61 protein-coding genes and 3 pseudogenes (1 of these 64 running past the window's edge) are annotated in these 54731 nt (G+C 57.4%); 41 read left to right on the forward strand and 23 right to left on the reverse strand.

Features of this window, described 5'->3' with window-relative positions; genetic code table 11:
- Positions 1-155: 155 nt before the first annotated feature.
- The 5 genes from CLR77_RS06915 (at position 156) to CLR77_RS06935 (ending at position 2994) form a co-directional block, all read left to right on the forward strand.
- Positions 156-680 (forward strand): hypothetical protein, encoded by a 525-nt coding sequence (locus CLR77_RS06915; RefSeq protein WP_097459914.1) that lies wholly within the window; start codon positions 156-158, stop codon positions 678-680.
- A gap of 86 nt (positions 681-766) precedes the next feature.
- A complete protein-coding gene (locus CLR77_RS06920) occupies positions 767-1369 on the forward strand; it encodes a hypothetical protein (protein ID WP_097459915.1) in 603 nt (200 codons plus the stop codon).
- A 96-nt stretch (positions 1370-1465) separates the two neighbouring features.
- Entirely contained in the window at positions 1466-2155 is a 690-nt protein-coding gene (locus CLR77_RS06925) for an Abi-alpha family protein (protein ID WP_097459916.1), read from the forward strand.
- Positions 2156-2246: 91 nt separating this feature from the next.
- On the forward strand, positions 2247-2561 hold the full coding sequence (locus CLR77_RS06930) for an HNH endonuclease (RefSeq protein WP_097459917.1): 315 nt from the start codon (positions 2247-2249) through the stop codon (positions 2559-2561).
- A 115-nt stretch (positions 2562-2676) separates the two neighbouring features.
- Positions 2677-2994: a hypothetical protein gene (locus CLR77_RS06935; protein WP_097459918.1), complete on the forward strand. Its 318-nt coding sequence runs from the start codon at positions 2677-2679 to the stop codon at positions 2992-2994.
- A gap of 365 nt (positions 2995-3359) precedes the next feature.
- On the opposite strand, the gene CLR77_RS06940 is transcribed toward CLR77_RS06935, so the two are convergent.
- Complete coding sequence (locus CLR77_RS06940; RefSeq protein ID WP_097459919.1) at positions 3360-4385, reverse strand: IS110 family RNA-guided transposase; 1026 nt, start codon at positions 4383-4385, stop codon at positions 3360-3362.
- Positions 4386-4485: 100 nt separating this feature from the next.
- Between CLR77_RS06940 and CLR77_RS20590 the strand changes: the two genes are divergently transcribed.
- From CLR77_RS20590 to CLR77_RS06960, 6 genes and pseudogenes are all read left to right on the forward strand, one after another.
- Positions 4486-4791, forward strand: coding sequence for an SCO4225 family membrane protein (locus tag CLR77_RS20590; protein WP_454786172.1), 306 nt, complete (start codon positions 4486-4488; stop codon positions 4789-4791).
- A 191-nt stretch (positions 4792-4982) separates the two neighbouring features.
- Positions 4983-5126 (forward strand): annotated as a pseudogene (locus tag CLR77_RS06945) (carboxymuconolactone decarboxylase family protein); the annotation flags it as partial.
- 87 nt (positions 5127-5213) lie between these two features.
- Positions 5214-5609 carry a VOC family protein gene (locus CLR77_RS19990; protein WP_143269371.1) on the forward strand — a complete coding sequence of 132 codons (396 nt, stop codon included), beginning with the start codon at positions 5214-5216 and terminating at the stop codon, positions 5607-5609.
- A gap of 146 nt (positions 5610-5755) precedes the next feature.
- Positions 5756-6133: a nuclear transport factor 2 family protein gene (locus CLR77_RS06950; protein ID WP_097459921.1), complete on the forward strand. Its 378-nt coding sequence runs from the start codon at positions 5756-5758 to the stop codon at positions 6131-6133.
- Between the two features lie 133 nt (positions 6134-6266).
- Positions 6267-6641, forward strand: coding sequence for a putative quinol monooxygenase (locus CLR77_RS06955; protein WP_097459922.1), 375 nt, complete (start codon positions 6267-6269; stop codon positions 6639-6641).
- 87 nt (positions 6642-6728) lie between these two features.
- A complete protein-coding gene (locus tag CLR77_RS06960; protein WP_097459923.1) occupies positions 6729-7274 on the forward strand; it encodes an AAA family ATPase in 546 nt (181 codons plus the stop codon).
- A 453-nt stretch (positions 7275-7727) separates the two neighbouring features.
- On the opposite strand, the pseudogene CLR77_RS06965 reads toward CLR77_RS06960, so the two are convergent.
- Positions 7728-7976 (reverse strand): annotated as a pseudogene (locus CLR77_RS06965) (IS110 family transposase); the annotation flags it as partial.
- Positions 7977-8215: 239 nt separating this feature from the next.
- Between CLR77_RS06965 and alaE the strand changes: the two are divergent.
- From alaE to CLR77_RS06990, 5 genes and pseudogenes are all read left to right on the forward strand, one after another.
- Positions 8216-8629: an L-alanine exporter AlaE gene (gene alaE / locus CLR77_RS06970; RefSeq protein WP_097459924.1), complete on the forward strand. Its 414-nt coding sequence runs from the start codon at positions 8216-8218 to the stop codon at positions 8627-8629.
- 144 nt (positions 8630-8773) lie between these two features.
- The gene (locus CLR77_RS06975) at positions 8774-9631 is read left to right on the forward strand and encodes a class I SAM-dependent methyltransferase (RefSeq protein ID WP_097459925.1); all 858 of its coding nucleotides are present in this window, start codon (positions 8774-8776) and stop codon (positions 9629-9631) included.
- A gap of 84 nt (positions 9632-9715) precedes the next feature.
- A complete protein-coding gene (locus tag CLR77_RS06980) occupies positions 9716-10132 on the forward strand; it encodes a VOC family protein (protein ID WP_097460457.1) in 417 nt (138 codons plus the stop codon).
- Between the two features lie 198 nt (positions 10133-10330).
- Positions 10331-10792, forward strand: coding sequence for a YhfG family protein (locus CLR77_RS06985; protein ID WP_143269372.1), 462 nt, complete (start codon positions 10331-10333; stop codon positions 10790-10792).
- A 542-nt stretch (positions 10793-11334) separates the two neighbouring features.
- Positions 11335-11982, forward strand: a pseudogene (locus tag CLR77_RS06990) (alpha/beta fold hydrolase); the annotation flags it as partial.
- A 495-nt stretch (positions 11983-12477) separates the two neighbouring features.
- Here CLR77_RS06990 and CLR77_RS06995 read toward each other — a convergent pair.
- Positions 12478-12921, reverse strand: coding sequence for a YtoQ family protein (locus CLR77_RS06995; RefSeq protein ID WP_097459928.1), 444 nt, complete (start codon positions 12919-12921; stop codon positions 12478-12480).
- Positions 12922-13404: 483 nt separating this feature from the next.
- Between CLR77_RS06995 and CLR77_RS07000 the strand changes: the two genes are divergently transcribed.
- From CLR77_RS07000 to CLR77_RS07035, 8 genes are all read left to right on the forward strand, one after another.
- Entirely contained in the window at positions 13405-15213 is a 1809-nt protein-coding gene (locus tag CLR77_RS07000) for a hypothetical protein (protein ID WP_143269373.1), read from the forward strand.
- 423 nt (positions 15214-15636) lie between these two features.
- Positions 15637-16494, forward strand: a complete 858-nt coding sequence (locus CLR77_RS07005) for a PA4780 family RIO1-like protein kinase (protein ID WP_097459930.1) — start codon at positions 15637-15639, stop codon at positions 16492-16494.
- Positions 16495-16573: 79 nt separating this feature from the next.
- Positions 16574-17479, forward strand: coding sequence for a homocysteine S-methyltransferase family protein (locus CLR77_RS07010; RefSeq protein WP_097459931.1), 906 nt, complete (start codon positions 16574-16576; stop codon positions 17477-17479).
- Between the two features lie 35 nt (positions 17480-17514).
- A complete protein-coding gene (locus CLR77_RS07015) occupies positions 17515-18000 on the forward strand; it encodes a GFA family protein (RefSeq protein WP_097459932.1) in 486 nt (161 codons plus the stop codon).
- Positions 18001-18062: 62 nt separating this feature from the next.
- Positions 18063-18602, forward strand: a complete 540-nt coding sequence (locus CLR77_RS07020) for a GNAT family N-acetyltransferase (protein ID WP_097459933.1) — start codon at positions 18063-18065, stop codon at positions 18600-18602.
- Positions 18603-18631: 29 nt separating this feature from the next.
- Complete coding sequence (locus CLR77_RS07025) at positions 18632-18922, forward strand: helix-hairpin-helix domain-containing protein (RefSeq protein ID WP_097459934.1); 291 nt, start codon at positions 18632-18634, stop codon at positions 18920-18922.
- A gap of 67 nt (positions 18923-18989) precedes the next feature.
- Positions 18990-19475, forward strand: coding sequence for a GNAT family N-acetyltransferase (locus CLR77_RS07030; protein ID WP_097460458.1), 486 nt, complete (start codon positions 18990-18992; stop codon positions 19473-19475).
- Positions 19476-19620: 145 nt separating this feature from the next.
- Positions 19621-20148, forward strand: a complete 528-nt coding sequence (locus CLR77_RS07035) for a hypothetical protein (protein ID WP_097459935.1) — start codon at positions 19621-19623, stop codon at positions 20146-20148.
- 4 nt (positions 20149-20152) lie between these two features.
- On the opposite strand, the gene CLR77_RS07040 is transcribed toward CLR77_RS07035, so the two are convergent.
- The 7 genes from CLR77_RS07040 to CLR77_RS07070 all read right to left on the reverse strand — a co-directional run bounded on the left by CLR77_RS07040 (position 20153) and on the right by CLR77_RS07070 (position 28241).
- Positions 20153-20782 carry a LysE family translocator gene (locus tag CLR77_RS07040; protein WP_097459936.1) on the reverse strand — a complete coding sequence of 210 codons (630 nt, stop codon included), beginning with the start codon at positions 20780-20782 and terminating at the stop codon, positions 20153-20155.
- Between the two features lie 251 nt (positions 20783-21033).
- Positions 21034-22212: a 2-methylaconitate cis-trans isomerase PrpF gene (gene prpF, locus CLR77_RS07045; RefSeq protein WP_097459937.1), complete on the reverse strand. Its 1179-nt coding sequence runs from the start codon at positions 22210-22212 to the stop codon at positions 21034-21036.
- A gap of 117 nt (positions 22213-22329) precedes the next feature.
- Entirely contained in the window at positions 22330-22668 is a 339-nt protein-coding gene (locus CLR77_RS07050) for an endonuclease domain-containing protein (RefSeq protein WP_097459938.1), read from the reverse strand.
- 140 nt (positions 22669-22808) lie between these two features.
- Positions 22809-25421, reverse strand: coding sequence for a Fe/S-dependent 2-methylisocitrate dehydratase AcnD (gene acnD, locus CLR77_RS07055; RefSeq protein WP_097459939.1), 2613 nt, complete (start codon positions 25419-25421; stop codon positions 22809-22811).
- 78 nt (positions 25422-25499) lie between these two features.
- A complete protein-coding gene (prpC, locus tag CLR77_RS07060) occupies positions 25500-26630 on the reverse strand; it encodes a bifunctional 2-methylcitrate synthase/citrate synthase (RefSeq protein WP_097459940.1) in 1131 nt (376 codons plus the stop codon).
- A 10-nt stretch (positions 26631-26640) separates the two neighbouring features.
- On the reverse strand, positions 26641-27531 hold the full coding sequence (gene prpB / locus CLR77_RS07065; RefSeq protein WP_097459941.1) for a methylisocitrate lyase: 891 nt from the start codon (positions 27529-27531) through the stop codon (positions 26641-26643).
- A 29-nt stretch (positions 27532-27560) separates the two neighbouring features.
- Complete coding sequence (locus CLR77_RS07070; RefSeq protein ID WP_097459942.1) at positions 27561-28241, reverse strand: GntR family transcriptional regulator; 681 nt, start codon at positions 28239-28241, stop codon at positions 27561-27563.
- Between the two features lie 231 nt (positions 28242-28472).
- Here CLR77_RS07070 and CLR77_RS07075 point away from each other — a divergent pair, with 231 nt between their 5' ends.
- Positions 28473-29504, forward strand: a complete 1032-nt coding sequence (locus tag CLR77_RS07075; protein ID WP_097459943.1) for a hypothetical protein — start codon at positions 28473-28475, stop codon at positions 29502-29504.
- Between the two features lie 7 nt (positions 29505-29511).
- A complete protein-coding gene (locus CLR77_RS07080; protein WP_097459944.1) occupies positions 29512-29874 on the forward strand; it encodes a hypothetical protein in 363 nt (120 codons plus the stop codon).
- Between the two features lie 6 nt (positions 29875-29880).
- Here CLR77_RS07080 and CLR77_RS07085 read toward each other — a convergent pair whose 3' ends face one another.
- The gene (locus tag CLR77_RS07085; RefSeq protein WP_097459945.1) at positions 29881-30603 is read right to left on the reverse strand and encodes a spermidine synthase family protein; all 723 of its coding nucleotides are present in this window, start codon (positions 30601-30603) and stop codon (positions 29881-29883) included.
- Between the two features lie 156 nt (positions 30604-30759).
- Here CLR77_RS07085 and CLR77_RS07090 point away from each other — a divergent pair, with 156 nt between their 5' ends.
- The 3 genes from CLR77_RS07090 to CLR77_RS07100 all read left to right on the forward strand — a co-directional run bounded on the left by CLR77_RS07090 (position 30760) and on the right by CLR77_RS07100 (position 32697).
- The gene (locus CLR77_RS07090) at positions 30760-31314 is read left to right on the forward strand and encodes a sigma-70 family RNA polymerase sigma factor (RefSeq protein WP_227519841.1); all 555 of its coding nucleotides are present in this window, start codon (positions 30760-30762) and stop codon (positions 31312-31314) included.
- Positions 31315-31409: 95 nt separating this feature from the next.
- Positions 31410-32447, forward strand: a complete 1038-nt coding sequence (locus tag CLR77_RS07095) for a permease (RefSeq protein ID WP_097459946.1) — start codon at positions 31410-31412, stop codon at positions 32445-32447.
- Positions 32448-32457: 10 nt separating this feature from the next.
- A complete protein-coding gene (locus CLR77_RS07100) occupies positions 32458-32697 on the forward strand; it encodes a thioredoxin family protein (RefSeq protein ID WP_097459947.1) in 240 nt (79 codons plus the stop codon).
- Positions 32698-32743: 46 nt separating this feature from the next.
- Here CLR77_RS07100 and CLR77_RS07105 read toward each other — a convergent pair whose 3' ends face one another.
- Positions 32744-33649, reverse strand: a complete 906-nt coding sequence (locus CLR77_RS07105) for a LysR family transcriptional regulator (RefSeq protein ID WP_198962708.1) — start codon at positions 33647-33649, stop codon at positions 32744-32746.
- 135 nt (positions 33650-33784) lie between these two features.
- Between CLR77_RS07105 and CLR77_RS07110 the strand changes: the two genes are divergently transcribed.
- Positions 33785-34996 carry an MFS transporter gene (locus CLR77_RS07110; RefSeq protein WP_097459948.1) on the forward strand — a complete coding sequence of 404 codons (1212 nt, stop codon included), beginning with the start codon at positions 33785-33787 and terminating at the stop codon, positions 34994-34996.
- A gap of 13 nt (positions 34997-35009) precedes the next feature.
- Here CLR77_RS07110 and CLR77_RS07115 read toward each other — a convergent pair whose 3' ends face one another.
- The 4 genes from CLR77_RS07115 to CLR77_RS07130 form a co-directional block, all read right to left on the reverse strand.
- Entirely contained in the window at positions 35010-35636 is a 627-nt protein-coding gene (locus CLR77_RS07115) for a Vgb family protein (RefSeq protein WP_097459949.1), read from the reverse strand.
- 51 nt (positions 35637-35687) lie between these two features.
- Entirely contained in the window at positions 35688-36908 is a 1221-nt protein-coding gene (locus tag CLR77_RS07120) for an HTH domain-containing protein (protein WP_097459950.1), read from the reverse strand.
- A gap of 256 nt (positions 36909-37164) precedes the next feature.
- The gene (locus CLR77_RS07125) at positions 37165-38751 is read right to left on the reverse strand and encodes a GMC oxidoreductase (RefSeq protein ID WP_097459951.1); all 1587 of its coding nucleotides are present in this window, start codon (positions 38749-38751) and stop codon (positions 37165-37167) included.
- Positions 38744-39205 carry a hypothetical protein gene (locus CLR77_RS07130; protein ID WP_097459952.1) on the reverse strand — a complete coding sequence of 154 codons (462 nt, stop codon included), beginning with the start codon at positions 39203-39205 and terminating at the stop codon, positions 38744-38746. Before CLR77_RS07130 ends, CLR77_RS07125 begins: the two co-directional genes overlap by 8 nt.
- A gap of 207 nt (positions 39206-39412) precedes the next feature.
- On the opposite strand from CLR77_RS07130, the gene CLR77_RS07135 reads away from it, so the two are divergent.
- Both CLR77_RS07135 and CLR77_RS07140 read left to right on the forward strand, forming a co-directional pair.
- Positions 39413-41242 carry an ABCB family ABC transporter ATP-binding protein/permease gene (locus tag CLR77_RS07135; protein ID WP_097459953.1) on the forward strand — a complete coding sequence of 610 codons (1830 nt, stop codon included), beginning with the start codon at positions 39413-39415 and terminating at the stop codon, positions 41240-41242.
- A gap of 46 nt (positions 41243-41288) precedes the next feature.
- Positions 41289-42479 carry a CaiB/BaiF CoA transferase family protein gene (locus tag CLR77_RS07140; protein ID WP_097459954.1) on the forward strand — a complete coding sequence of 397 codons (1191 nt, stop codon included), beginning with the start codon at positions 41289-41291 and terminating at the stop codon, positions 42477-42479.
- A gap of 30 nt (positions 42480-42509) precedes the next feature.
- Here the strand turns inward: CLR77_RS07140 and CLR77_RS07145 are convergent, their stop codons facing one another.
- Positions 42510-43190, reverse strand: a complete 681-nt coding sequence (locus tag CLR77_RS07145; RefSeq protein ID WP_097459955.1) for a haloacid dehalogenase type II — start codon at positions 43188-43190, stop codon at positions 42510-42512.
- A gap of 167 nt (positions 43191-43357) precedes the next feature.
- Between CLR77_RS07145 and CLR77_RS07150 the strand changes: the two genes are divergently transcribed.
- A complete protein-coding gene (locus CLR77_RS07150; RefSeq protein WP_097459956.1) occupies positions 43358-44122 on the forward strand; it encodes a ribonuclease H family protein in 765 nt (254 codons plus the stop codon).
- 520 nt (positions 44123-44642) lie between these two features.
- Positions 44643-45137 carry a cytochrome C gene (locus tag CLR77_RS07155; protein WP_097459957.1) on the forward strand — a complete coding sequence of 165 codons (495 nt, stop codon included), beginning with the start codon at positions 44643-44645 and terminating at the stop codon, positions 45135-45137.
- Positions 45138-45212: 75 nt separating this feature from the next.
- Here the strand turns inward: CLR77_RS07155 and CLR77_RS07160 are convergent, their stop codons facing one another.
- The gene (locus CLR77_RS07160; protein ID WP_097459958.1) at positions 45213-45653 is read right to left on the reverse strand and encodes a CBS domain-containing protein; all 441 of its coding nucleotides are present in this window, start codon (positions 45651-45653) and stop codon (positions 45213-45215) included.
- Positions 45654-45872: 219 nt separating this feature from the next.
- Positions 45873-46742 carry an AraC family transcriptional regulator gene (locus CLR77_RS07165; RefSeq protein WP_097459959.1) on the reverse strand — a complete coding sequence of 290 codons (870 nt, stop codon included), beginning with the start codon at positions 46740-46742 and terminating at the stop codon, positions 45873-45875.
- 166 nt (positions 46743-46908) lie between these two features.
- Here CLR77_RS07165 and CLR77_RS07170 point away from each other — a divergent pair, with 166 nt between their 5' ends.
- On the forward strand, positions 46909-47895 hold the full coding sequence (locus CLR77_RS07170; RefSeq protein WP_097459960.1) for a 2-hydroxyacid dehydrogenase: 987 nt from the start codon (positions 46909-46911) through the stop codon (positions 47893-47895).
- 11 nt (positions 47896-47906) lie between these two features.
- Here the strand turns inward: CLR77_RS07170 and CLR77_RS07175 are convergent, their stop codons facing one another.
- Positions 47907-48218, reverse strand: a complete 312-nt coding sequence (locus CLR77_RS07175) for a hypothetical protein (RefSeq protein ID WP_097459961.1) — start codon at positions 48216-48218, stop codon at positions 47907-47909.
- A gap of 320 nt (positions 48219-48538) precedes the next feature.
- Here CLR77_RS07175 and CLR77_RS07180 point away from each other — a divergent pair, with 320 nt between their 5' ends.
- From CLR77_RS07180 to CLR77_RS20190, 4 genes are all read left to right on the forward strand, one after another.
- Complete coding sequence (locus tag CLR77_RS07180; RefSeq protein ID WP_158227137.1) at positions 48539-49291, forward strand: type 2 periplasmic-binding domain-containing protein; 753 nt, start codon at positions 48539-48541, stop codon at positions 49289-49291.
- Positions 49292-49398: 107 nt separating this feature from the next.
- Positions 49399-50286 carry an NAD-dependent protein deacetylase gene (locus CLR77_RS07185; RefSeq protein WP_097459963.1) on the forward strand — a complete coding sequence of 296 codons (888 nt, stop codon included), beginning with the start codon at positions 49399-49401 and terminating at the stop codon, positions 50284-50286.
- A 48-nt stretch (positions 50287-50334) separates the two neighbouring features.
- Positions 50335-51180: an alpha/beta hydrolase family protein gene (locus CLR77_RS07190; protein ID WP_097459964.1), complete on the forward strand. Its 846-nt coding sequence runs from the start codon at positions 50335-50337 to the stop codon at positions 51178-51180.
- Between the two features lie 175 nt (positions 51181-51355).
- Positions 51356-51562 carry a PEP-CTERM sorting domain-containing protein gene (locus tag CLR77_RS20190; RefSeq protein WP_198962709.1) on the forward strand — a complete coding sequence of 69 codons (207 nt, stop codon included), beginning with the start codon at positions 51356-51358 and terminating at the stop codon, positions 51560-51562.
- A gap of 80 nt (positions 51563-51642) precedes the next feature.
- Here the strand turns inward: CLR77_RS20190 and CLR77_RS07200 are convergent, their stop codons facing one another.
- The 3 genes from CLR77_RS07200 to CLR77_RS07210 form a co-directional block, all read right to left on the reverse strand.
- Positions 51643-52014 (reverse strand): TfoX/Sxy family protein, encoded by a 372-nt coding sequence (locus CLR77_RS07200; RefSeq protein ID WP_158227138.1) that lies wholly within the window; start codon positions 52012-52014, stop codon positions 51643-51645.
- A 245-nt stretch (positions 52015-52259) separates the two neighbouring features.
- A complete protein-coding gene (locus tag CLR77_RS07205) occupies positions 52260-52595 on the reverse strand; it encodes a DUF6763 family protein (protein ID WP_097459967.1) in 336 nt (111 codons plus the stop codon).
- 198 nt (positions 52596-52793) lie between these two features.
- Complete coding sequence (locus CLR77_RS07210; protein WP_097459968.1) at positions 52794-53687, reverse strand: LysR family transcriptional regulator; 894 nt, start codon at positions 53685-53687, stop codon at positions 52794-52796.
- A 115-nt stretch (positions 53688-53802) separates the two neighbouring features.
- Between CLR77_RS07210 and CLR77_RS07215 the strand changes: the two genes are divergently transcribed.
- Together CLR77_RS07215 and CLR77_RS07220 are read left to right on the forward strand one after the other, a co-directional pair.
- A complete protein-coding gene (locus tag CLR77_RS07215) occupies positions 53803-54462 on the forward strand; it encodes a glutathione S-transferase family protein (RefSeq protein WP_097459969.1) in 660 nt (219 codons plus the stop codon).
- A 28-nt stretch (positions 54463-54490) separates the two neighbouring features.
- Positions 54491-54731: the start of a pyridoxamine 5'-phosphate oxidase family protein gene (locus tag CLR77_RS07220; RefSeq protein WP_097459970.1), read on the forward strand. Its footprint extends 725 nt past the window's final position; only the first 241 of its 966 coding nucleotides appear in the window; it begins with the start codon at positions 54491-54493; its stop codon lies beyond the right edge, outside the window.

A 54731-nucleotide genomic window follows, 5' to 3' on the forward strand; every position in this document is an offset into this window, starting at 1 on the left:
GAGGTCTCTAACAAACTGTCGCGTAGCCTCGGGTTGGAGTTTGAGGGCTATGTGCCTAATCCCAGTTAACAAGTCGCGTCACGCGGACGCACTAAAGTGCGCCGGTGCGCTCTGGCGTTGGGCGTTGAACTTCTCATCTCGTTGCTGAGGTCGAAATGCCAGAACCAGATTGGCTTGCTTATACGGGCGCAATCACCGGAATCATCGGTGCAGTCGCTGGCGTTGCGGGCGCTATCACTGCGTGCATTGCGCTTCGACGTACAAAGGAATTGAAAGCCCTAGATCTCCGCCTTGAGCTACGCCGAATGGAAGGCACTTTGCAGTCTGACATTCAGGATCTCATTCCGCTTCTTGAACGAGCAAAGACCTCTTACACAAGGCTCGCCGCAGCCCAAGGCAAATTCGGCTCGGGCGCCACTGAAGAATGGATTTCTCAGTGGGAGGCTGACATAGCAGAGGCCCGCGAACTCGTAGCTGGGTCGACGGTACTGGACATAGACTGCACGGGTTTTTCACAGGCTGCTTTAGAAGCTCGGCTCGTCACAGTTCACAAGCTTCAGAATCAAGTTGGTAAATTTGCCCAAAAGTACCAAGATTCATTAGCAGTCGATTGTCATGGTCGTGAGCAGCTTAGGGCTGACCAACGAGCCCTCATGCAGGCGCGTGAGGGCAAACATTGATTCTCGTGCCCAACAAGGCGGTCAACCGGACCGCTTTTCCGCTGGCGCTCCAAAGCGCCCGGTTACCTTCGCGTTAGCCACAGGAAATGATGAGTACAGACAAACAGAAGCGGTATCGTGATCGTGCCAACCGAAACAGGCGCGAGCTACGCAAAGAGCAAGAGAAATTTGGAACTATCAGCGATGGTGGCGGTAAGCGATATCTGGCCGGCATATATTTTGTGTTGGCGGGTGAGCTAGATAAAGCGTGGGAATATTTCTCGTGGTTCGAATCCGAGTTTCCAGGCGATGTGGGCGAGCCGGTATTTCTGCTCTGCTGGGCGTTGGCTGCGCATAAATCTGGCACCGAAGAAGAAGCTAGGTATCGCTTCCAAGTGGCAATGTTAAGCAACCTTTATATGATTCCGAATTTGGTTGGTAAGCCAATTAGAGAAATCGACATGTGGCATTCATCGAACCGTGATCAAGAAGATTATCTTTTCGAGGTTGAAGATTGGCTTGCCGACATTCCCTCAGAAACATTGTCTTGGCTGAATACGGAATACGAAATGAAGGGAGCCCGTCGGCTTCGGTCGGAATACATTAAGACCTATCATGCTTTGAAGACCGCGAAGGAATTTGATGAACGCCAAAGGCTGCTGCAAGGTTGGTATAAATATGCAGAGGCTCACCTGGGGAAAGTTGGCTAACCAAGCGGTCAACGGGACCGCTTTTCCGCGCCGCCTTTGGCTCTGCTCCAAAGCGGCCCGTTACCTTGGCGTTATGCGAGTCAATTGGAGATTTAAATGCTTGACGAAGAAGCCAAGGCTGCCCAGGAAATAGCCAAGGCAACAGGAAAAGCCATTGATTCGGCAACGGAAGGAGGCCGGTTCTTTGGCAAGATTTTTGGTGATTCGCTAATTCAGTTTGGTGGGGCACTAGCAGACTGGGCTCGTTACTTTCGCTACAAGAATTTTCTGAAAATCATGGATAAGGTTGAGGCTGTGCACGAAGAGCGCAGATCTCTTGGAAGGCCTATTCCCGAGCAATATGCTTTGCCTATACTTGAGGCCGCCTCACTCGAAAGCGAAGAAACCATTCAGAATATGTGGGCTGGTTTAATCGCAAATGCTACAGATACAAGCCGATCGCTTAATGTAAAAAAGATTTTCATCGAAACCCTGCGAGGTTTTGAGCCGCTTGACGCAAAAATACTCCAATATCTTGCCGTTATCGGTCGTGACAAGGAATACCAGTTGCCGCTGAGTACTCCTATCAATGCATATGCAATTTCAGAGGCCCTTAGTTCCCCTGAAGAAGAAACAAAAATTTCATTGCAAACTTTGGCAAGGTACGGATGCATAATCGATTCGTGGGAAAACAATATAGAATGTTTAGATCGTGGGTATTCTGGGTTTCGCGTAAATAATCCGAAATCTAACTTCAGGCTGTCCCATTTCGGGCTTCAGCTTCTCGATGCCACAAGTATTGCATAACAAATGCGTCAACGCGGATTGCTTTTTCCGCTGGCGCTCCAAAAGCAACCGGTTACGCAAGCGTTAAGCAGTAAAGAGGTAAGCACACAGAATGGCGAATAACTGGAATATTCCCGGCTGGTTGGAAAAAGAAGTCCGGGAAAGAGACAAGGTGTGTGTTTATTGCGGCAAAGGGTTCACCTCCGCGAAAGTTTCTACAAAATCTGCAGCGAGCTGGGAGCATATAATCAATGATGCCAGCATCATCACGAGAGAAAATATCGCTCTCTGCTGTCGAGGGTGCAACGCTAGTAAGGGGCAAAAGCAGCTTTCAGCATGGCTGCAAACAAAATACTGTCGCGACCGTGGCATTACCCAGGAAACTGTAGCTCCGGTTGTAAAGCGGGCCATCGAGCGTGGCCTATAGCACATTGCTTAACAAGTAGTTGCAGTTCGTTCCGGCCCTGGCGGGCCTCCACCGGACCGGTTTTCCGGCGCAGAAGCGCCTCCAAACCGGCCGCTGAACATTGGCGTTAAAGGTCATGGAGGAATCAATTTTGAGCTGGTATGCAAAAGAACTGGGTAACGGGATGGTGGCCCAAGAGCCATCGAATAATATCATGGAGGCATTTCTCCCAGTGTTCGCCGCCAAGGGCAGCCCAGTAGAAATGGCGGTTTTTTCGCACTATGACCGTCATGCGGACGTAGTGACGGCTTACTTTTCACCAGCAGCGAGAGAGCTGGCTGAACGTTTCTCGGCCTCCCCGTGTGACAAGCCTATTTTCGGAGAGGATTTAGGTTTGCTAGTTGGGGATCAAAGAGCTATCCAGGTGCTTTTCCCGGAATCACAGGGAGGCTGACTGTACAACTTTAACAAGTCGTTCCAGTTCGTTCCGGCCCTGCGGGCCTCCACCGGACAGCCTTGACTCCGCTTCGCTCCGCCAAGGCTGCCGCTGAACTCCGCTACATGGACTCCCTCTGCGGTCAAGCAACGTCATTTGATTTGGAAGCGGTTTAAGACTGCAGTTCTACATTCGGCCTCTGTGTGGGCACTTTTGCCCGGGCCAGGATGATGATGCGTGTGAGTGATGGCCTTATTCGTTAGTCGGCTTTCGCGAGCCGCAGAGCTAAACAGGCTTCATCACTCTCGGTCTGACCGTTTCCTCATCGCTTGCCGTTGCAAGACTCGGTAGGCGGGCGGGGTTCGCCCGTCGCTGTTGCTCGTTTAGACCTCCACGGGTTGGTTTCTAAAGTCGGTTTGATGCATTAGCAGCGCCCATATGATGCGGGCATTCTTGGCGGCCAACGCCACGGCCGCGCGCTTGTAGCCGCGTCGTTCCACCAGGTCTCGTGCCCAGTTGCTAAGCGCGTCGTTTTTATCGGCCAGTCCCGCGATCACGGCGCGGGTGCCGTGGATTAATAACGTTCGCAGGTACTTGTCGCCTCGCTTGGTGATGCGCCCCAGTCGAACCTTGCCACCGGTGGAATATTGTCGCGGCACCAGGCCAAGCCAGGCGGCGAAGTGACGACCGCTTTTGAACTGAGTGGGATCTGGCGCACTGGCAAGGATGGCTGTGGCGGTCTGCGGGCCGATACCTGGCACGGCCATCAGGCGTTTTGCTTGATCGTCGCGTCGAGCCATGGCTTCGATCTCGCGGTCGTAGGTCAGGATCTCGTTGTCGAGTTGGCGAATGCGTGCATTGATATCGTGAAGTAAGCGCCGGGTGAGCATGGGTAACCCGTTCTCGCCGTCTTCCAGGATTTCCGGGATGTGGTGGCGAGCGGCATAGCGACCTTGCGGCATGATGAGTCCGAACTCGGCGAGCAGCCCGCGGATCTGATTTATTTGCGCGGTGCGTTCTTTGATGAGACCACGGCGAATGCGATGCAGGCACAGCACAGCCTGCTGCTCGGCGGTCTTGATGGGTACAAAGCGCATGTTGGGGCGACCGACTGCCTCGCAGATGGCTTCGGCATCGTTGTCGTCGTTCTTGCTGCTCTTGCGATAAGGGGCGACGAAACGGGGTGCGATAATGCGGACCTGATGGCCGAGAGTTGTCATTTCCCGAGCCCAATGGTGTGCGCCGGAACAGGCTTCCATGCCGATCAGGCAGGGTGGAAGCTGTGCGATGAAGGGCAAGAGTTTGGCTCGGGTGAGCCGTTTGCGAACCACGACCTTGCCGTGATGATTAACGCCATGAATACTGAACACATTCTTCGCCAGGTCGATGCCGATGGTTGTAACATTCATCTGGACTCCCCCTCTTTCAATTGAAGACTTACGACACCTTCAATGTGGCACAATGGATGCCGTGGGAGCAGGGGGAGTCCATATCATTCGTTAGGCAGCAATGAGAAACGTCACCAAGGTATTGGCTCTGGCATATGCCGTTATAGTTGGCCTCGCCGCTTTGTGGGCGTGGTACACAGACGTAACGTTACTTCACTCAGGGCGGGAGCATATGCTTCCTGGTCTCCTGCTGGTTATTGTCTCGTTGCCAACTTCTAAAACTCTTGATCTGCTTTACGAGCATTGGCCGGCATTTTTTTCACAGCCATTCGTTCAACTTTCATGGACAACAGCTTGCGGAATGTTTCAGGCCCTCGTGCTCTATTTTGCCTCAAGGCTCAGGCCGAGGGAGCGCAGTGGTGCCTAACAAATCAATCAAGTACGTTCCGGGCCTGATGGCCCTCCACCGGACCGCCTTTCCGCTGCGCTACAAGGCGGCCGCTTATTTTCGGCGTTATGCAAAGGGGGCCTGAATGTACGGCGAAGAAAAATACAATATCCAATATTCCGATTTTCTGCTCAGAATGATAATGGATGAGATGAACCGATGTAGGGATTGGCGCACTCAATGTCGGTTGTAAGCCAGATGAGATAGTCGAAGTGATTTTGCAAATGGCTGTTTACGCTGGCTTTCCTGCTGCATTAAACGGTATATTTGTCGCTAAAGATGTCTTTATTTCCAGAGGGCTAATAAAGGCATAAATAACTGGCCTATGGGATGCCAAAGCTTTAGCCAAGAGTCCCATGTGTTGCATTTGAAACTGGAAGTCAGAGAATGGAGGTTAAAAAATGAGTTCATATACTCCTGATGGTCATAATGCGGTATCACCATATCTTTTAGTTGAAAGCGTGGCGCAAGAATTAGAGTTTTTGTTAGAAACATTTAATGCCAAGCTGCTGTGTAAAATTGATGGACCTAATAATTCAGTGAAACATGCTGAAATAAAAATTGATGATTCAGTTATTATGTTAGGTGAGCGTCCAAATCAAGGCTTATCAGTAATTTCGTCGATACATGTTTACGTGAAATCTGTTGATGAGGTATACGAAAGAGCATTAGCATCGGGAGCCACATCAATATCGGAGCCAACAAATCAAGCGTATGGAGATCGAAGCGCTGGAGTTAAAGACCCGCAAGGCAATTTTTGGTGGATCGGAACACATACTGGAAAGGCAAACATATAATAAGTCATTTCGGCATCAGTCGCTTCGCTCCTTGGTGGTGGCTCGAATGTCAGGCCTAGCAACCTCGCTGAGGTTCGACTGTTCAGCGCAGCGTTAGGCGGATGTTCCTAGGTATTGGCTGCCGCACTTAGAATTGGAATTTAGGTATGAACAACTCTGAACTTTCGATTGAGCAAGCAACTGAAGCTCTCGCTGCAAGAGAGCCTATCTTTCATCGCCCTGTATTCGGCATTTTCCGTGCTGATTTCGAAGCAATGATGGCACCCGAATTTTGGGAGATAGGTGCTTCCGGTAGAAGATATAGCAGGTCTTTTGTTCTTGACACACTAGAGCAAAGGTATTCCAAACCTGTCGCAGAGTCTTTTTTGTTAACAGATTTCGCGTGCCAGGAACTTTCGTCAAATCTTTACTTGGCGACCTATCAGTTAGATCAATCCGGACGGTTAAGCCAACGCTCAACAATCTGGCGTCATAGCGATGGTGTATGGCAGATTGTTTTTCATCAGGGAACATTAATTGCCTAACACAGAGCGACAGGCCTCGAGAGGGCCATTCGGCAACTGCAGCGCCTCATCATTGCCTCTCTGGCAAACGGTGTGACTCACTGCGTGCAGAATTTATACGAGACATCGCCCGAGAGAACCATAGGAGACATGAATGTTTATGCCTGACACTTGCTGCACCTTGGTACCGTACTTCGAGATCCAAGACGGTCAACTTGACGCTTTCAAAGCTCTGGCGCTGAAGCTCGTCGCCAAGACTCGCACGGAGCCCGGTTGCATGCACTACGCCTTCTCCTTCAGCGGTAACGTCGCCCACTGTCGCGAGGGATACGTAGATGCCGCCGCACTGCTCGCACATCGTGAGAACGTTGCTGAATTGCTTGACGAAGCGCTGAAAATCGCGAGGATCATCAGGTTCGAGGTCCATGCGCCCGAAGCGGAGATCGATAAGCTTCGCGGCCCGATGGCAGCGAGGAATCCACAGTTCTTCGCGCTCGAAGAAGGGATTCGCCGCAGCAGCAAGGCCTAACCCTGCCATCAAGGGGACATCGCAAGGGCCGCTCCACGCCCCTTGCGATGTCCCTTATGTCAAACGTTAGGCACCAGTGCAAGCACTATGAGCAATCAACATTTATACGTGATAACTGGCGCATCAGGAGCGGGCAAATCAACCCTAATCGCTGCATTGAGTGAACTCGGTTACTCCACGGTTCCAGAGGCTGGTTTAGCCGTCTTGCGAGAGCTCAGAGATCGCCGTGTCGGAGCTCTTCCCTCTACAGATCGGGCAGCATTTATGGAAGCTGTGTTGGCACGGAGCCTTAAGGATTACACGAGTGCCAATGCTCTTGACCCGCCCGTGTTTTTCGATCGCGGTATTCCAGAATGGTTGCGATTTGCAGGCTGTGGCGAGACGCAGTGCGAAACAGTGGCAATAAGATACCGCTACGCTAATATGGTTTTTGTAGCGGAGCCCTGGCCCGAGATTTATGTGCAAGATCACGAACGGGAGCACAGCTTCAGCAAAACAGCCGCATCCTACGAGCGCACTGTTTCGGCCTACACCCAAGCAGGCTATGAAGCTTGTATTCTTCCAAAGGCATCGGTTCAAGAGCGAGTGGCATTCGTGCTCGCGCAAGTCGCGGCTGGCGCCCAACACATATGAGCCTTCTCTCGATCAATAGGCAATAGTGATTTTTTTGGCCGCGTTGGCGGCCAACCTAAATCCATGAGCGAGAGCGACTACTTCGTGAGTCAAATAGGGCTGTCAGGCACTTACAGCAAACACATATAGGGGCTCTCTTATTGCGGTTCTTCACCGCTGCCTGATCGGTCGTTCCGTCGGTTCGTCAGGGGCACCAGACATTCATCGGTTAACCGGTCACCGGCGCTATTCAAACGACGGGCTGCAAGGCTCCAGTTAGTTTCAGGCTCGGAACCGGTGTAAGCGCACTGGCTCATGGTATTAAGGCACGCCCACGAGGTGGCTAATCAAAGCGACTGGCTTCACCTGGTGGACATAACATCGGATCGGCATTCTGTGCCAGTAAGCAGACTCCCGACGTTCTTTCGCCCTGCTGTATGATCCAGTTAGACGATAGGCTCACCCCGTGGCGTGCTAACCCTTCAAGAACCGTTGTTCATCAAACACCTTCTGCTGTTGCAACATGAAGTAGGCCGCACGGCCCAGTTTGTGGGCGAGTGCGGATAAGGCTTTGGCTTTGCTCATGCGCTTCTGGAGTTTTTGTAGATAGCGCTGGGCTTTTTCATTGCCGCGTAGATAAAGTACAGCGGCTTCAGAGAACGCCCATTTCAGATGGGCGTTACCTATTTTGTTGCCTTGAGTGCCGTAGGTTTTGCCGGCGGTCATCTAGCTTAACGAGAAACCGCCGGGCTAGGGAGAAGGCTCAATCAGTATCAAGGCGCTCCAGCCGACCGTCCAACTGCTGCGCGGTCGGCCGGCGGCTGAGCTTAGGCGTTGGGCCGTATGCGGAAGATCGACCCTTCGATAGCGGGTATGCCCATACGGTGCAGGCTAACTAAAAGAAACGATGTGGTTACCGCACGTGCATAGGAAACATTTACTACGGTGGAGTTGTCGGAACAGTGAAGCGGTATCTCGCAGACACCTTTGCGATGATTGTATTCTCCACCGTGTGTGGGGCTTTTATAGAAATTGTAATCGCGGGGTTATCAGTCAGCCAGTCGATGCGGATTCGCGTTGCAGCGATACCCATCATATTATTTGCCGGTAGGCCATACGGGCTTTATAGAGACTGGCTGTTCAGACTTCTGAGCAGGGATAAAAATGGAAATTTCAAAGCGGCAATAATAGATACATTTGCAAACTTTTCTTTTCAACTTACCTTGTATTTAATTTTACTTTTTATAAATGACGCAACGATAGAGCAGGCGTTAAAAGCCGGAGGGGCCATCGTGATATTCCTCATCATTTCCGGAAGGCCGTATGGTATATTTTTGAGCGGTTGTAGAAAATTGTTTGGTGTGAATCCAAATTAGCGGAAACCGTTCGAATCCATGCAAAGCCCAACAAGGCGCTGCAGTTGACCGCCCAAAGCGCTGCCGCGCTTTGGGTTCCCTCCGTAGGCTTCGCCTGCTCCGGCGGCAACTGAGCTTCGGCGTTGGGCATCAAGAGAGGGGTTCATGCAAGACGAACACACCGCAAAACCAGACAATACAGCCGTTCGCACTGCGCTATGGCGGGCGCTGCATGTACAGATGGATGCGTCGCCTCACGTATTTGAAGATGAAGTTGGCCTGAAGCTGGTTGCGCCGGATGATGATTGGCGTAGCCGCCCAGATATGAGCTCGTTTACTAAGCCGTTCCGTGCAGCCATTCTGGCCCGAGCCCGGTTTATCGAAGACTTGGTCGAAGAGCAAGTTTCGCGCGGCATCGGTCAGTATGTTCTTCTCGGCGCAGGCTTGGATTCGTTTGCACAACGCAAGCCCGAACTCGCGTCCCAACTACGCATCTTCGAGCTGGATCAACCGGAATCGCAAGAGTGGAAGCGCCAGCGCCTTTTGGCTACCGGCTTTGGTGTCGCTGATCACCTCAAGCTCGTGCCGGTGGACTTCGAGGCCGGAGACAACTGGCTCGAACGGCTGGTTGCATCAGGCTTCGACGCAAAGCGCCCCGCAGTCGTAACATCCACCGGGGTAAGTATGTATCTGAGCAAAGATGCAATCGTAGCAACCTTACGCCAGATTTCAGCGTTCGCTTCAGGCTCTACATTTGTCATGTCGTTCCTGTGTCCAATTGAAATGCTGGATCCTGGAATACGCATTGGGGTTGAACGTGCCGCGGAAGGCGCGCGCGCCAGCGGCACGCCTTGGATCAGCTTCTTCAAGCCAGACGAAATAATGGCGCTTGCCCGCGCGGCGGGTTTCAAGAAGGTGCAACATGTGTCGGCTGCTGCTCTGGCAGAGCGCTACTTCTCTGGCAGAACGGATGGTTTGCGTCCACCAAATAATTCCGAGGAATTGCTGGTGGCAACGGCTTGAATGCCCAACAAATCGCTGCAGCCGACCGCCATCCCGCTACGCGGGCTGTCGTCGGCTGAGCTCAGCGTTATGCAGGGAGCAATCATGAAACCACGAATTAGCATGATCACTTTAGGTGTAAGTGACCTGCAGCGCTCGGTAGTGTTTTACGAGCAGGGCCTCGGGCTTCCGCGAATGGATTCTCCACCCGAAGTGGCGTTCTTTACGTTGAATGGTACTTGGCTAGGATTATATGGTCGCGAAGCGCTGGCTGGAGATGCGTCAGTCTCTGGGGAATCAAGCGGATTCTCAGGGTTCAGCCTGGCCCACAATGTGGGGTCTGAGCAGGAGGTTGATCAAGTTATGGCCCAGGCTGAATCAGCCGGTGCCGTTGTGACCAAACCAGCTCAGAAAACAGAGTGGGGTGGATACGCAGGGTACTTTGCTGATCCGGACGGTTATCTCTGGGAAATAGCGCACAATCCGTTGTTTTGGGTCGGGCCCTCAGATGAGCCTGCATAACAAACCGAATCAGTACGCGGCCGATGGCCGCAGGTCATTGGCTCGGCAGACTTTGACAATCGGCTGCACCGCGACCGGATTTCGCTGGCGCTCCAACCGGCGGCTTATTTTGGCGTTATGCATTGCCAGATCCGATACGTCCGTCCCCAGCAAAGAGGGTAAAATTACAACAGAATCCTAGCCAAAATGTTGGTTGATATGAAAGCAAGCAATGTATTAGTTGCATCAAGTTTAGACGAATTAAGGGAATTAGGGTCCTATCTCGAAATCAAAAACTGCCTTGAAAAAGAAATTGATAACAAACTTGGTGTAAAAGGCTGGAAGTCACTTTTTCATAAAATCCATGTGCTCAAAGAATCCGTTATCAATAATAAAAGCCTTATACTCAAGAAAGATAAGGTAAGGTCTTTTGAGGAATCAAAGAATTATGTTTCAAACACGCTTGGTATTCATGTTACGGCAAAAGGTTGGGAGGAGTTAACTAGAAAATTAAATCTGATTATTGTTGTTTTTTGTTCAGAACCATTCGATCCTTATGCGTATTATGAAAAAACAAAGTCAAAAAAATTTAAGGATAGCTCCAAGCTTGAAGGTATAGATGTCGATCTGCCGGATAAGAACACCTCTTTGGAAAGTGTGCTAGAACGGCATAGACGGTAGTTTTAAGGATAAATAGTATCCAGTTAATGATCGCTACTGTTATGAGGTTACAGGCACATTAACGAACAAGCGGGCTTCACCCCGTTACTGCAGACACTTCCCAGCTGTGCCAAAGGAATGTTGATGACCAAGCGCAGAAAGAAGCCTGTAGGCGGAAATTGTCATTAGGTGGATTGCAGAAGTCAGAGCGACTTATTTACGTCATTTACCAATATAAAAATCTGAATGGAAATTGCTCTTCCAGTAAAAACTGGCAGGGGGATGGCGACTTTAACCATGCGTATTTGGAAGTGAACCGTCATCCTCCCCAAGAAGGAATAAACGCGATAACTCCGGCAATGGTAGAAATCGAGAAAGCTATTGCGGGCGATTGTTCCGGACTTCAAGGTATTGGCGCTGCAGTTCAAATGTGTTCGGGAGTTCTGGGCGTAAAATGATGCACAACAAGGCGGTCAACGGGACCGCTTTCCCTCGGTGTGTATTTGAGAGGAACGCTGATGGCAAGTCCTTGCGGGCATACCGTTCAAATCAACGACATTGAGATGTACTACGAGGAGTATGGAGTTGGGAAACCGCTTGTGCTCTTGCATGGGTTTGGCGGCAGCGCACAGAACTGGCGTCCCTTTACCACTGAGCTCTCCAAGGACTATCGATTGCTCGTAGTAGATCTACGAGGTCATGGCTACTCAACCAATCCAAATAACGAATTTACACACCGGCAAGCAGCTCGCGACATCTTCCTGTTGCTCGATAAACTGGGCATTGACCACTTCTCCGCCATGGGCATGAGTTCCGGCGGGATGACTCTGCTTCACATGGCAACCAGCCAACCCCAGCGCATAGATTTAATGGTATTGGTCAGTGCGACGTCGCATTTCCCCAAACAGGCAAGGGAGATAATGCGAAATGCGTCGTTTGAAACCATGCCGCCAGAAGTGAGAGAGATGTATCGAGAGTGCGCAAAACGTGGTGACGCACAGATTCATCAACTCATCACGCAGTTCAACGCGTTTCACGACAACTATGATGATATGAATTTCTCCGAGCAAGACCTGTCAACCATTTCGGCTCGCACGCTCGTTATTCATGGCGATCGCGATCGCTTCTTTCCAGTTGAAATTTCTGTGGATATTTACCGTTACGTACCAAATGCTGAGCTATGGGTTATCCCAGGGGGCGATCATGTACCTATTTTTGATCCAACCGTTCCGTTTACCTCTACAGCTCTGCAGTTTCTTAAGGGGCGGTCGCACGTAGCAATATATCATCCTGTTTGCCTGCCCCAAGGGCATCACCTCCAGCCGGCAGATCCAGTGGTGCTGCGAGACCAACCTCCGGTTCAAGGCGATGCAGATGGTGGATCGCGTCCTAAGGACGAAAGCCCCCGGTAAGGGGCAGGTCAGTACCTGTTAAGTAGCTGACCGGGATCTCCGCAATTTTTTTAATCTATAAAGGGGGTAGCGCTAGTTCAGTGCTGCCTCTCTTTTTTAAGTGTTAACGTGGTCTTGAATCGCGGGCCACAATCACGAGCGGCAGTCAGCGTAGCCGCAAAGCTCCGCGTTGAGCCTTGAGAAAAACGCCTGACCAGCTCTCGATGCTGGACTCCCCTCTGTCAATCGGGGGGTACGACACCCGCAAGTGGTGAAGGGGGAGTCCTTATCCTCGTTCCTTGTCGCGCAACGTTCTTACTGTGCTGTCGTGACGTATTTCAATATCGCAACAACCTGCTCCGGCGTCTGTGCCCAGGCCATGGCCGCGGAGTCGACTTCCTTCAGCGGGTGGACGATATCGTCATTGTGGAGTGTGATATAGGGCGTGCCCATCGCCGCACAGTAGCCGGCATCGAAGGCCGCATTCCACTGCTTGTACTTGTCTCCGAACCGGATCACGGCCAGATCGCACTGCTCCAGCATGGTCTTGGTACGAATGCCGTTCACCTTGGACGACTGGTGATCCCGCCAAAAGGGTACCTCCGGCTTGCCCAATAGGTCGCCGGCAGCATCGCTGGCCTCGTGATCGGTGACCGGCGCAGTGAATTCCACCGGCAGGTCGGCTGCTTCTGCTCCGGCCTGAATCTGCTCACGCCAGTCAGTATGGATTTCGCCAGATAGATATACAGTCCAGATCATGGAGGTTTCCTCGGTTGTCATCGGAAAGGATTGGTCATACGACCGCGAATGAGTGAGGCGATATCATACGTGAGCGGTAGGCGGTATGCCTCTTTGGCAAGTAGGTCTTGAATCGCCACAGGCCGCTGCAACCTTGCCATCATAAGTTGGCGGGTGTGGCCCCCCTTTTTGTTTCAGTGCACACAGCAAGGGGGCGCCGGCAAATCGCTTCTGCTTATCCAGACCGTTTTCTTTTGCGACCTCACCGCTCAGATATGCATCACTAATGGCGATTACACTTTGTTACATATGATTGAATCATATGTATTTTTTTGCAATGAAGGTGGGCCTGATTGAAAACTGATGCAAAATGATTTGGGTGCAATCGACACTATTTTGTAAAGTCATGTAATCTTCATTTTCGCTTAAGGTTTGAGGGCTAAACCAGCAAGGGCCAGGCTCGATTCGTATCGGGCATCTTCCTTTGCTATGGAGATCTCAATCATGAGGCGTAGTTCCATTACTGCAAAAACCTTACTCGCCATGAGCGTAACAACGCTGTCCCTAACCGGCTGCGGAGGGGGCTCCGTGGGGACTGTCATGAGTTCACTGACGGGAACCGCGGCTGATGGCTATCTGGTTGGCGCCACGGTCTGTCTGGATGAGAACCTCAACGGCGTGTGCGACACCACTGAACCCTCCACGACGACGGGCTCAGGTGGACAGTGGTCCCTGGATGCCACGCCCGCCCAAGAGAAAAATGCACCAATACTGGTCAAGGCGATTGCCGGCAGTACCATCGATGAAGATACGGGCAACGCAGTCTCCCGGGGCTATGCGCTGTATGCGCCCGCCGGATACAAGAATGTCAACCCCGTTACTTCTCTCGTGTTCCAGCAGGCGGTGAAGCAGGGGTTGATCTCCGCCAGTTCTCAACAGTCGATCACCAGCGTCGAGCAGGATATCGCCCAGAAGGTTTTTGGGTCCACCGCCGATGCCAGTCTCCTCAAGGACGATTACGTCAAGGGCGAAACGGACAAGACCGATCCGACGGCGCAGGCCAAGTTCAAGGAAGCGCATGATCTGGCCAAGGCGATAGCGGCGACGGTATCCGGTTCTGTCGCAAAGACCAGCCAAACGGTGATCAGCAATGACGGAGAAGGCGCTGTCGAGTTGGCGGCCTACCAAAATGCGTTGACCCACCTCAGCACCTTGAAAGCGATCCCCTCGGGAAGCACGGACCAGGAAATCGAAAACCAAACCCAGGGACTTCAGGTTGGCATCACGAGTAGCGATGCCGAAGCGGAAAAACCGGATTTCCAGGGTGCCGTGATCGACTACACCGCCTTGCCGACACAGCCCGACTCCCCCACCCAATACACCGGCTTTGACGGTTCCGGTCCGGCGACAGGGCTGACGCTGAAAGAGGCGCCTGTCACGGTAACGGTCAACAGCGACAAGTCGGCCGTTGCAGAAGCGTTGGCGCCGCTGCATCTTACCCAGGCGGGCGGCAATGTGGTGTCCGCGGCCAGTACCGCCGATACCACCTACTACTGGTCTTCCAGTGCCGCCAAGCTGGTGGCCTTCCAGCCTAAGGCGACCCTGCTGAGCTGGAGTACGACGGGAACAGCCACCTTTGCCAGTGCCTTGAATGCCCAGGTGGCTATCACGAAGATCACCCTGGATGGCAAAGCTATCGCCACCACGGTGCAGCGCTATCTGGACCAGGACTGGCCGCAAACCTCGTTGGGCACGACAACGGCTTTCCCCAATAATTCAGCCTTGTACGTGCTGCGGGCCTATTCCCAGTCACCCGTCTTGAGCGTCCTCGGAAGCGATACCACGTCCTTGTCCTGTACGGGGGGCACCTCGCCTTGCGCGCCATTGGTGACTCAAAGTGCCAAGACGATTGGAAGCCTCAGTGGGCAGGTGTTGAACATCGGTGTCAAAACGGATACCCAGGGTGCCAGCACCAGCATCTTTGAAGACGGCTCCGGCAACCTCTATCAGGTGAATAACAGTGGCGCTACGCCGGTTCTGATCAAGATAGGGACTGCCAAGTCGGTCGCGGCCACTGCGACCATGCCGGCACTGACCTTGCTATCGCTCAATGACAGTTCAGCCGACTACAAGTCGGTGGAGTGGAATGATCCCCGCATTGACGGCGAGGGTACGCCGGCGCTTTTCAGTGATGCAACAGGGGAACACGTGGGCATGTATCAGGATACGGGTGGGCGCCTGTATAAAGCGGTACTGTTTGATGACAATGCAAAGAGCGCGATCGAGTCTGATCTGACCGCAACATTGAAATAACCAAAAAGGAGGCAGCTGGCAGCGGCGTACACGGATTTCCCTTGTCCCGGACAGGAGAGGGCAACTGTGTGCGCCGTGGACTCCGGGGCGGATGGCTGTGGCCTCCGTTCCGGGCCTGCCAGGCTTTCGCTTTTCTGCTCATCCCCGTACTCGGCATAACCCCTTTCCTGAGCGAGCCAGGCTGCTACGCCATCGCCTTGACGTATCAAGTCCGGCGAACATTCGCCTCTACCTGCCGTTGGTGAATAGACGCAGAACCTTCTGCGTGCCATGATTTACCTGTCCCGGGCGCCGTGTGAAGGGCTCGGGATTGCTTAAAATCTGTCCCGGTTTTCTCTCCCCAAGCATGCAGGCCGTAATGGCAGCGTCGATGACGACGATGCCCCTTATAAAATCGGACAACGCTTCCGCACCCAAAGGCTTATGAAGATACCGAAACGTTTGCAGTCACTGGCCGATGACGGCCTGATCGATGAAGTCATCACTCAGCTGATGAGTGGCAAGGAGGCACAGGTCTACGTGGTCAGCAGCCACGGCGAAATATGTTGTGCGAAAGTGTTTAAAGAAGCCAAACAGCGCAGCTTCAAGCAGGCCGTGGCGTACCAGGAAGGCCGTAAGGTTCGCAACAGTCGGCAGGCCCGGGCCATGTCGAAAAAGACCCGCTACGGGCAGAAGGAGCAGGAAGACGCCTGGCTCAATGCCGAGGTGGATGCGCTCTATCGCCTGGCGGATGCCGGCGTGCGGGTCCCCAAACCCCGAGGCTTTATCGATGGGGTCTTGCTGATGGAAATGATCAGGGACGCCGAGGGGCATGCAGCACCGCGCCTGGACGACGTTACCCTGACGCCCGAACAGGCCCGCCGTTACTACGACAAAATCATCCGGGACGTGGTACGCATGCTCAGCGCCGGCCTGATCCATGGTGACCTGTCCGAATTCAACGTGCTGCTGGCGCCGGACGGCCCGGTTATCATCGATCTGCCACAGGCGGTCAACGCCGCCGGCAACAACAGTGCCCAGCGCATGTTCGAGCGTGATGTGGACAATATGCGCCGTTACTTCGGCCGCTTTGCCCCGGAGCTGCTGGCAACCGACTACGGTAAGGAAATCTGGGCGCTCTACGAAGCCGGTGACCTCTATCCGGACAGCAAGCTGACAGGCTACTTCGAACACGACACCCACAGTGCCGACGTTGAGGAACTCATGGCGGTTATCGACGCGGCTAAAGAGGAAGAGTCCGAGCGTCAGGCCCGACTGCAGGATGATGAAGACGGGGATTAACGCAAGCCCCCGGGTCCTTCACCTCCCGTTGGCCTAAACTTCTCTGCAAGGACATGAGCGGCTTAATTTGGGATTATGAATGAAAGAGTTACTTGATCGGTACGACGGTATATTGGCGGAAGCGGCTATCGTTGAGCGGCTTCGTCGCAACGATGACATTGAGTTGGATGAAAGGCTCGTTCATGCGCCGCTGCTATATTGTGACGCGGGGAGAGACGCTCTGGCGCGCCTGTATCGGGAATATATCGGGATCGCCGAATCCGGAAGCCTTCCGATATTGCTCGGGACTCCAACGTGGCGGGCAAATAAGGACCGGGTCATGGCCTCGGGGATCAGTCGGGATGTTAATGCCGATGCGGTTAGATTCCTGAAGCGTGTTGTTGAAGAGCTGGCGCCTGAGACTCCTGTCAAAATTGGTGGATTGATCGGGTGTAAAAATGATTGCTACTTGCCTGAACAGGCGCTCTCGACGGATGAGGCGAGGGCCTTCCATCAGTGGCAGATTGATCAGTTGGTCAGCGGTGGCGCGGATTTTCTGCTTGCGGCCACCTTGCCGTCGGTAGCGGAAGCTGCCGGTATTGCGCTGGCCATGGCGGATTCGGGGCTACCTTATATCCTCAGCTTTGTGGTGGGTGAGGATGGAAAAATATTGGATGGAACCAGCCTGCAGGCAGCCATTGAGGCTATCGATGCACTAGCGCCAGTGCCCCCATTAGGCTATTTCGTAAACTGCTCATATCCCTCATTCTTGAAAGCGGCCCTCTTACCCGGGAAAGCGCTGGGTCGCCTTATTGGCATCCAGGCAAACGCCTCGTCTCTGACCCATGCGGAACTGGACGGGTCTGCCGAGGTGAAATTCGAGCCCGTCGTCGAGTGGGGCCAACTGATGATTCAGTTGAACAGGGACTACGGTGTCAAGGTTCTTGGCGGCTGTTGCGGGACCCATGGCGAGCATCTTCAGTATCTATCGGACCATCTCCGCTAGCAGACGTGTGCGCGGAGGACGCAAGGAGGACGTTTATGGACATTCAGGGATTGTTACCTCTCGACGGGGCATGCCGCTGCGGACAGGTCGGTATTCGCATCGAGGCAGCTCCGATAATCACGGCCGCCTGTCACTGTACTGGCTGCCAGCGAATGAGTTCGAGTGCGTTCTCGTTGAGCGCCGTTATTCCTGCAGAGGGGTTTGCGGTGACGCGGGGGGAGCCGGTTATTGGTGGTCTGCATGGTAAGGAGGCCCGCCATTACTTTTGTCCCCATTGCATGACGTGGATGTTCACCCGCGTCGGCGGAGATTTCCCCTTCGTCAATGTGCGCCCCACCATGCTCGACCATTGCCACTGGTTCACGCCTTTTATCGAGACCTACACCAGCGAAAAACTGCCGTGGGCCTCGACGCCCGCCGTTCACAGCTTCGAGAAATTCCCGCCGTTCGAGCTGTATGAACGTCTTGGCCGGGAATATGCTCAGCATGTCGCGCGGTCGGGCAAGGTTAGCGAGCCATAGGGTCCCGGTCCCACCAGGTTTGATTGGGCCCCACGCTAAACTATGAAAGCCAGGAGGACGCAATGCCCTTGCCCTTGGATATCGATATCAGAGACGAGACGGACAACGACCTTGACGCGATCGCCGAGGTGACTGTCGCGGCGTTCCAGACCCTTGAGATCAGCCAGCATACCGAGCAGTTCGTGATCCAGGCGCTTCGCGCGGCCGGGGCGCTGACCCTGTCGCTGGTAGCGGTGAAAGGTGAGCATGTCATCGGGCACATTGCGTTCTCGCCAGTGACCCTGTCAGACGGCACGCCGGATTGGTATGGGCTTGGACCGGTTTCGGTGTTGCCGGACTATCAGCGTCAGGGTGTGGGGAAGGCCTTGATCCGGGAAGGTCTGGCAAGGATTAAGGCGAAGGGCGCCAGGGGCTGCTGCCTGGTAGGGCATCCGGAATACTATAAGAAGTTCGGGTTCGACAATGTTCAGGGGCTGGTGCATGAGGGCGTTCCGCCCGACGTCTTCCTGGCTATGTCATTCGACGGATACTGGCCTCAAGGTACCGTTCATTTCCACCCGGCCTTTGGGGCGGACGGGGCTGAACCGCCTCTGAACGCCTGATTTGGTGTGTCGTGGGGGAAGGGCTCAACATGAATCCACTCAAAGTACAGCGCAGTCGTGTGCAGCTGTTGACGGACCTGCCCAATATCGGCCCGTCGATGGCGGCGAGTCTGCAACGGATTGGTATCTCATCGCCCGGGCAGCTCGTGGGCAAGGACCCGTTCGAACTCTACACGAGCCTGTGCCGCAAAACCCGGACCCGGCAGGACCCCTGTGTCCTGGATGTGCTGATCTCGGTGACCTCCTTTATGAATGGGGGAGAACCCATGCCCTGGTGGCACTTCACCGAGGCGCGGAAGCGCCAGTACGGGGCGATATAACGCAAGTCTGTCCGTTCTGATTTATGGCAAAATGCGCGCGGTTTTTTTCCGTTATCAGGAGGCAGTTTTGATCGTTATCGAGGCGTTTTCTGCAGAGCATCAACAGGGTGTTGTTGACGTCATTCTTCCTATTCAGCAGGGCGAGTTTGATATTCCTATTACACTGGAAGCCCAGCCGGATCTGTTGAATATCGCCGGTTTTTACCAGACCGGTGCCGGTAACTTCTGGGTCGCGATTGCGGATGGGCAGGTTGTCGGAACCCTGGCACTGCTCGATATCGGGAACGGCCAGGGCGCGTTGCGCAAGATGTTTGTCAAACCGGAGTACCGGGGACGCGAGTTTGGGGTGGCGACGATGTTGCTGGATCATCTGCTGACCTGGAGCCGGAACCAGGGAATCACGGCGATCTATCTGGGGACCACGGCGAAATTCCTGGCCGCACATCGCTTTTACGAACGCAGCGGTTTTACGGAAATCGAAAAGGCGGCGCTGCCGGAGGCGTTCCCCGTGATGTCGGTCGATACCAAGTTCTACTCGCTGACACTGGGATAATCCGGGGTGGGCCGGCCATGCTGACGAGGAAACTTATCGAAGGGTAAAGTGGATGCCGGCGCCTTAAGTGATACAGTGGTTTCTGTATGGTTTGCGCGGCCTGCGGTATGGAGACTGCTCTTCCTTAGGTGAGGTGTCGATAAGCATGTTTGTTTCCCGCACATTTGTTTCCAATGTCATTGTTTTCCGCGCCATAGTGTCGAGCTGCCTTCTGGCGGCGTCATTGCTGTTGGCCGTTCCGCTGGCTCAGGCCGCGCCGGATAGCCAGGCACCGACCGTCGAGCAACTCAAGCAGGACACCCAGGCACTGGCCGAGAAACTGCAGCATTTCAGTGTGGACCAGCGGGACCAGGCGATGACCTCGATCCGTTCCACCCTGAAGGCGCTGGATCAGCGAATTGGCGAACTCCGCCAGTCCCTGTCGGATCATTGGGGCAGCATGAGTGACAAGAGTCGTGCCGAGTCCCAGCGCCAGTTGAATGAACTTCTGGCGCAGCGGAAGCGGGTTCAGGGATGGTCTGAGCGGCTCAAGGACAGCTCGGCGTCTGCCTGGAACTCGATGAAGAAAGGCTTCTCGAATGCCTACCGGGGGTTATCGGAGGCTTGGCAGAACAGCGAAAAGATACTGGACAAGGACGCGCCCGCGTCCCCCCAGCTCCAGAAAAGTATCTGAGGTTTCAGCCGAGCGCGAGCCAGACACCGACGCCGATCATCAGGCTCCCGGCGATACGATTGAGCGTGCGCACGCCTGCGCCCTGGCGTAGCGCATTCCGCAGTTTACGCCCGCCGTGGGCATACAGTTGCAGGCAGATGAACTCCAGGCCCAGGATCATCAGCACCAGCACGGTCAACTGGGGCGCCATGGGTAGCTTGCCGTCGATAAAGGGCGGCAGCAGGGCAATGAAAAAGGCCCAGCCCTTCGGGTTGGCGATGGCGGTGACGAAGCCCTGAAGGGCGAGTTGCAGACGGGTGGAGGTCTTCGGGCTGTCATCCAGTTCGGACATGGCCAGTTTCCCTCGGGACAGCCAGAGTTGAATGCCCAGCCATCCGAGATAAAGGCCGCCCGCATACCGAAAGACGATGAAAGCGGTAGGGTAGCGGAGCATAAAGGTTGCCACGCCTACCGCTGCCGCCGTCGCCACCAGTGCCACCCCAACCAGTTCCCCCGCCATCATCCAGAGTGCCCGCCGGACGCCAATGGTGATGCCCAGGGAGAGCGACAGCGTCATGCACATGCCCGGTGTAATGGACACGATAAAGAATGTGGGGATGAAGGCTGACAGCAGGTGTACATTCAATGCGGACAAGGTCGGAGCACTCTTGAAGGGCCTCGGGATTCGGCGATCATATAGCCTGCGACCTAATGCTGACTAGTCGACTATGGCTTAAGTCGAAACCGGAAAAATCACCGGTGGCGGTCTTTGGGGTCGACTTGCTGGGGATTGTTTCCTGACGGCCTGTTTGTGAGGGGTGTGCTCAAAAGAAAACGGACGGTATCGCCTGGATCAATGCGATGCCGTCCGTTCTGCCGGTGACGCAAATGCCTCTGCGGGGTGCCTTAAAAGGCATCCCCCGGCACGCGTACCCAACCTTCCATCAAAACGCGTGCGCTGCGACTCATCACGGCTTTGGTGGCCGTCCATGCGCCGTCAACCTGCTTGGCCTCGGCGCCGACGCGCAGCGTGCCAGACGGGTGACCGAAGCGGACTTCCGTGCGATCGCCACCACCGGCCGCCAGATTCACCAGCGTTCCGGGAACCGCTGCTGCGGTGGCTATGGCCACGGAGGCGGTGCCCATCATGGCATGGTGCAGTTTGCCCATGGACATGGCGCGAACTAGGACGTCGATATCGCCGGCAGCAATCAGCTTGCCGCTGGAGGCGGTGTAGTCCTTGGGCTTGGCGACAAAGGCCACCTTCGGGGTGTGCTGGCGGGCGGCAATCTCGTCCAGGTTCTGGATCAGGCCCATGCGCAGGGCGCCGTGGGCACGAATCGTCTCCAGCTTCTCGAGGGCGTCAGCGTTGTTGTTGATGTCGTCCTGCAACTCGGTACCGCTGTAGCCGATGTCTTCCGCGTTGACGAAGATCGTCGGGATGCCGGAGTTGATCATGGTGGCCTTGAGCGTGCCGACACCCGGCACTTCCAGGTCGTCCACCAGGTTGCCGGTGGGGAACATGGGGCCTTCGCCGTCGGCGGGGTCCATGAACTCGATCTGGACTTCCGCAGCCGGGAAGGTCACGCCGTCCAGCTCGAAGTCACCGGTTTCCTGCACGGCGCCGTCGGTCATCTGGACATGGGCGACGATGGTCTTCTTGATGTTGGCCTGCCAGATACGCACCGTGGCCAGTCCGTTTTGCGGCAGCCGGCCGGCATCGACCAGACCGTTGCTGATGGCGAAGGCACCTACCGCCGCCGTCAGGTTGCCGCAGTTACCGCTCCAGTCGACAAAGGGCTTATCGATGCCGACCTGGCCGAACAGGTAGTCCACATCATGGTCCGGCTGGCTGCTCTTGGACAGGATCACGGTCTTGCTGGTGCTGGAACTGCCGTTGCCCATGCCGTCGATCTGCTTGCCGTAGGGATCGGGGCTGCCGATCACGCGCATCAGGAGCTTGTCGCGGGCCGGACCGGGAACCTGGGCGGCCTCGGGAAGATCGTCCAGACGGAAAAAGACGCCTTTACTGGTGCCCCCACGCATGTAGGTGGCGGGGACTTTGATTTGGGGTTTGTGTGTCATGGGTTCGTCATTACCTTGAGTAGATCTGGGTATTTCAGGCCCAATCCCACTGTGGTTAGAGACATCGCCGCAGTGAAGCCCTTCTCCCCGAGGGGAGAAGGGTTGGGATGAGGGGGCCTAGCCACTCTCATCGTTTAAGGCCTGCAAAATAGCTGCAAGCACTTCTTCTGTATTCTGTAAAATCTCATTATTCCAAAACCGCATGATCCGATAGCCACGCTGCTGCAGCCAATGATCGCGTTCCTGGTCGTTGGCATCTGAGTTATGTTGTCCCCCATCTGCCTCGACGACCAAGCGGGCTTCAATGTTCACGAAATCAACAATGTATGGACCGATTGGTCGTTGACGTCGAAACTTGTGGCCATCTAAACGACGGTCTCTCAGGTGTCTCCAGAGTCGGTGCTCGGCGTCCGTCATGTTCTGACGTAACTGTTTTGCGAAATTCAGTTGATCCATCGTTCTTCCTTGAACGGGGGAAGCCCCTCATCCCAACCCTTCTCCCCTCGGGGAGAAGGGCTTTTCCGTTCGTGGGAATAGGCTTAAAGCGTGTTACCACGCACTGGCAACCGGGAGAAGGGGCAACTTTCCCTCCAGACTCAAACGGCCGCTTCGGCCTCCAAAAAGTCCTGGGCAAACCGCTGCAGCACGCCGCCCGCTTCGTAAATGGAAACTTCTTCCTGCGTATCCAGGCGGGAGGTCATCGGCACTTCCAGCGTTTCGCCGTTCTTGCGATGGATGACCAGCGTCATGGTGTTACGCGGCTTCAGTTCGCCGACCACGTCGTAGGTTTCCGTGCCGTCCAGGCCGAGCGTCTTGCGCGTGGTGCCTGGCTGGAATTCCAGCGGCAATACACCCATGCCGATCAGGTTGGTGCGGTGAATGCGCTCGAAACCTTCGGCGGCAATCGCTTCCACACCGGCCAGTCGTACGCCCTTGGCGGCCCAGTCACGGGAGGAGCCCTGGCCGTAGTCGGCACCGGCGACGATGATCAGCGGCTGCTTGCGCTCCATGTAGGTTTCGATGGCTTCCCACATGCGGGTGACCTTGCCTTCCGGCTCGATGCGGGCCAGGGAACCCTGCTTCACGTTACCGTTTTCGTCGCGCACCATCTCGTTCAGCAGTTTCGGGTTGGCGAAGGTGGCGCGTTGGGCGGTCAAGTGATCGCCGCGGTGGGTGGCGTAGGAGTTGAAGTCCTCCTCCGGCAGGCCCATTTTCGCCAGGTATTCGCCTGCCGCGCTGGACGCCAGGATGGCGTTGGACGGGGACAGGTGGTCGGTGGTGATGTTGTCACCCAGCACGGCCAGCGGACGCATGCCCTTCATGGTGCGCTTTGCCGCCAAGGCGCCTTCCCAGTAGGGCGGGCGGCGGATATAGGTGCTCATCGGGCGCCACTCATAGAGCGGATTGGTCTGCGCCTGGGCATCGCGTGTGATGTTGAACATCGGGATGTAGACGTCGCGGAACTGCTGCGGCTTCACGCTTTGCTTGACGATGGCGTCGATCTCTTCGTCGCTCGGCCAGATGTCTTTCAGCGTGATCGGGTTGCCGTCCTTGTCGTAACCCAGGGCATCCTTCTCGATATCGAAACGGATGGTGCCGGCTATGGCGTAGGCGACAACCAGGGGCGGTGAGGCCAGGAATGCCTGCTTGGCGTAGGGATGAATCCGGCCGTCGAAGTTACGGTTACCGGACAGCACCGCCGTGGAGTAAAGATCCCGGTCGATGATTTCCTGCTGGATTTTCGGGTCCAGGGCGCCGCTCATACCGTTACAGGTAGTGCAGGCGAAGGCGACCACGCCGAAACCCAGTTGTTCCAGTTCGGGCAGCAGTTGGGCATCTTCCAGGTACATCTTCACGGTCTTGGAGCCTGGCGCCAAAGAGGTCTTCACCCAGGGCTTGCGGGTCAGGCCCAGCTTATTGGCATTACGGGCGATCAGGCCCGCCGCCACCATGTTGCGCGGGTTACTGGTGTTGGTGCAGGAAGTGATGGCGGCGATGATCACTGCGCCGTCCGGCATCTTGCCCTCTTCGAGTTCCACATGCTTGGCAATGCCGCGGCTGGCCAGCTCGGAGACCGGCAAACGCGCATGGGGATTCGACGGGCCGGCCAGGGTCCGCTCGACCGTGGACAGATCGAAGGTCAACACCCGCTCGTACTCGGCGTTCGTCAGGGTGTCGGCCCAGAAGCCGGCTTCCTTGGCGTAGGTTTCGACCAGCTTGACCTGCTCGTCCTCGCGACCGGTCAGCTTCAGGTAATCGATGGTCTGGCCGTCGATGTAGAACATCGCGGCAGTGGCACCGTATTCCGGTGTCATGTTGGAGATGGTGGCGCGGTCGCCCACGGTCAGGGCATTGGCGCCTTCGCCATAGAATTCCAGGTAAGCGCCGACGACGCGTTCCTTACGCAGGAATTCGGTCAGCGCCAGTACCATGTCGGTGCTGGTGATGCCCGGTTGCAGCCTGCCGGTCAGCTCCACGCCAATGATGTCGGGCAGGCGCATGGTGGAGGCGCGGCCCAGCATCACGCTTTCCGCTTCCAGGCCGCCCACACCGACGGAGATGACGCCCAGCGCATCCACCATCGGCGTATGGCTGTCGGTACCCACACAGGTGTCGGGGAAAGCGACGCGCTTTCCGTTTCCGTCCGGGCGTACCTGCACCACCGGCGACATCTTCTCCAGGTTGATCTGGTGCATGATGCCGTTGCCCGGCGGAATCACGTCCACGTTCTCGAACGCGGTCTTGGTCCAGTTGATGAAGTGGAAACGGTCTTCGTTGCGGCGCTCTTCGATAGCCCGGTTTTCTTCGAAGGCATCCTTCTCGAAACCGGCGTGTTCCACTGCGAGGGAATGGTCGACGATCAACTGGGTCGGCACGACCGGGTTGACCTTGGCCGGATCGCCGCCTTTTTCAGCAATGGCATCACGCAGACCGGCGAGGTCGACGAGGGCGGTCTGGCCCAGGATGTCATGGCACACCACGCGCGCCGGGAACCAGGGGAAGTCGAGATCCCGCTTGCGTTCGATGATCTGCTTTAGTGCCGCGGTCAGCTCGGAAGGCTCGCAACGGCGTACCAGGTTTTCCGCCAGGACACGGGAGGTGTAGGGCAGTTTGTCGTAGGCGCCGGGCTGGATCGCATCGACGGCCGCGCGGGTGTCGAAGTAGTCCAGGTCGGTGCCGGGCAGGGATTTGCGGTATTCGGTGTTCATGGGTTCGGACTCGATCAAAAAATGGAAGACGGCTGAATCGCTCAGGGGAGCACATGGCTCCCCTGTTGATACTCAGTGTTAGGCTCGCTTCTCGATCGGCAGCCATTCCTGAGGCTCGGGGCCGATATAGTCGGCGCTCGGGCGGATGATCCGGTTATTGGACCGCTGCTCCTTCACATGAGCCGTCCAGCCGGAAACACGCGACATCACAAAAATGGGCGTGAACAGCTCAGTCGGAATGCCCATGAAGTGATAGGCGGAGGCATGGAAGAAGTCAGCGTTACAGAACAGCTTCTTCTCGCGCCACATGACTTCTTCGCAGCGAACGGAAACGGGGTACAGCACGGTGTCGCCGACTTCTGCGGCCAGCTTCTCTGACCACTTCTTGATGATGGCGTTGCGCGGATCCGATTCGCGGTAGATGGCATGGCCGAAGCCCATGATCTTCTCTTTCTTCGCCAGCATGTCCAGCAGGCCCTTCTCGGCCTCGTCCGGCGTCTGGAAACGTTGGATCAGTTCCATGGCGGCTTCGTTGGCGCCGCCGTGCAGCGGGCCGCGCAGGGTGCCGATGGCGCCGGTCACGCAGGAGTGGATATCCGACAGCGTGGAGGCACAGACACGGGCCGTAAAGGTGGAGGCGTTGAACTCGTGTTCCGCGTACAGGATCAGCGACACGTTCATCACGCGCTCATGCAGCTCGCTGGGCTTCTTGCCGTGCAGCAGGGCCAGGAAATGGCCGCCGATCGAGTCGCAGTCACTGTCGGTGTCGATGCGCACGCCTTCGTGGGCGAAGCGGTACCAATAGGTGATGATGCCCGGGAAGGTGGCCAGCATGCGGTCGATCTTGTCGTCCTGCTGGCTGAAATCGGTTTCGGTTTCCAGGTTGCCCAGCATGGAACAGCCGGTACGCATGACATCCATCGGATGGGCGTCTTTGGGAATCTGCTCAAGCACGGTTTTCAGGGCAGCGGGCAGGGTACGCAGGCTGCGCAGCTTCCGCTTATAGGCATCGAGTTCCTGCTGGGTGGGCAGCTTGCCGCGCAGCAGCAGGTGGGCCACTTCTTCAAACTGGGCATTGTCGGCCAGGTCCGAGACGTCATAACCCCGATAGGTCAGGCCGGTGCCGGTCTTGCCGACGGTACAGAGGGCGGTTTCGCCGGCAACCTGGCCCCGCAGGCCGGCGCCACTCAGTTTCTTATCGCTCATCAATGGCTCTCCCTTATTGATCTTTTTGGCTGGCGAACAGCTCGTCCAGCTTTTGTTCGAAGGCGTGGTAGTTGAGGAAATCGTACAGCTCCATGCGGGTCTGCATCGTGTCCACGACGTCTTTCTGATCGCCTTTCTCAAGAATGTTCTGGTACACCATCAGGGCCGCCTTGTTCATGGCGCGGAAGGCGCTCAGCGGATACAGCACCATTTCGGCACCGGCTTCGGCCAGCTCGGCACGGTTATACAGCGGCGTGGCGCCGAATTCGGTGATGTTGGCTAGGATCGGCACATCAAGGGCTTCGGAGAACGCTTTGTAGTGCTCAAGCTCCGTGACCGCTTCGGCGAAGATGCCGTCGGCACCTGCCTCGACGCAGGCCTGTGCCCGCTCGATAGCCTTCTCCAGGCCTTCCTTCTGGAAGGCATCGGTGCGGGCCATGATAAAGAAGTTGTCGTCAGTCCGGGCATCCACGCAGGCCTTGATGCGGTCGACCATCTCGTCCTGGGAGACGATTTCCTTGTTGGGACGATGGCCGCAACGCTTCTGCGCCACCTGATCCTCGATATGCACGGCAGCCGCCCCGGCCCGCTCCATCTCCCTGATCGTGCGTCCGATGTTGAAGGCGCCACCCCAACCGGTGTCGATATCGACCAGCAGCGGTGTCTCAACCGCTGCGGTGATCCGGCGGATATCCTCCAGGACATCGTTCATGGTGGTCATGCCCAGGTCGGGCAGACCGTAGGAGGCATTCGCCACACCGCCGCCGGACAGGTAGATCGCCTGGTGCCCAACGCGCTTCGCCATCAGGGCGGTATAGGCGTTGATGGTGCCGACAATCTGAAGGGGTTTGTTTTCAGCCAGCGCCTTGCGGAAACGGGCGCCTGCGGTCAGGGCGGTGCTCATATGCGTTCTCCCTTGTATGGAAAGGTGGGTTAAAGCGTAATCAAACCTTCGCGGATCTTTTCCTCGATATTAACGCGCGATGCATGAATGTGGCGTTGCATCAGAAACTGGGCCAGCTCCCCATCGCGCTGGGCGATGGCTTCGGCGATATGACGATGTTCTTTCAGGGCTTTCTGCGGACGCCCGGTCGAGGTACTGAACCGGCAGCGATAGAGGCGGAGCAGGTAATAGAGGTTATCCAACAGCATCTGCGCCAGCTTGCGGTTGCGGCTGCCGGTGACAATGCGATAGTGAAAGTCGTAATCACCCTCTTCCTGATAGTACGCCTGCCCCTGGGCAGCGGCCACCATTTGCTCGTGACCGTCCAGCAATGCCTGCAGGTCGGCAATTTCCTGATCGCTCATCCGCTCCGCCGCCTGCTTCGCCGCGAGACCTTCCATCACTTCACGGGTGTCATATAACTCAAGGAGTTCTTCAACGGTGATGGAGACAACCTTGACCCCGGCATGGGGGCGGCGCACCAGCAGGCCGCGGGATTCCAGACGCCCAAGAGCCTCACGGAGCGGGCCGCGAGTCAGGTTGAAGCGCTCGCAGAGCTCGACCTCGCCGATTTTCTCACCCGGAGCCAGTTCGCCCTTGATGATGGCCGTTTGTAGGCAATCGAGGGCTTCGTCGGCTCGGGTTGGGGATTTGGTTTGGAGGTCGAACATGTTTTGTTAACAAAAAGTGGCTTTGATTGGCAAAAGGTACGCTCGGTGTTCTGTATTGTCAACAATCAGCTCTTCCGTTGGGATATAGGGTTAGCCGTCATGGGCAGGCAAAAAGCCTAGTGAGGACGTGCGGAAAGTTCTCATATTCGAGTGATACCTGGACTTGGCGGAGTGCTTTCATTACTCTCCGTTTTTCATGGACTGACTGATATTCACTTAAGGATTGAGTGCATGCCTGACGTTTATTTTTCTGAAAATTCCTGCGTTGCCAATGATCTAGTTGGTAATGACCTTACTGTTGTTAACGATTTCAAACGCATTAACGGCCTCACTGACGAGGGCCGCATACTTCCGTATCAAGCCTATTCGACGGCACTTGGGCAACCCAATACCGCAGCCGTTATTCGACGCCTTAATACGATGCCCTATGCGCAGCGCAAGGCGCTTGCACAAAGCGCGGCACTAATGGGCAATCAGCTACATAGCCTCCAACGCTTTTATGACAAAAATCTCCCGCTTGATCAGCTCAGTCAGATTAACGGGTTGGTCGGTGCTGGCGCAGGCGCAATTCATAATCGCGTTACAGGGTTTCAGCGTGTTGTTGCCGAATATCAGGCAGCGTTGCTTGATTTGAACTTCCTCCAAAACATTGATGGGCCAGGTATTGGGCACCGGCGATTGCAGGCTGAGCAGCGGGTGCGAATTCTTTATCAGCGGCTTGAATCTATGTATCAGGCTGAGTTGTCCCATTTTGCGCCCATCAGTTACCGATACAAGAATCGTGGCGATGCACTAGCAAACGCAGATCGCGGTATTACGCTTGCTAAGCGGAATCGCGCCGGCAAGCCGGATGCTCGCCTTTATATAGAGGATTCTGTTGAGGCAAGTCGGTTAGGACTGTTCGCGCGAGGTCTCAGTCGGGTGGGGGCTGCAGCTCTTGTCGTTGATGCCGGTATTCGAGCAAAGAAGATTCGAACAATCTATCTCAATGGTGGTAATTGGATGCGAGAAGGTGCTATCCAAATGACCGGTTTCGGGGTAGGTGGAGTATTCGGAGCCGGTGTTGGTGGCCTTACTATTGAAGTTGGAACGGCCGGTGCCGCAATGGCTGCGGAAACAGGGCTTTTGGCCGCAGGCCCTATCGGGTGGGCCATATTGGTGGTCATTGTTTGTGCCGGGCTTTATGTAGGATATGAAGCCGGAGTCGGCGGCGACAATCTAGGTAGGCTTACTGCTTCTCGGATTTGGGATAGAGGCTGGTAGATTGGGAATGTTTCTCTCTCTGGAAGGATGTTTTTTTGCCTTCGCACTTTTCGCGATTATCGCAATGGCGGTTTCCTGGCTAAGTTTTTCCCGGCTGGCGATGGCACGAATCGAACGGCAAATGCGTGAAGACGGCTGCCCGAATCCAGTGCCATGGGATACGATCGGGGTGAGAGCCGTGTTGTATGCGTATACCATTGTTATCCCCCTGGGTACCTTTAACACCGTCAAGTCACCCTTTATCGATGTTCCGGCTGTTCGCCGTTATGCGAATGACCTTGATCGTAAGTTAGGGTTGGCGCTCTTGTTTTCGTTGGTTTTGATGGTGATAGTCGTCGTCACAGGGGGACCGGTACTCCACTATTACTAATGGACTCTAAGGCTTCCGCCCCAAATAGATCGTCGCCGTCGCTTCCCTGTTCTGATAGGGATTGGGGAATCGCACAATCTCTGCCCGAGCTTCCTCAAACTGGCTGCCCAGCGCGACCATGAAGTCTTCTTCAGGCGGATCGTTGGACCATAGGGCGAAGATGCCGCCGGGGTGGAGGTGTTCGGCGAGTTTCGCCAGTCCGGCGGGCTGGTAGAAGGGACGGTGGCCCTCGTTCAGGACATGGCCGGGGGCGTGATCGATATCCAGCAGGATGGCGTGAAACCGGCGTTGAGGGGATTCCGGGTCGAAGCCGTTCTTGGACTGGGCTAGGGCGAAGAAGTCGCCTTCCACAAAACGACAGCGCGGGTCTTCGGCCAGTTGTGCGCCCAGCGGGACCAGGTGGCGCTGGTGCCAGCTGATCACCGGGCCCAGGGCCTCGACGATCAGGAGGGAGCCAACCCGGTTATCTTTCAGTGCGGTGGCCGCGGTATAGCCCAGGCCCAAGCCGCCAACCACTACGTCGAGAGGCCCGTCACCCTTGGTGGCGGCCAGTCCGAGCAGTGCCAGCTCGGTCTCGCTCACATGGAAGTGGCTGGACATCAGAAACTCCTCGCCCAGCTTCACTTCATACACTTCCGTGCCGCCGAGGCTCATCTCCTTACGTCGTCTCAGACTGATCACACCGAGGCGTGTCGGTTGGCTGTCGAGTTCCGCGAACATCAGGCTCATGATGGTTGATTACCTCGTCAAAGTTTGAGCGAGGGTAGCACGTAGGGGATGGATGCTGAGAATAAATGGCATTTTCGTGGATAGCTTGAGCGTTATACTGCGTATGGCAGGACACTGTGAAATGGTGGTCAGGATTGGGGCTATGAGGTGCATGGTTTGAGCGGTGAAGTGAGCTTTGATTGCGTGCTGGCGGCGTGGAGTGCCCATGAAAGGGAAGTGCTCGATTTCCTGGCGCACCGCATCGGCGAGCGGGCCACGGCGGAAGACCTGTTACAGGAGGTCTTTCTCAAGGCTATGCGCCAGGGGAAAGGATTCTGCGAGCTGGACAACCCTCGGGCCTGGCTGTTCCAGGTTGCGCGAAATGCCATGACGGACCATTTCAGGCGTAGCCGCCCACACACAGCGCTGCCGGAGACACTGCCTGCGGCCGCCCCAGAGGAGCGGGCGCCGGTGGATGAGTTGGACGTCTGTGTCGCAAGAAACCTCGTTTACCTGACGGAGGCCGACCGCGCGGTTATCGAAGCCTGCGATCTGCAGTCGCTGACGGTCAGCGCATTTGCCGAGCGGGAAGGGCTGAGTCTCGCCGCCGCCAAGTCCAGGCTGCTACGCGCCCGCGAGCGGCTGCGGGCTTCGTTGGTTAGACACTGCCAGGTTCGTTTCGATTCGGGCACCGTCTGTTGTCATAAGCCGCCCCCTGAAGGGAGTCACTGACGTTTTTTTCATTTTTTCCTGAATCCTTTTCCCACCTGCGTCGTCTCCTGTGTATACAGAATCCAATCACAGGTTCATTGACAGGAGTACAGTCGATGGTAGGTATGGTTATGCGCTGGCCCCAGCGCACTCCCCGTTTCTTTCTGTTTGTTGCCGCTCTGGCCTGGCTGGGCCTTTATCAGGCGTTGACGCCCTTATCCGAAGGGCTGGTAAAGATGCTGCCGGTGGCCAGGGACACTCACCTGGGTGGGGCGCTGCAATTCTTCTTCTATGACACACCCAAGGTCCTGCTGTTGTTGACGGGTATCGTCTTCGTGATGGGGATGATCAACAGCTACTTCACCCCGGAGCGGACACGGGCCCTGCTGGCGGGGCGAACCGAAGGCGTGGCCAATGTGATGGCTGCCAGCCTGGGTATCGTTACACCCTTCTGCTCCTGTTCGGCGGTGCCTTTGTTCATCGGTTTTGTGCAGGCGGGCGTGCCCCTGGGGGTGACATTTTCCTTCCTGATCGCTGCGCCTATGGTCAATGAGGTGGCGCTGACGCTGTTGTTCGGACTCTTCGGCTGGAAGATTGCACTGATTTATCTGGGGCTGGGGCTGACGGTGGCGATTGTGGCGGGCTGGATTATCGGTCGTCTGAAAATGGAGGCGCACCTGGAGGATTGGGTGCGGGAGATTCCCCAGGTGGCGCCTGATTTTCAGGAAACCGGCATGACGCTGTCTCAGCGGATCGATGCGGGTTTTCAGAGTGTGCGGGAGATCGTCGGTAAGGTCTGGCCCTACATCCTCGTCGGTATCGCTATCGGTGGTGCCATTCACGGTTATGTGCCGGAAGATTTCATGGCCTCGATCATGGGGCGGGGCGAGTGGTGGGCGGTGCCGCTGGCGGTGGTGATTGGGGTGCCTATGTACACCAACGCCGCTGGGGTGATTCCCATCGTGCAGGCCCTATTGGCAAAAGGCGCGGCGCTGGGGACGGTGCTGGCCTTCATGATGAGCGTGATCGCCCTGTCGTTTCCCGAGATGGTGATCCTGCGCAAGGTGCTCAAGCTCCGCCTGATCGGCACCTTCATCGCGGTGGTGGCCAGCGGCATCCTGCTGGTCGGTTATGTCTTCAATTGGATCCTGTAAGGAGGTTCTTATGAAATCCGTCAAAGTCTTGGGCAGCGGGTGCACGAAGTGTAGGAATACGGTGGCGTTGATCGAGGAGGTCGCACAGGCAAAAGGGGTTGAGGTGGCGCTGGAGAAAGTCGAGGACATGCAGGCCATTGTCGGCTTTGGCGTGATGAGTACCCCGGCAGTCGTCGTTGACGGCAAAGTGGTTCACGCCGGCGGTATGCCGGATCGCCAGAGCGTTGAGCGCTGGCTGGAGGAGGCTTGACGCGGATAGGCTTTCAGCGTCAGGGTGGTTGGCCAGGGATGGCCGGTTATTCCCAGTCCCCTCCCGGGGGCCGTGTCCCTGCCACGGTCGGCATGACCTCCCGGATTAACGCCATGAACTTCCGCAACCGTGCAGGGTAATAGCTGGCATAGGGATACACCAGATACACGGGCAGCGATTTCGCCCGCCATTGTGGCAACAGATTCACCAGCCGTCCCTGTGCGATATCATCCTGCACCATCCAACTGGACGAGATGGCTGCGCCGAGACCGCTCAGCACCGCGTTGCGCAAGGCATAGAGGCTGTCGGTAGCCAGCTTGGGGGTGATGCCGAACTGGTAGGTTTCACCTTCTGCATCGTGATGGAGGGTGACTTCGTTGCGATAGAAGGTGCTCAGGGCCAGCCAGGGCAGCGTCGCAAGATCCCGAACCTCGCCGACAGCCCCGTGCCGGGCCAGTAAAGAGGGGGCGGCGATCACGATACGGGGGATTTCCGCCAACAGCACGGCCACCATGTTGGGATCGGTGAGGGTCCCGACGTGGACGGCGCAGTCGATGTCCTCTGCAATAAAATCCGGCGTACGGTCATTGAGCATCCAGTCGACAGACATTTCCGGGTAACGTTTCAGGTAGGTGGTCAGCGGGGCGATCAACTGATCCTGGCCGAAGGCGTGTGGTGCGCGTACGCGGAGGGTGCCGACCGGTTCGTCGCCGGCGCCGCGCAGTTCGTCTTCCAGCGCGTACCACTGCTCGATCAACTTGCGGGCATGGGCATAGCAACGCTCGCCATCATCGGTGAGCTTCATCGCATGGGTGGTGCGCAGGATAAGCTTGACGCCCAGCTGTTGTTCCAGTGCCTGCAGTCGTCGGCTGATTGTCGGCTGGGTTGTTGCCATCTGTGCTGCGGCGTTGGACAGGCTGCCGCTTTCGACGATGCGGACGAAGGTTCGCATCAACTCTATACGATCTGATCCTGATGAATTGTTTGTTCTCATGCGTGTGACGTATAACAGTTTTACCCGCGCGCTGGCTACCACTTCTTCATGGCTCCCGCGACACTGTGCGCCATTATTGTTAAGGAGCGATCAATGTCATCTCTGGAGTGCACATCCGTGAACACCGGTGCTGTGGAGACCCCCATTCCGGGCAAAATGGTGTTTACCCTGGCCGCTGGCGCCGGGCTGGCCGTGGCGTCCATCTATTACAGCCAGCCGATGCTGCAGGTGATGGGGGCCAGCCTGCATGCCAACGTCAGCAGCACCGGCCTGGTGCCGACGCTGACGCAGATTGGTTATGCCGTCGGTATTTTTTTCCTGATTCCGCTGGGCGACCGGTTTGACCGGCGTCTGGTCATTCTGGTGAAGAGTCTGTTGTTGGCGATGGCTCTCTGGCTGTGCAGTCTGGCGGGCAATATCCATGTCATGCTGTTGACGAGCCTGTCGATCGGTATCGCCGCCACCATGGCTCAGGATATCGTGCCGGCATCGGCAGCGCTGGCCCCGGAACGGCAGCGGGGAAAGACCGTCGGCACGGTTATGACCGGGCTGTTGGTGGGGATTCTATTATCCCGTGTTGTCAGTGGCTTTGTGGCCCAGGTGCTGGGCTGGCGTGAGCTTTATGAACTGGCGGCGCTCAGTATTGCACTGATCGGTGTGGCCCTGTGGCGTGTGCTGCCCAGCTTTGCGCCCGGAGCGCAACTGAGTTATCCCGCCTTACTTCACTCGATGTGGCAGTTATGGCGGCGTTACCCCGCTTTGCGGAGCGCGGCGGTTGCCCAGGGGTTGCTCTCCATCGGTTTCAGTGCCTTCTGGTCCACGCTGGCCATCATGTTGCATGATGCCTATGGCCTGGGTAGCGCGAGTGCAGGCGCTTTTGGTCTGGCTGGTGCCGCGGGAGCATTGGCCGCGCCGTTGTCGGGCATGCTGTCCGATCGCCACGGCCCGGGGCGGGTCACCCAGGTGGGATCGGCGATCGTCGCGGTGTCATTCGCATTAATGTTTGCGCTGCCATGGTTGCCGGTGGAAGGGCAGTTGGCCCTGATCGCGATAAGTGCGATTGGTTTCGATCTCGGCATTCAGGCGACGTTGATTGCACACCAAACCCTGATCTACGGCCTGCAGCCCGAGGCGCGAGGGCGCCTGAATGCACTGCTGTTTACGGTGGTCTTTGTCGGTATGGCCGTGGGGTCGGCGCTGGGGAGTATCGCGCTGGAGAAAGCCGGCTGGCCCGCGGTGGTGGGGCTGTCGGTGCTGGCCGGCATCGGCAGCCTGATCGTGCGATTGGGTAGAGGGGCGCGCTAGAGGCGCCCCGTGATTACCGGCGGCGGACGACTCTCACTTTCCCGCTGTTTCCGCCGCCGCAGAAGAACCGGTCGCCACCGTCGGACTCAAGCCCCGATACGCCCATGCCGGTCGGCATTTCCAGGCTTTCCAGTACCTCCCCTGATTGCGGATCGATCCGCCGCAATTCGCTCTGCTCATCTTCCCAGGTGCCGTGCCACAGCTCGCCGTCGACCCAGGTGACGCCTGTGACAAAACGGTTGGACTCGATGGTGCGGAGGATGGCGCCCGTTTGCGGGTCGACTTGATGGATCTTGCGGTCCCGATATTGACCCACCCAGAGCGATCCTTCGGCCCACGCCATTCCTGAACTGCTACCGCCGGGGGCCGGTATAGTATTGATGACGCGGCCGGACGTCGGGTCGATTTTCTGGATGCGATCTTCCCAGATCTGGTATAGGTGCCGACCGTCGAATGCCGTGCCCGCTTGGGCTGGGACATCGATGGAGTCCAGTGCTTGCCCTGTGGCCGGATCGATGGCGCTCAGTTTTTCACCCGTGGCGAACCATATCCGCTGACCGTCATAGGTGACGCCGTGCACGGCATTGATTCCCGTATAGGGGCCCAGTTCACTGACAACATTGGCTGATGACTTTTTCATGATTGCGCACTCGCTAAACAATGAGGATGACAGGCGTTGCATGGACTCATCCTAACCAGTCGGCAGGGGGGCGGGGAGTAACAATGTTGTCGGGAAACCGGGAATGGCCGGCGACATCCAGCGCCTTGCGCGACCACGACCGACGGACTGGATCTTGCCCGTCTCCGCCAGTTCGTCGAGGGCGCGTTGCACCGTACGCTGACTGACGCCGAGGGCAAGCGCCAGCGCCGAGCTGGACCAGGATTCGCCATCGGCGAGCAGAGCGAGCACACTGGCGTGCTTCCCGTCGACGGGTTGCGTCAGTACGGCGACGTCTGCCGCTTCCAGTGGTTCGAGCATAAAGCCCTGGCGCGTCGCCGTTACGCTGGCGACGGGGCTGAGTGCGGTGCGGAGCCGGCTCATTTCGACACGGAGGCGAGCCCGGTGTGTTTCGTCGATATGCCGGGTCCGAAAGGCGCGGGTTATAAGCGATTCTCGTGGAACTTCGGCGGGCCAGGTTTCAGCCAATGCTCGTATCAGGGCGAACAGTACCGGCCGGTTCCCGAGTGAGATGAACTTTCCGGCACTCCGCACGACCTGACGACACTCCTCCACGATAAGCGCATTCGATGCCAGCAAGCGTTCGACCTCATCCAGGAGCAGGAGCCGTTCATGACCTCCGGCGATGCATCGCGCGGCGGGCCTTCTCAGTACCTCCGCAACCTGGTCGATCTCTGCCTCCAATGCCGGGATGCCCGCGCGATGTGCCGCTTGTCGAGCCCGGGCAAGGGCCTCGCGTGCTGTCTTCGTTTGGATACGTCTCAAGCGAATCCCCGCGACAACCAGTTCAAAGGAGGCCTGTGACGCCGGTGGTAGCGGTGTAGGGTCGAAGACGGCGATTCGGTGTTCCGCCTCGTCGAGTCGTCCGATCAGAAGCAAGTGACGGATTTTGAGGTATTGCGCATGTGCGGCATTGATCCGATCACCTTGCGCTTCAAGAACGGCCTGCGCGGTTTCGAGAGCCTTTCCGGACCAGCCGAGATCGCGTGAAACCAGCGCGATCTCGGCTTCTGCGAGGATACAGCGGGCGCGAGCCATAACAGCTTTCGGTCCGAATGCGCCCGCGGCACTACGCACCAGCACCCGGGCACGGTCCAAGTCGCCGAGCTGTGCCATGGCAATGCCGCGCAACGCCAACGCCGGGGCGTCATTGCGCAAGGCTACTCGGTTGAGTGCTCCAAGCGGATCGCCGGCCGTCAGTGCGAGCGTCGCAGCGGTGATCAGCGAGTCCATCGGAATCCCACCACAGTTGTCACCCTCACCGTTCAATGCCTCGATCCTAATCTATCTCTCGACCACCAACCACTGCGTCGATTGCAGACAGTCGGGGAGCCGGCGCTGGAGAAAGCCGGAAGGCCCGCGGTGGTGGGGCTGTCGGTGCTGGCCGGCATCGGTAGTCTGGTGGTGCGTCTGATGAGAGGAACTCGCTAGTCGGACTCCAGCTGTGTTTCGATGGGAGTCGCCGGGCCTTGTGCCCGGCGTTTTTGCTTTATTCCGTCCCGGCGGGCTCCGCTGCCGGGATCAGCGAAGCCATTCTTTCCGCCATGGCGGTAATGGTCAGGCTCGGATTGACACCAATATTGGCGGGAATGGCGGAAGCGTCGGCAACATAGATATCCGGGTAACCATGTAGCCGATGATGCGTGTCGACGACGCTGTTTTCCGGGTAATCACCCAGGCAGGCACCGCCCAGAATATGTGCTGTGAGGGATTTGTTGCCGACACTCTCGACCAGAATGCTTTGTGGTTCGCCCCCGGAAACCTCGGCGAAGGCGCGGGCCGCCTGATTCGCTTTGGGGATGTAGGTCGGCGCCCGCTGCCCACTTCGGGCATGCGACTGCAACGCCTTCTTCCAGGGGCTGTACCACCGTCGTTCGAAACGGATGTCCAGGGCGTTATCCAGGCTTTGCATGACGGTCAGCAGGGTTGTGCGTCGATACCAGTCGGTGCGCCAGGATCCGGTGGCCCGGACCGGATCAAGCAAATACTGGGCAAGGGTTTTCAGGGCCCGCAGGAACGGACGAGACTCATCGACCATCGGACCGAACAGGAATCGCATCAGGCTATGGGACGGTGGTAGCCGGTTTTGCGTGATATGGGTGTCGGTGCCGAAGTAAAAGTCGCTGGAAATCGTGGTGCCTTCGCTAAGGTCTTCCTGCCGGTTCCGGGAGACGCTGGCGACGAGGGCTTCGCTATTGGTGCGCACGCGTTGACCCAGGCAGGCTGAGATCGCCGGCAGTGTGCGGTATTGGTCGCGGCATCGGAAGAGCAGTTCCAGGGTGCCGAGCACGCCACCGGCAAGGACGATCTTGCGGGCCCGGAACCGGAGTTTCCGGACGCTGGCGCTTGTTGAACGGGCCACGATGCGATAACCGTCGGGAGTGGGCTCGATCCGCTCGGCCCGAACCTCCGGGAACAGTTTGACGCCTAACTGTTCCGCCAGGTGCAGGTAGTTTTTGTCGAGGCTGTTCTTGGCGCCTACCGCGCAGCCGGACACGCAATGGCCGCAAAAGTTGCAGGGGCGGCGTGCAGGGCCCTTGCCGCCGAAAAAAGGGTCTGCGACGGGACCTTCTGTTTCTGAAAAGAAAATGCCTTGGGGCACGGTTCCGAAGCTGTCGGCACAGCCCAGCGCCTCGGCGGTCATGCGTAACTGCTCATCCATTTTTCCGTGGCGGGGATTCGGGGTCACACCCAGCATGGCACTCGCTACCTCGTAATGGGGTGCCAGCTCGCTTTCCCAGTCCGTCAGGTGCCGCCACTCAGGGCTTTGGAAAAAGGCTTGTCCGGGGCGCAGTAAAACGCCGGCGTAGACCAGACTGCCACCCCCAACGCCGATGCCGCGCACAACGGCCAGGTGCCGGAAATAGTCCTGGGAGAAGAACCCGTGCAGGCCCTGGCCCGGTTTCCAGAACAGGGCGCGTGGATCTGTCGCGGCGCGAGCCATGGTCTCCGGGTCTACGCGTTTGCCTTGTTCCAGCACGGCGACCCGGTAGCCCTTTTCGGCCAGGCGTAGTGCGCTGACACTCCCTCCGAAACCGCTGCCTATTACGATGAAGTCAAACTGGGGGTCAGTCATTTTCCGCGGCTTTTTTCAGCATGAAGGGCAGGGGGATAAGGTTGAGTAGTGGCAGGTTGACCCTGGCAAAAGCCAGGATCCGGTGTTCGTCATACTGACGAAGCTCATCCCGAAAGAACCGCAGCATTCCGGGCGCATTGCCCGCGTAACTGAAAATCAGCGACTGCCCGTCGTCCATCAGGGATGGGCCCTGGTCGGCCTGCATGGGACAGAAGTCCTGCAACTGTCCGGCGCGGCGGACCAGATTGACGGCGCGTCCGTTGCCCTCGATGCGTTTACCGACCCAGCCCCGCATGCCGCTTAACGGCAGACTCCAGCGGGCGCCGACACGCAGCCACCAGGGACCGACAAAAACAGCCAGGTAGGTACCGACAGCCGAAGCTTCCGAGACCGGTTGAAGGGTGGCGAATCTTTTTCGATACCAGTTGATAGGGTGTCGGTAGTGGTCGTCCATGGTATTTTCCAGCGTTACCAAGCAAGCGCTTGGTCGATATTATAGTGCGTTCTTCCTGAAAACAACCGTGTGCCGTCCTGTCGCCAACGGCGGGCCTGTTTACCCTGTCTTCTGGCGGGCGTACCTTGGCAGGGGGCCGGAGAGCCAGTAGTCTTTGTGCACTCCACCCTGTGCGCCGCCTCATTGACCTGTCCGGGACCCTCAGCATTGCGAACCTTTGCCGATAATGACTACCCTTCCGACCACAAGACCAACTGGCGGGTGATCGCCGGCCTCTGGCCCTACCTGAGGGAGTTCCGCAGCCGAGTGTTTGTGGCCGCTGCCTGCCTCGTCGTTGCCAAACTGGCGACGGTGGCGACGCCGGTCGCCCTCAAGTACATCGTCGATTACCTGGACAAGTCGCGGGGCAGCACCCTGGTCATGTGGGTGCCGATATTGCTGGTCGTCGGGTATGGGGTGCTCCGTTTCAGCGGCACCCTGTTCAACGAACTGCGGGACGCGATTTTCGCGCGGGTAGCGGAACGGGCGATGCGACGGGTGTCGCTGCGGGTCTTCGAGCATCTCCACGAGCGGGAACTGGCCTATCACCTGGACCGCAAGACCGGAGGGCTGGCCCGCGATATCGAGCGGGGCACCAACGGCATCAGTTTCCTGCTGCGTTTTACCCTGTTCAATATCGTCCCGACGCTGCTGGAGATCACGCTGGTTTCGGGCATCCTTTCAATTGCCTTCCGTCCCGGCTATGTCATTGCCATTGTGGTGGCCGTCGTTGTTTATGTCCTGTTTTCGATCAAGGTCACGGAGTGGCGTACCGGCTTCGTACGGGAAGCCAATGCCCGCGACAACCAGTCCAATGCGCGGGCCATGGACAGCCTGCTGAACTATGAAACGGTAAAGTATTTCAACAACGAGGCCTATGAAGCGGCGCGGTATGACGAGGACCTGAAAGTCTGGGAGACGGCCCGTCTCAAGAACCGCCTCTCGCTGGCAGCCCTTAACGCGGGCCAGGCGTTGATCATCGGCGTCACGTTGATCGTCATCATGAGCATGGCCGTGAGTGATGTCGCCTCAGGGACGATAACCCTCGGTGATTTCACCATGATTAACGCCTACCTGCTTCAGCTGTTCATACCGTTGAATGCGCTGGGTTTTGTGTATCGGGAGATTCGTCAGGCGCTGGTGAATGTCGAACGCCTGTTCGGGCTGCTGGGGGAGAAATCGGCGATTGTGGATGCGCCGGAGGCCAGGGACCTGGTGACTCAGGGGGCGACGGTGACGTTCGAGAATGTGTCCTTTGCCTACCAACCCAACCGCCCGATTCTCAAGGGTGTGACGTTTGAAGTGCCAGCGGGCCATAAAGTGGCGGTGGTGGGGGCCAGTGGTGCGGGTAAATCCACCATCGGCAGGCTGCTGTTCCGCTTCTTCGATGTGGGTGGCGGCCGGATTGCCATCGACGGACAGGATATCCGCGACGTCACCCAGCACAGCCTGCGCGCGGCTATCGGTGTGGTGCCCCAGGACACGGTGTTGTTCAACGACACCCTCTACCAGAACATCGCCTATGGCCGTCCGGATGCGACGGATGAGGAAGTGCGACAGGCGGCGCGACTGGCGCATTTGGAGCCTTTCATTGAAAGTTTGCCCGAGGGCTACGGGACCAAGGTCGGCGAGCGTGGATTAAAGTTGTCCGGTGGTGAAAAGCAGCGGGTGGCAATCGCCCGTGTGATCCTCAAGAACCCGCCCATCCTGTTGCTGGACGAAGCGACCTCCTCGTTGGATTCCCTCTCTGAACAGGCCATCCTCGCGGCCCTGAAGGAAGTCAGCCGCCAGCGCACGACGCTGGTGATCGCGCACCGTCTGTCGACAATTCGCGACGCCGATACCATCCTGGTGATGGCAGACGGGCAGATCGCCGAGTCGGGTAGCCACCAGCAACTGCTGGCTGCGGGAGGGCGTTATGCCGAGCTGTGGTCTCAGCAGCACCGGGGGGATAGTGTTGAGGTTGCGCATCCCGATGACGCAGACGGGACGGAATGATCCCCACGGAGTGACGGGGACACGACAAGAATATTGGAGGCAAACGATGAAACCCTTACAGGGCATCCGAGTGCTGGAGATGGGGCAGCTCATCGCGGGTCCCTATTGCGGTCAGTTGCTGGCGGATTTTGGCGCTGAGGTGGTCAAAGTTGAGCCGCCGGGCAGCGGTGATGCGATGCGCCAGTGGGGGCGGGCTGATGCTGAGGGCAATACGCCCTGGTGGTCGGTCATCGGCCGTAACAAGAAGTCCATCACACTGAACCTTCGCGAACCGGAGGGGCAGGCGGTCGCAAAACAACTGGCGGCCAAGGCGGATATCCTGGTGGAGAACTTTCGCGTCGGTACGCTCGAGCGTTGGGGGCTTGGCTGGGAGGCGCTGTCGGCGATCAATCCCGGTCTGATCATGGTCCGTATCACGGGCTTTGGCCAGAGCGGTCCCTATGCGGGCCGCGCAGGATTTGCGGCGGTGTGCGAAGCGATGGGCGGCCTGCGGTACATCAGCGGCTATCCGGATCGCCCGCCGGTGCGTGTTGGACTCTCGCTGGGCGATTCGCTGGCCGGCATGCACGGCGCCTTGGGGGCCATGATGGCCTTGCAGTACCGCCACCAGACCGGGCGGGGCCAGGTGGTGGATGCCTCCATCCTGGAATCCGTCCTGGGCATGACCGAGGGCCTGGTGGCTGAATACGACAGGGGAGGGCATATTCGCGAACGTTTCGGCAGTGCCCTCCCTGGGCTCGCGCCTTCCAATGCCTATCCCACCAGTGATGGCCGCGAGATTGTGATTGGTGCGAACCAGGACTCGGTGTTTCAGCGTCTGTGCGAGGCTATGGATCAGCCGGAACTGGCCGAAGATCTCCGTTATGCCACGCATAGGGCTCGTGGCGAACGGCAACAGGAGCTGGACGAACGGATCGCTGAATGGACACGCCGGCATCCGGCCGAGGTTCTGGTGGCCCGTCTGGCCGACGCCGGGGTGCCGGCCGGTCTGGCCTACCGCGCGCCGGATATGCTGGCGGACCCGCACTTCAAGGCGCGGGATTCGATCACTCGCGTGCCTGATCCCCGTTTTGGCGATCTCGCCATGCAGAACGTTTTCCCGCGTCTCTCGGAATCACCTGGAGCGATCGATCATACGGGGCCTGGTCTGGGTGAGCATACAGAGGCCGTCCTGCGTGAATGGATCGGCCTGGATGATGAGCATCTTCAGAGACTGAGGCATGACAACGTCATCTGAAGGCGCTTGTCATGGGTATGGATACCGGTGTTAAGGCCGTGCCGTACCGATAGCATCTGCCAACGCGCGCAAACTGTTGATCGTGATTGTCGGCGTCATGCCCCAGGGATCGAAAATGGCGTCCGGTGAGCGCTGGACCCAGGCGGCTCTCATGCCTGACGACATGGCGCCGATGACGTCGAAGGGGTTGCTGGAGACCAGCCAGGCTTCGGCGCCCGTTGCGCCGGCCTGACGCAGGAAATAGCTGTAGACGCCGGGGTTGGGTTTGAAGGACTTCATGCCGTCGACGCTGACCACTCCCATGAAATAATCCCGCAGCCCGGCATGGCTGAGCAGGGATTCCAGCGCATCGGCACTGCCGTTGGAGAAGGCAAACAGGCGGAAGCCCGCCTCCCGTGCCTGTTCCAGTCCGTCTTTGGCGTCCTCGAAAGCGGGCAGGGTCGCATAGGTGGCCATCAAGGCGTCTTTATCTTCGGGGCGGAGCCGGATCTGGAAGACTTCGTCGGCGTAGTCGAGCGCCTGACGTGTGCATACGGAGAAGGGTTCGTAGTTCTGCATCAGCGCCCGACGAAAAGAATACTCGAGCTGCTTCTCGCGCCAGAGGCGGGAAAAAGCGGACGCTTCATCGCCGCAGAAGGTTTCCAGCTCGGTAATAACACCATGGGGGTTGATCAGGGTGCCATAGACATCGAAGCCGATGGTGACGGACATGGGACCTACTCCTCAGATCGATACGAAGGCCGGACAAACAACGACCATAGGGGAGACGGCGCGGGAAGGAAAGGGGTGGTGTTGCCCTCCGAAAAGACCTTCGCATGACGGATGTCGACAGGTAGACTGGCGCCCCTATCGGCTCAGCGCGATTGAACGGGAGCATCATGGCCAAGAAGTATTACGTTGTCTGGAAAGGGCGGAAGCCCGGCATCTTCACGGATTGGAACAGTTGCAAGCAGCAGGTGGACCAGTTCCCCGGTGCCCGATACAAGTCATTCATGTCGTTGGCTGAGGCGGAAGCTGCCTATAGTGGAAAGGGTACAACCGGCCCCTCCGCCAAACCGGCTGCGAAGCGGGCTTCCTCGGCGAAAACGGTCAAAACCCACAGTGCTGCCGAGGTTGCGGCCATAGCGGCGGAACTCAAGATCTTTACGGATGGCGGTTGCGAGCCCAATCCGGGGGAAGCAGGGTCCGGACTTGCCGTCTATCGCAACAATGCCGTCGAGGCGCTTTGGTACGGCCTCTACAACCCTAAAGGCACCAACAATACGGCAGAGCTGAATGCGTTACACCAGGCATTGTTCATGGCCGAACAGGCGGTCGGCCAAGGGACGTCGGTGGCGATCTTCTGTGACTCGAAATATTCCATTCAATGTATTACCCAATGGGCTGTCGGCTGGCAGAAAAACGGGTGGATTAAGAAGGGCGGCGAAATCAAGAATCTGGCTCTGATCCAGGAGATGTTCGCCCTCTATCAACGCCTCAAGGACCAGATAGCGATCCTGCACGTTAATGGCCATGTCGGCGTTGAAGGGAATGAACTGGCTGACAGGATGTCGATGATGGCCATAGAGACGCGGGAAACGGCATTCGCCCGTTATGGTGATGCGCTTGACGTGAGGGCGATTCTGGCAATGCGTGCCGGATAACCCGAGTACCTGAAACCGCAGTCCAGGTCTCCACCCTGCGGCGGTCTTTCGTTGACGGCGATTTTGTTGACTCTTTAATTTATTTCAGTCTGAATATATTGGCGTGTGCGGTGTTTCCCGTCGGATGGGTTGTAGGAGGAAAGTCGTCGGTGGAAAACAGCGTAACGGGCGTTGTGCTGCCTGCACTGGCGTAAGGTGGCTCCTGTAGGAGCGATTCTGGCGCTGCCGCTGATCTACGGCGGTTATGGTGCTGTCGGGACCCGTCCGGTCCTTGTCGTTCTGTGCGTACGAGGATTCCTATCATGATGGTATGTCTTCACTATCCTTCACCGGTCTTGATGTATGGACGCGATCCGGTTCGTGCGACGCACGCTGACCGGCGCGTGGCGTCGTGGCGGAATTCTGGAGCGTCAGGTTCCAGCCGATGAACGTGTTTCAGCGGCGGTCGAGCGCCAACATCCTGCGGTCTCAAGACGGACCCGGCTCAGATAACAAAAAAAATCGCTAAAGGGGGAGCATTATGAGCAAATTACGAAAGACCATACTCGGTACGGTAGTGTTGTTGATGTCGGTAACGTCCGTTGCCGCGAAGCCGGAGCATTCGGCGGCGGAGAAGCAATGGGAGCGAGGGCGTTACCTGGTCAAAATCGGGGGGTGTAATGACTGTCACACACCTGGTTATGCACAATCGGGCGGAGCCGTGCCCGAGAAAGACTGGCTGGTGGGAGACAGGCTGGGTTGGCAGGGGCCATGGGGGACGACTTACCCCCCCAATCTCCGCCTCTACATGCAAACCCTCTCTGAAAAACAGTGGGTCAAGACAGCGCATACGCGGGAATACCGCCCGCCGATGCCCTGGTTCGCATTGCATGCGATGACGACTCGGGACCTTAAGGCGATTTACCATTTCGTGCGCCACCTGGGTCCCGCCGGGGAAGCTGCGCCGGCGTATCTTCCGCCCGGTCAAGTGGCATCAGGACCTGTCGTTCAGTTTCCTGCGCCGCCCAAGAAGTAGGGCGGCACCTGCCTTGGTGCCGGCCGCCATGGCCTCGCATTGCCATCTGGATGATAAGGTTGCGAGGCCATGGTTTCAGTAGGTTTCCCCACGCATATAGCTCTCAAGCTGTTTAATCAGCTTATTCTGTTCTTCCATCATGTTTCGCAGCAGGTCACCGATGGAGACGATGCCAACCAGTTTGCTGTCTTCGATAACCGGTAAGTGACGAATGCGTTTTTCGGTCATCAGCTCGATACAGGCTTCCATACGCTGGTCGACGCCCACGGTGATAGGGTTGGGGGTCATGATCTCCTTGACCGCCGTCGCATGCGATGAGCGCCCCATCAGGGAAACCTTGCGCAGGTAATCCCGCTCGCTGACGATACCCACAACCTGGCTGTTTTCCATCACGACCAAGGCGCCGATGCCTTTTTCCGACATCAACTTGATAGCGTCGAACACCAAGGTATCAGGAGTGACGCTAAAGGTTTCGCCGGCATGTTTCGCATGGAGAATGTCGTTAACCTTTTTCATGGTCTTACTCCAGTCTGCTTACGGGTTTAACGCTACGCTCAAGCGCGACTACGGCCTAACGTCCAGGATGTATCGGAATCTCACATAAAACTATTTTGGACTGAGCGACCCGTCGATGACAACCGTTGGTGGGCGGTAAATAAGGTTGCACGCTAACAGTTCATCCGTGATCTGCCTGCGCGCATTTAGGGATCGGGTGCCGAATGGGACGGCAACGACTTATCCCTTGAGCGGCAGGTAAACGTCCGTGATCAGCTCGTGTTCCGGGGTATCCGTGATCAGGTTCCGGTAGTGGAAGAACAGGGGGAAGTCCCGTAATTCCTCGCCACTGGCCGGTAACCACTCGCGATACAGATAGTAGGCTTTCTCGCCAAGCCGGTCGTGGGAGCCCTCGTGTCGGATAACGGCACAGCGGCCGGCGGGGATCGTTCCTGTCTGCACGCCTTGGGGATTGGCCGGAACGGTTTCTGTGACCGAGCCGCAGAGGTCGAAACGGAAATGTTCCGGTTCCGTCGTTGCCGGATCGTCGTAGGCCAGCCCAAAGGTATCGCTGGTTTCTACCGGCGATAGGCCGCTGGCCTTGCGCCACTCGATAAAACGTTTGGCGGTATCGTTGACCCGTTCCGGGGCGCCGCGATGTTCCAGCAGCGCGATTATCGTCTCGGGGAAATGCACGATTTTCACAGGCATATCCTGTCTCCTCATTCGGGGCGGCAACCGGAACCTCTCGCTCCAGGGCTGCCAGGCGGGTTGCTTTCTGAATTGAGAAGGCGTCTGGCCAAAGCTGTTCTTGAACGCACGTGAAAACGACTCGGGGTTCTCGAAGCCCGACTCGAGCGCGATATCGATAATCCGTGCGGATTCGTCGAACACCAGCCGGTGCGACGCGCGCTTAAGACGCATCAGTTGGATATAGCGAGCGACGTTGATGCCGGCATACAGGGCGAACTGCCGGTGAAAATGGTACTTGGAAAAATAGGCGACCTGGCTCAGGCGTTCGACGGACATCTCTTCGGAAAGATGTTCGTCGATATAGCCAAAGACTCTGTCGAAACGTTCCGCGTAGGCCTCTTCCTTGCGTTCGCTCATGCTATTCTCACCTCCTCAATTCCGGGCCCACTATGCCGTGATCCGGGCAGTGCTTCCTGACCGGTATTGCTGTCCTGCAAATGTCGCTGCGGTGTCGAGGCCTTTCCAACATTCGTGGTTTAATAGTCGGCACTGGAATCTACGATATATCGCCGGGAGTCTCTTGTTGAAAGTCGCTGTTTTCTCAACCAAATCCTATGACCGCGAACAGTTGGAACCGGCGAATGCCGGCCGCCATCAACTCGTGTATTTCGAACCTCATCTGACGGCGCTCACGGCTCCCTTGGCCCAGGGGTTCGAGGCGGTGTGCTGTTTCGTCAACGATACCCTGGATGCGGATACGGTGGCTGTACTTGCTGAGCAGAAGGTCGGCCTGATTGCGATGCGCTGTGCCGGCTACAACAATGTGGACCTGGCTGCCGTGAAGGCGGCCGGGCTGCGACTGGCCCGGGTTCCGGAGTATTCGCCCTATGCCGTAGCCGAACATGCCGTTGCCCTGATCCTTGACCTTAACCGCCATCTTCATCGCGCTCACAACCGCGTGCGCGAGCACGATTATTCCCTGACCGGCCTGCTTGGGTTCGACCTGCACGGCAAAACGGTTGGCGTGGTGGGGACTGGGAATATCGGCGTCGCATTCGCCCGGATCATGAAAGGTTTTGGATGCCGGGTGCTGGCCAATGACCCTCATGTCAATCCGGCTCTTGAGGGGATAGCCCAATACGTCGACAGAGCAGAGCTGTTCCGCGAGTCCGATGTCATCAGCCTGCATTGTCCTCTGCTGCCCGCTACCCGCCATATGATCGACGCCGACAGTCTGGCGGCGATGAAACCGGGCGTGATGCTGATCAATACCAGCCGCGGTGGACTCATCGATACGCCGGCGGTTATCGAGGGACTCAAGTCGGGTCAGGTAGGGTATTTGGGGCTGGACGTCTACGAGGAAGAGGCGGACCTGTTCTTCGAAGACAAGTCGAATATGCTGCTTCAGGACGATGTCTTCGCGCGGCTGCTCACCTTCCCGAACGTGATGGTCACCGGGCATCAGGCGTTTTTTACCCGTGAAGCGCTGCAGGCCATCGCGGATACGACCCTGAGAAACCTGGATGCATTCGAGGCCGGGGCGGTGTCGGGACCGGAGTGGGTCCTGTAAGTGCCGCCGCGTTATTGTACAGGCCCCTGGCCGCTGAGGTGGGTTGCGAACACAAGATAGGCAATCGTGAGGGCGATTGGTAAGGCATGCCACCAATAGCCTGAAGGACTACCGCCGTTCCTGTAGCAAAAGATCACTACCACGGCGCTCAAGATACAGCTCGCGGGTAGTGCATAGAGCGATAGATCCAGGATCGTGTTCTGAACACGGGTCAATGTTTGCAGGTTGGCAATACTGCTTGATGAAAAGACGACCACCATGAACAGGAAAAATGCCAGGAGTGCCTGGGCGACTGTTCCGAAAATGACCCATCCCAATGTCATTGTTTTTTCCCTATCCCTCATCACTTGGACACCCAGCTAACCGTCACCACATTTTGCACCTTACCTTTTGGGGCGGATGCTATGCGCGGAGCTGGCCGATAGCTTGAAGTTCAGCCTGGCGCGACCTTTCTGCCACGGCTGTCGTGAAGGATAGCGGATATCTGACGAAGTTAGGCATTTACCGGGGTGTTGATCTTTAGCATTGCATTATTCGGACACTTTTGTCGGGTTGGCTATGCTACAAGGTATGGGATAGGGTGCTTGCTGGACGGCCGGCATGATGCCCTCCTGCATAATGAACCCGTGGAAGGATCTACGACTTGCTACAAGGCCATTGGCACTACCGCGTATTACGTTACCTGTGTCTTCTTCTGTCGTTATTGGCAGTCGACAGAGCTGCGGCCGTTCAGCGGGTGCGCTTTGCACTTCCAGACTTTCCGCCCTATGTCGAAGGTTCTGGTGCAGCGTTGAGCGGTATTGCGGTGGACTGGCTGCGTCGTTTGCTGACAAAGAGCGATGTGCCCTATGCCCTGTACGCTGTGCCCAATTATGGGCGGGCGCTCAAGGAATTGCGTGTCGGGCGCGCTGATGTGTTTTTGGTCGCCACACGAAATGCCGAACGTGATCGTGTCGCTACATTTCTGCCGACGCCGTTCCGTGCCAAGTGGTGCTGGTTCGTGGCCAGTAAACGCGTGGCGGAGTTCTCGGGGCCAGACGCCTTCCGCCGGCCGGGGGTGACCATCGGTACCGTCATCAACACCAATACCGAATACTGGCTCGATCACCATCATTACAGGGTGGGTGTCACGGCTTCGTCGGCGGCGGTGCTGCCCCGCCTGCTGCTCAACTATGACCGCTTGGATGCAGTCCTGCTGACGGAGGATGTGTTTGTCAAAGCGGCAACCGATGACGGTATCGGCCCGGAACGCTATCAGTGCATCCTGAACTCCGAACATTCCTTTGGGGTCTATGTGTCCAATCGGTTTATCCGCAATGCGCCGGCGCTGTTTCAGCGTCTGCGGACGGCATTGTCCACCAGTGCTGGACGGGATGCACACCCTGCCAGCCCCTGAGCCGGGTTTATTTTCCGTTGATTGCGGATTCCCCCTGCGACTACAGTGAATGACTGTTGCGGGCGCATGACCCGTGCCGTTCAGGATACTCTCAGGCCCAATCGATCATGCTGGATAAAGAGACCCCCTGGCTTTCCAGTCAGCTGCCGACCACGATGCCGTTGGAAGCACTGTCCCCGGATGATGCGGCTCGGGCGCTGACGACGTTCATGCGCCGCTACCCCAGGCTGATGCTACTGACGGGCGCAGGTATCAGCACCGACTCCGGAATTCCCGACTACCGGGATGGTGATGGTGCCTGGAAACGCAAACAACCGGTGCAGCACCAGGCCTTTATGAACCGGGTCTCGGTGCGTCAGCGATACTGGGGGCGCAGTCTCGTCGGGTGGCCGCTCATACGCAATGCACAACCCAATCCTGCCCATTCCTGGCTGGCCGAACTCGAGCAGCGTGACCGAGTCTCCCTGCTGGTCACGCAGAACGTGGATCGCCTGCACCAACGGGCAGGTAGCCAGCAAGTGATCGACTTGCACGGTCGGGCCGATGAAGTGATCTGCATGGATTGTGGTTACCGCTGTGACAGGGACGAGGTTCATGCCTGGAACCATGCACTCAACCCGGATTTTCATGGCTATTCCGCCGCTGCAGCTCCTGATGGCGATGCCGACCTGGACCTGGACTTCAGCCGGTTCCAGGTGGCCGACTGCCCGCATTGTGGCGGCATTCTCAAACCGGACGTCGTATTCTTCGGTGATTTCGTGCCCAGGCATCGGGTCGACGCGGCGCTTGCCGCGCTCAAGGACAGCGATGGCCTGCTGGTGATCGGGTCTTCGCTGATGGTCTATTCCGGATTCCGGTTCTGCCGTTATGCGAAGGAATGGGGCAAGCCCATTGCGACGTTGAACCTCGGACGTACCCGTGCCGACGCGCTAGTGGACCTTAAACTCAATGCGCGTATCGGAGAGACGTTGGAGAGAGTGGTCGCCAGTTTTTAGCACTGCTTGAGCTTGGGATTTGATGATCAACCTTGTCAGGGATACCGCATGAGCCAGATGTCCGTTCGCATTTGCACTCCCGGTGGGTATGAGGTCCCACTGACCTGGTTTCCCGGGGAGGAGACCGGCCCCGTCATCCTGTTTATGGCTGCACTGGGGGTTCCCGCGCGATTCTATCGGCCAATCGCTCAGGCGTTGTCTGCCAACGGTTTTTGCGTGGCACTTATGGAGCAGCGAGGCCACGGTGATAGCGCGTTGCGGCCGGGGCGGCGCTCGGACTGGGGGTTTCGAGCAGTATTGGAAAACGATTTGCCAGCGGTGATGGCCTGGGTACGAAAGCAGGCGCCAGGTGCGCCCCTTTATCTGATGGGACACAGTCTGGGTGGGCACTACGCCGCCATCACCGCGGGGCTGCGTCCGAACGAGGTGGATGGCGTCATCCTGGTTGCCTGCGGTACCCCTTGGTGGCGAGCTTTCGACGGCGGGACGAAGGTCAGGATCAGGCTCCTGATTGGCCTCTTGCCAGTATGTCATGTCGCCTTTGGCTATTACCCCGGAGACCGTCTGGGTTTTGGCGGCCGCGAAGCACGCACGTTGATGAAGGATTGGCGGGCATTGGCGCAGACCAATCATTATTCGGCGACAGGGGTTAGCCAGGATCTGGATGCGGCAATCGGTAGCTATGGCGGGCCGGTGTTGGCCATTGGCCTGGCGGATGATGATTTTGCACCGGCCGCGGCAGTGGCCGCGGTAACAATGAAGTTCTGCAAAGCCAGGGTCGAGAACCGGGTGATCGATCAGGCTATGCTGGGAGACCGGGCCGACCACTTTCGCTGGGCAAGGACGCCCTCGGCGGTCGTTGAGGTCATTCGCGTGTGGGCGGATGGCGGCTGATTGTCGTGCTTGGGGTGTCGGCTTTTTTTACGTCCGCCGATGTGGATGCTTTTGGGCCAGTGCGTTAATCGGTTGCTTGCACTTTAAAATCGTCTTTTGGGTGTTAGAAATGCATCATCTCTGCCGCCTGCAGAAGGAATGCAGGGCAATAGGACGGTTTAAGGAGGGCAGACAGATGAAGATGAAATCCTTAACGGCCACGTTGGCCGCTACTGTGCTGACGGCGTCGCTCGTCTCGACACAAGCCTACGCCGGGTACCAGTACTCTCAAAATGATGGTGGAACGCCCTGCGCCAAGGTACCGGAGCCTGGGACACTGGGTTTGATGGGCGTTGGTGTCGTAGGGTTGCTGGTGTCGGTCCGCCGGCGTTCGCAGCGATAGGTCAGACAAGGAAGCCGCTCGGTTTTGTGTGAGATCGAGCTACCGTTTGGAAGGGGCGCGGTGACCTGAGCAGGACGCGATCAGGATGCTTTCTTCCGTTTGCGCGGTGTAGCCTTTGGCCTTTTGGCCGCCCTGGCCCTTGCAGCCCAGTGGCATAGGTTTTCTGAGTCCTCAAGCCATTCCTCGGGAACGCCGTAATAGCTCTCGACGACAACTTTTCGCTGTCTGGTGGTATAGTTGAAAGGCTCGCTACCCCGCGCAACATAATCCGGCCGGCTATCGTTGTCGACGCGGAAGTACAGGGTGTTGCCGATAATCAGCGCGGACTGGATGCCGTCGATCTTGATGCCGACACCACCGAATAGCCGTGAACACAGAATGCTGCCGGCAGGTTCCAGCTGTTCTACGACGAAATCCACGAATTCCTGACTGACCGATCCCACCGTTCTCATTCCCCTCATATGGCTGTCTGGAAGCCGTCAGGCTTCGTGGTACCCCCTAATATACCGCTACCTCGGTGAGGTCAGCCTAGATGGCTTCCGGCGTGGCCCGGCGCCCTGAGGTTCACGTTTGCGGGTACCTGCTGGCGGACGTTGTTAGCGGTCAGCAAACCGAGCTGGACCTGACACCCTACCGCCTCAGTCGCTGATCGCCCGTCAAGTACGGGGAGCCGGCAGGCTGTCCCGGGCAGGCGACGTTACTCTTCTTCGTCCAGGCCAATGACGTTCTCGTCCTCCAGCGATTCCAGGGCCTCTTCATAGGACGTCTCATCGCCGCCCGTGGCCGGCTCGGAATCGTTGTAGCCGAGCTCTTCGGCATCCACATCGACGGACCCCATCGGGTCCTCTGGTGGATCAATGACCTCAAGGTTGCTGGCGTGCCACGTGGCGAGATCCATCTCATCGACATCGCCGTCATAGGTTTGAATTTCGATGGTACCGGCGTCTTCATCCAGTGCGACGACTTCGAATCTCTCGCCGCTTTGGATATTGCGGTACCAGTCTCCAATGGTGGGGGAATGCGGGGTGACCATGATTGATTCCTCTTTCGATAAACTGCGATCCGGCGCTCTTTACAGTAAACGGCGATCTGCCTTCCGAGATGTTGATTCCGGTCAAGAGATGACGGCGAAGTGTCGTCAAGCCGTGGCTTCCGGTTCAATATTACCGGAGGCGCGCCGTTGAGCGGGGGCCGGGGCCAGGCTCGCCTCCATCGCGCTGAAGCATGGCGGTCAGGCGTTAACCAGCGCTGCACGCAACTCCTGTTTCATCCAATCGATAAATACGCGGGTCCTGGTCGGTAGCAGCTGTGCGTGAGGATAGACAATGCTGATCGGCCGCGGAGGCAACTCGAAGTCCTGCAGCACGGCCTGAAGGCGCCCAGAACGCAGGTGCTGCGTAACCTGATAGGACATGAACATGCCGAACCCGACGCCCTCCAGGCAGGCGTCAATCGCGGGGAACACCTGGTTGAATTCCAGGTTCCCCGAGACGGGCAAACTGAAGTGACGTTCCCCTTCGGCGAAAGCCCAAGGCAAGGCTCGACCTGCTATCCGCACGGCATTGCCCTTTAGCAGGTCCCTCGGATGCTGCGGCACCCCTTGTTTTTCCAGATAGGCTGGCGCCGCTACCACTATTCGGCGCACCTGACTGACGGTTTGGGCGATGAGAGAGGAGTCCTCCAGGTGGCCGATGCGAATGCCGACATCGATTCCCTCCTCCAGAAGGTCCAGGGACCGGTCGTTGAGCAGCAATTTACAACGCACCTTGCCATAACGTTGTACGAAGCGGGTGACGGCCGGAGCCACATAGAGCTGGCCGAAAGGTACGGGGGCGGTGATCACAAGCGCGCCGCTGGGCTCCGTGGCATCGACGGTCAATGCGGCTTCGGCTTCGTCAATAGCTCTCAGGATCTCGGTGCAGCGTTCAAGATAGTGGCGTCCCTCCTCGGTTAACGAAATCCGGCGGGTCGTCCGGTTGAACAGGCGGACGTTGAGATGATCTTCAAGGTCCGCCAATTGACGGACAACCGACGGCAAGGAGTTGCCGAGCGAGCGGGCCGCTGCGGTGAGAGTGCCGTCAGTGGCGATTTGGGCGAAGGTGCGCATGGCCTTGAGCTTATCCATGTGGCCAGAATAATCCGTTTTATGGAGTAGTGAAATCCATTTTAGCTCGTTTATTTCAATATCAAAAAGCCAAAGAATGAAGGCTCCCTCTGACGGCCGATAGGAGCCTGCCGAAATGACCTCTCTGAACCCGAGACCTGAGCGCCCGATCCGTTTCTATCATTCTGACATTTCAGGTCATAGCCACCGCGTACAGTTGTTCCTGACATTACTGGGATTGCCCTTCGAGGTGATACCGGTCGATCTAACGCGGCAGGAGCAGCGAGAGCCTGCCTTCCTGGCACTGAATCCCTTCGGGCAGGTGCCCGTGATCGACGACAACGGTTTTGTCCTGGCCGACTCCAACGCGATCCTGGTGTATTTGGCCAAGCGTTACGATGCCGGTCACGACTGGCTGCCGGAAGACGCCGTGAGGGCCGCGCGCACGCAGCGTTGGCTCTCTGTAGCCGCAGGGCCTCTTGCTGCCGGGCCTGCCCGATCGAGGGTGATCAACCTGTTCCGACTGTCAATGGATCAGGAAGCGGCTATCGCAACGGCGCTGAAGCTGTTTTCCCTTATGGATGCCGAACTGGAGGGGCACCCTTTTATCACGGGTGCATCGCCGACGATTGCCGATCTCGCACTCTATACCTATACCGCCCATGCGCCGGAGGGGGATATCCCGCTGACCCCCTATGCCCACCTGCAGGCGTGGTTGAAGAGAATCGAAGCCCTGCCACGGTTCGTACCGATGAGGCCTTCCCCTATCGGTCTTCTCGCGGACCTCACGGGTTAACCTCAACCTGCATGCAGGAGGGATAGCAATGACGCCCTATAGACCAAATGAAACCGCTGAGGCACCTTTTCATGAGGGTGAGCGTTGGATTCAGCAGCGAGTGGGCATCGCTGAAAAGATCCAGGTTGCCGCTCAGCGCAGCATCCGTGATTTCATGCCGGATCAGCATCGGGCATTCTTTGCCCAGTTGCCCTTTCTGGTCGTCGGCAGTCTTGATGCTTCTGGTCATCCTCTGGCGTCGATCCTGACGGGGGCGCCGGGATTCATCA

The organism is Mangrovitalea sediminis, assembly GCF_002514725.1.
GTDB classification, from domain to species: domain Bacteria; phylum Pseudomonadota; class Gammaproteobacteria; order Pseudomonadales; family Oleiphilaceae; genus Mangrovitalea; species Mangrovitalea sediminis.

Excerpts from the sequence above, each read along its gene's own strand:
- CLR77_RS07150 (WP_097459956.1), top strand. The coding sequence starts at position 43,358 with ATGGCCAAGAAGTATTACGTTGTCTGGAAAGGGCGGAAGCCCGGCATC.
- CLR77_RS06930 (WP_097459917.1), top strand. The coding sequence starts at position 2,247 with ATGGCGAATAACTGGAATATTCCCGGCTGGTTGGAAAAAGAAGTCCGG.
- CLR77_RS07125 (WP_097459951.1), bottom strand. The coding sequence starts at position 38,751 with ATGACTGACCCCCAGTTTGACTTCATCGTAATAGGCAGCGGTTTCGGA.
- CLR77_RS06995 (WP_097459928.1), bottom strand. The coding sequence starts at position 12,921 with ATGATCTGGACTGTATATCTATCTGGCGAAATCCATACTGACTGGCGT.
- CLR77_RS07165 (WP_097459959.1), bottom strand. The coding sequence starts at position 46,742 with ATGAGCGAACGCAAGGAAGAGGCCTACGCGGAACGTTTCGACAGAGTC.
- CLR77_RS07085 (WP_097459945.1), bottom strand. The coding sequence starts at position 30,603 with ATGAGCCTGATGTTCGCGGAACTCGACAGCCAACCGACACGCCTCGGT.
- CLR77_RS07100 (WP_097459947.1), top strand. The coding sequence starts at position 32,458 with ATGAAATCCGTCAAAGTCTTGGGCAGCGGGTGCACGAAGTGTAGGAAT.
- CLR77_RS07075 (WP_097459943.1), top strand. The coding sequence starts at position 28,473 with ATGCCTGACGTTTATTTTTCTGAAAATTCCTGCGTTGCCAATGATCTA.
- CLR77_RS07070 (WP_097459942.1), bottom strand. The coding sequence starts at position 28,241 with ATGTTCGACCTCCAAACCAAATCCCCAACCCGAGCCGACGAAGCCCTC.
- CLR77_RS07130 (WP_097459952.1), bottom strand. The coding sequence starts at position 39,205 with ATGGACGACCACTACCGACACCCTATCAACTGGTATCGAAAAAGATTC.
- CLR77_RS07035 (WP_097459935.1), top strand. The coding sequence starts at position 19,621 with ATGTTTGTTTCCCGCACATTTGTTTCCAATGTCATTGTTTTCCGCGCC.
- CLR77_RS07120 (WP_097459950.1), bottom strand. The coding sequence starts at position 36,908 with ATGGACTCGCTGATCACCGCTGCGACGCTCGCACTGACGGCCGGCGAT.
- CLR77_RS07210 (WP_097459968.1), bottom strand. The coding sequence starts at position 53,687 with ATGGATAAGCTCAAGGCCATGCGCACCTTCGCCCAAATCGCCACTGAC.
- CLR77_RS07080 (WP_097459944.1), top strand. The coding sequence starts at position 29,512 with ATGTTTCTCTCTCTGGAAGGATGTTTTTTTGCCTTCGCACTTTTCGCG.
- acnD (WP_097459939.1), bottom strand. The coding sequence starts at position 25,421 with ATGAACACCGAATACCGCAAATCCCTGCCCGGCACCGACCTGGACTAC.
- CLR77_RS07205 (WP_097459967.1), bottom strand. The coding sequence starts at position 52,595 with ATGGTCACCCCGCATTCCCCCACCATTGGAGACTGGTACCGCAATATC.
- CLR77_RS07115 (WP_097459949.1), bottom strand. The coding sequence starts at position 35,636 with ATGAAAAAGTCATCAGCCAATGTTGTCAGTGAACTGGGCCCCTATACG.
- CLR77_RS07025 (WP_097459934.1), top strand. The coding sequence starts at position 18,632 with ATGAATCCACTCAAAGTACAGCGCAGTCGTGTGCAGCTGTTGACGGAC.
- CLR77_RS20190 (WP_198962709.1), top strand. The coding sequence starts at position 51,356 with ATGAAGATGAAATCCTTAACGGCCACGTTGGCCGCTACTGTGCTGACG.
- CLR77_RS06950 (WP_097459921.1), top strand. The coding sequence starts at position 5,756 with ATGAACAACTCTGAACTTTCGATTGAGCAAGCAACTGAAGCTCTCGCT.
- CLR77_RS19990 (WP_143269371.1), top strand. The coding sequence starts at position 5,214 with ATGAGTTCATATACTCCTGATGGTCATAATGCGGTATCACCATATCTT.
- CLR77_RS07095 (WP_097459946.1), top strand. The coding sequence starts at position 31,410 with ATGGTAGGTATGGTTATGCGCTGGCCCCAGCGCACTCCCCGTTTCTTT.
- CLR77_RS06920 (WP_097459915.1), top strand. The coding sequence starts at position 767 with ATGATGAGTACAGACAAACAGAAGCGGTATCGTGATCGTGCCAACCGA.
- CLR77_RS07145 (WP_097459955.1), bottom strand. The coding sequence starts at position 43,190 with ATGTCCGTCACCATCGGCTTCGATGTCTATGGCACCCTGATCAACCCC.
- CLR77_RS07155 (WP_097459957.1), top strand. The coding sequence starts at position 44,643 with ATGAGCAAATTACGAAAGACCATACTCGGTACGGTAGTGTTGTTGATG.
- CLR77_RS07175 (WP_097459961.1), bottom strand. The coding sequence starts at position 48,218 with ATGACATTGGGATGGGTCATTTTCGGAACAGTCGCCCAGGCACTCCTG.
- CLR77_RS07005 (WP_097459930.1), top strand. The coding sequence starts at position 15,637 with ATGAAGATACCGAAACGTTTGCAGTCACTGGCCGATGACGGCCTGATC.
- CLR77_RS06915 (WP_097459914.1), top strand. The coding sequence starts at position 156 with ATGCCAGAACCAGATTGGCTTGCTTATACGGGCGCAATCACCGGAATC.
- CLR77_RS07020 (WP_097459933.1), top strand. The coding sequence starts at position 18,063 with ATGCCCTTGCCCTTGGATATCGATATCAGAGACGAGACGGACAACGAC.
- CLR77_RS07105 (WP_198962708.1), bottom strand. The coding sequence starts at position 33,649 with ATGCGAACCTTCGTCCGCATCGTCGAAAGCGGCAGCCTGTCCAACGCC.
- CLR77_RS06955 (WP_097459922.1), top strand. The coding sequence starts at position 6,267 with ATGTTTATGCCTGACACTTGCTGCACCTTGGTACCGTACTTCGAGATC.
- CLR77_RS06935 (WP_097459918.1), top strand. The coding sequence starts at position 2,677 with ATGGAGGAATCAATTTTGAGCTGGTATGCAAAAGAACTGGGTAACGGG.
- CLR77_RS07010 (WP_097459931.1), top strand. The coding sequence starts at position 16,574 with ATGAAAGAGTTACTTGATCGGTACGACGGTATATTGGCGGAAGCGGCT.
- CLR77_RS07215 (WP_097459969.1), top strand. The coding sequence starts at position 53,803 with ATGACCTCTCTGAACCCGAGACCTGAGCGCCCGATCCGTTTCTATCAT.
- CLR77_RS06985 (WP_143269372.1), top strand. The coding sequence starts at position 10,331 with ATGAAAGCAAGCAATGTATTAGTTGCATCAAGTTTAGACGAATTAAGG.
- CLR77_RS07110 (WP_097459948.1), top strand. The coding sequence starts at position 33,785 with ATGTCATCTCTGGAGTGCACATCCGTGAACACCGGTGCTGTGGAGACC.
- prpF (WP_097459937.1), bottom strand. The coding sequence starts at position 22,212 with ATGACACACAAACCCCAAATCAAAGTCCCCGCCACCTACATGCGTGGG.
- CLR77_RS07000 (WP_143269373.1), top strand. The coding sequence starts at position 13,405 with ATGAGGCGTAGTTCCATTACTGCAAAAACCTTACTCGCCATGAGCGTA.
- CLR77_RS06940 (WP_097459919.1), bottom strand. The coding sequence starts at position 4,385 with ATGAATGTTACAACCATCGGCATCGACCTGGCGAAGAATGTGTTCAGT.
- prpB (WP_097459941.1), bottom strand. The coding sequence starts at position 27,531 with ATGAGCACCGCCCTGACCGCAGGCGCCCGTTTCCGCAAGGCGCTGGCT.
- CLR77_RS07160 (WP_097459958.1), bottom strand. The coding sequence starts at position 45,653 with ATGAAAAAGGTTAACGACATTCTCCATGCGAAACATGCCGGCGAAACC.
- CLR77_RS07050 (WP_097459938.1), bottom strand. The coding sequence starts at position 22,668 with ATGGATCAACTGAATTTCGCAAAACAGTTACGTCAGAACATGACGGAC.
- CLR77_RS07015 (WP_097459932.1), top strand. The coding sequence starts at position 17,515 with ATGGACATTCAGGGATTGTTACCTCTCGACGGGGCATGCCGCTGCGGA.
- CLR77_RS06925 (WP_097459916.1), top strand. The coding sequence starts at position 1,466 with ATGCTTGACGAAGAAGCCAAGGCTGCCCAGGAAATAGCCAAGGCAACA.
- CLR77_RS07200 (WP_158227138.1), bottom strand. The coding sequence starts at position 52,014 with ATGAGAACGGTGGGATCGGTCAGTCAGGAATTCGTGGATTTCGTCGTA.
- CLR77_RS07190 (WP_097459964.1), top strand. The coding sequence starts at position 50,335 with ATGAGCCAGATGTCCGTTCGCATTTGCACTCCCGGTGGGTATGAGGTC.
- CLR77_RS06975 (WP_097459925.1), top strand. The coding sequence starts at position 8,774 with ATGCAAGACGAACACACCGCAAAACCAGACAATACAGCCGTTCGCACT.
- CLR77_RS07140 (WP_097459954.1), top strand. The coding sequence starts at position 41,289 with ATGAAACCCTTACAGGGCATCCGAGTGCTGGAGATGGGGCAGCTCATC.
- CLR77_RS06980 (WP_097460457.1), top strand. The coding sequence starts at position 9,716 with ATGAAACCACGAATTAGCATGATCACTTTAGGTGTAAGTGACCTGCAG.
- CLR77_RS20590 (WP_454786172.1), top strand. The coding sequence starts at position 4,486 with ATGAGAAACGTCACCAAGGTATTGGCTCTGGCATATGCCGTTATAGTT.
- CLR77_RS06960 (WP_097459923.1), top strand. The coding sequence starts at position 6,729 with ATGAGCAATCAACATTTATACGTGATAACTGGCGCATCAGGAGCGGGC.
- CLR77_RS07185 (WP_097459963.1), top strand. The coding sequence starts at position 49,399 with ATGCTGGATAAAGAGACCCCCTGGCTTTCCAGTCAGCTGCCGACCACG.